Source organism: Pseudoalteromonas sp. T1lg48, assembly GCF_002964785.1.
GTDB lineage: Bacteria > Pseudomonadota > Gammaproteobacteria > Enterobacterales > Alteromonadaceae > Pseudoalteromonas.
Map to the genome: position 1 here is coordinate 298,175 of NZ_PQCC01000002.1, position 57,671 is coordinate 355,845.

General features: G+C 50.4%; 57 protein-coding genes and 1 riboswitch (2 of these 58 running past the window's edge). Of the genes, 20 read left to right on the top strand and 37 right to left on the bottom strand.

Features of this window, described 5'->3' with window-relative positions; all coding sequences use genetic code 11:
- The 5 genes in view from pcnB to C2M29_RS03195 are tightly spaced (at most 26 nt apart) and all read left to right on the top strand, a layout consistent with a single transcriptional unit that may run on beyond the window.
- Positions 1 to 176 carry the 3' portion of a polynucleotide adenylyltransferase PcnB gene (gene pcnB, locus C2M29_RS03175; protein ID WP_233998340.1) on the top strand. It extends 1,216 nt beyond the left edge of the window, so 176 of the gene's 1,392 nt are visible here — the last part of the coding sequence; its start codon lies beyond the left edge, outside the window; its stop codon occupies positions 174 to 176.
- Positions 173 to 661: a 2-amino-4-hydroxy-6-hydroxymethyldihydropteridine diphosphokinase gene (gene folK / locus C2M29_RS03180; RefSeq protein WP_105188354.1), complete on the top strand. Its 489-nt coding sequence runs from the start codon at positions 173 to 175 to the stop codon at positions 659 to 661. The genes pcnB and folK overlap by 4 nt, the downstream gene beginning before the upstream one ends.
- 9 nt (positions 662 to 670) lie before the next feature.
- The gene (panB, locus tag C2M29_RS03185) at positions 671 to 1,465 is read left to right on the top strand and encodes a 3-methyl-2-oxobutanoate hydroxymethyltransferase (protein ID WP_105188355.1); all 795 of its coding nucleotides are present in this window, start codon (positions 671 to 673) and stop codon (positions 1,463 to 1,465) included.
- Positions 1,466 to 1,478: 13 nt separating this feature from the next.
- A complete protein-coding gene (panC, locus tag C2M29_RS03190) occupies positions 1,479 to 2,330 on the top strand; it encodes a pantoate--beta-alanine ligase (RefSeq protein ID WP_105188356.1) in 852 nt (283 codons plus the stop codon).
- Positions 2,331 to 2,356: 26 nt separating this feature from the next.
- Positions 2,357 to 2,599: a hypothetical protein gene (locus C2M29_RS03195; RefSeq protein ID WP_105188357.1), complete on the top strand. Its 243-nt coding sequence runs from the start codon at positions 2,357 to 2,359 to the stop codon at positions 2,597 to 2,599.
- A gap of 43 nt (positions 2,600 to 2,642) precedes the next feature.
- Here the strand turns inward: C2M29_RS03195 and C2M29_RS03200 are convergent, their stop codons facing one another.
- Complete coding sequence (locus tag C2M29_RS03200; RefSeq protein ID WP_105188358.1) at positions 2,643 to 3,038, bottom strand: HIT domain-containing protein; 396 nt, start codon at positions 3,036 to 3,038, stop codon at positions 2,643 to 2,645.
- A 90-nt stretch (positions 3,039 to 3,128) separates the two neighbouring features.
- On the opposite strand from C2M29_RS03200, the gene C2M29_RS03205 reads away from it, so the two are divergent.
- Positions 3,129 to 5,360: a S9 family peptidase gene (locus tag C2M29_RS03205; protein WP_105188359.1), complete on the top strand. Its 2,232-nt coding sequence runs from the start codon at positions 3,129 to 3,131 to the stop codon at positions 5,358 to 5,360.
- Positions 5,361 to 5,480: 120 nt separating this feature from the next.
- Here C2M29_RS03205 and C2M29_RS03210 read toward each other — a convergent pair whose 3' ends face one another.
- The 4 genes from C2M29_RS03210 to C2M29_RS03225 form a co-directional block, all read right to left on the bottom strand.
- Positions 5,481 to 7,022: a M17 family metallopeptidase gene (locus C2M29_RS03210; RefSeq protein WP_105188360.1), complete on the bottom strand. Its 1,542-nt coding sequence runs from the start codon at positions 7,020 to 7,022 to the stop codon at positions 5,481 to 5,483.
- Positions 7,023 to 7,136: 114 nt separating this feature from the next.
- Positions 7,137 to 8,822 carry a carbon starvation CstA family protein gene (locus C2M29_RS03215; RefSeq protein WP_105188361.1) on the bottom strand — a complete coding sequence of 562 codons (1,686 nt, stop codon included), beginning with the start codon at positions 8,820 to 8,822 and terminating at the stop codon, positions 7,137 to 7,139.
- Between the two features lie 114 nt (positions 8,823 to 8,936).
- Positions 8,937 to 9,989: a DNA polymerase IV gene (gene dinB / locus C2M29_RS03220; RefSeq protein WP_105188362.1), complete on the bottom strand. Its 1,053-nt coding sequence runs from the start codon at positions 9,987 to 9,989 to the stop codon at positions 8,937 to 8,939.
- Positions 9,990 to 10,178: 189 nt separating this feature from the next.
- Positions 10,179 to 10,853: a hypothetical protein gene (locus C2M29_RS03225; RefSeq protein WP_105188363.1), complete on the bottom strand. Its 675-nt coding sequence runs from the start codon at positions 10,851 to 10,853 to the stop codon at positions 10,179 to 10,181.
- 344 nt (positions 10,854 to 11,197) lie between these two features.
- Between C2M29_RS03225 and C2M29_RS03230 the strand changes: the two genes are divergently transcribed.
- On the top strand, positions 11,198 to 12,517 hold the full coding sequence (locus tag C2M29_RS03230; protein WP_105188364.1) for a hypothetical protein: 1,320 nt from the start codon (positions 11,198 to 11,200) through the stop codon (positions 12,515 to 12,517).
- Here the strand turns inward: C2M29_RS03230 and C2M29_RS16620 are convergent.
- From C2M29_RS16620 to C2M29_RS03240, 3 genes are all read right to left on the bottom strand, one after another.
- A complete protein-coding gene (locus C2M29_RS16620; protein WP_199774850.1) occupies positions 12,514 to 12,684 on the bottom strand; it encodes a hypothetical protein in 171 nt (56 codons plus the stop codon). The two genes, C2M29_RS03230 and C2M29_RS16620, sit on opposite strands and share 4 nt — an antisense overlap.
- 135 nt (positions 12,685 to 12,819) lie before the next feature.
- Positions 12,820 to 13,152, bottom strand: coding sequence for a hypothetical protein (locus tag C2M29_RS03235; RefSeq protein WP_105188365.1), 333 nt, complete (start codon positions 13,150 to 13,152; stop codon positions 12,820 to 12,822).
- A 15-nt stretch (positions 13,153 to 13,167) separates the two neighbouring features.
- A complete protein-coding gene (locus tag C2M29_RS03240; protein ID WP_105188366.1) occupies positions 13,168 to 13,935 on the bottom strand; it encodes a DUF2982 domain-containing protein in 768 nt (255 codons plus the stop codon).
- Positions 13,936 to 14,422: 487 nt separating this feature from the next.
- Here C2M29_RS03240 and C2M29_RS03245 point away from each other — a divergent pair, with 487 nt between their 5' ends.
- From C2M29_RS03245 to msrA, 3 genes are all read left to right on the top strand, one after another.
- Positions 14,423 to 15,487, top strand: coding sequence for an efflux RND transporter periplasmic adaptor subunit (locus tag C2M29_RS03245; RefSeq protein ID WP_105188367.1), 1,065 nt, complete (start codon positions 14,423 to 14,425; stop codon positions 15,485 to 15,487).
- Complete coding sequence (locus tag C2M29_RS03250; protein WP_105188368.1) at positions 15,484 to 18,582, top strand: efflux RND transporter permease subunit; 3,099 nt, start codon at positions 15,484 to 15,486, stop codon at positions 18,580 to 18,582. The genes C2M29_RS03245 and C2M29_RS03250 overlap by 4 nt, the downstream gene beginning before the upstream one ends.
- A 178-nt stretch (positions 18,583 to 18,760) precedes the next feature.
- Positions 18,761 to 19,291 (top strand): peptide-methionine (S)-S-oxide reductase MsrA, encoded by a 531-nt coding sequence (msrA, locus tag C2M29_RS03255; protein WP_105188369.1) that lies wholly within the window; start codon positions 18,761 to 18,763, stop codon positions 19,289 to 19,291.
- 427 nt (positions 19,292 to 19,718) lie between these two features.
- Here msrA and C2M29_RS03260 read toward each other — a convergent pair whose 3' ends face one another.
- The 3 genes from C2M29_RS03260 to C2M29_RS03270 all read right to left on the bottom strand — a co-directional run bounded on the left by C2M29_RS03260 (position 19,719) and on the right by C2M29_RS03270 (position 23,385).
- Positions 19,719 to 20,177: a hypothetical protein gene (locus C2M29_RS03260; protein ID WP_158684635.1), complete on the bottom strand. Its 459-nt coding sequence runs from the start codon at positions 20,175 to 20,177 to the stop codon at positions 19,719 to 19,721.
- Positions 20,178 to 20,779: 602 nt separating this feature from the next.
- Complete coding sequence (locus tag C2M29_RS03265) at positions 20,780 to 22,624, bottom strand: TonB-dependent receptor domain-containing protein (RefSeq protein ID WP_105188371.1); 1,845 nt, start codon at positions 22,622 to 22,624, stop codon at positions 20,780 to 20,782.
- Between the two features lie 41 nt (positions 22,625 to 22,665).
- A riboswitch (cobalamin riboswitch) is annotated at positions 22,666 to 22,821 on the bottom strand.
- Positions 22,822 to 22,902: 81 nt separating this feature from the next.
- Positions 22,903 to 23,385, bottom strand: coding sequence for a YajQ family cyclic di-GMP-binding protein (locus C2M29_RS03270; protein ID WP_105188372.1), 483 nt, complete (start codon positions 23,383 to 23,385; stop codon positions 22,903 to 22,905).
- Positions 23,386 to 23,516: 131 nt separating this feature from the next.
- On the opposite strand from C2M29_RS03270, the gene C2M29_RS03275 reads away from it, so the two are divergent.
- Positions 23,517 to 23,870: a VanZ family protein gene (locus C2M29_RS03275; RefSeq protein ID WP_105188373.1), complete on the top strand. Its 354-nt coding sequence runs from the start codon at positions 23,517 to 23,519 to the stop codon at positions 23,868 to 23,870.
- Positions 23,849 to 24,766 (top strand): ketopantoate reductase family protein, encoded by a 918-nt coding sequence (locus C2M29_RS03280; RefSeq protein WP_105188374.1) that lies wholly within the window; start codon positions 23,849 to 23,851, stop codon positions 24,764 to 24,766. The genes C2M29_RS03275 and C2M29_RS03280 overlap by 22 nt, the downstream gene beginning before the upstream one ends.
- Here the strand turns inward: C2M29_RS03280 and thiI are convergent.
- Together thiI and C2M29_RS03290 are read right to left on the bottom strand one after the other, a co-directional pair.
- The gene (gene thiI / locus C2M29_RS03285; protein WP_105188375.1) at positions 24,747 to 26,204 is read right to left on the bottom strand and encodes a tRNA uracil 4-sulfurtransferase ThiI; all 1,458 of its coding nucleotides are present in this window, start codon (positions 26,202 to 26,204) and stop codon (positions 24,747 to 24,749) included. The two genes, C2M29_RS03280 and thiI, sit on opposite strands and share 20 nt — an antisense overlap.
- A gap of 148 nt (positions 26,205 to 26,352) precedes the next feature.
- Positions 26,353 to 26,994 carry a TetR/AcrR family transcriptional regulator gene (locus tag C2M29_RS03290; protein ID WP_105188625.1) on the bottom strand — a complete coding sequence of 214 codons (642 nt, stop codon included), beginning with the start codon at positions 26,992 to 26,994 and terminating at the stop codon, positions 26,353 to 26,355.
- Positions 26,995 to 27,144: 150 nt separating this feature from the next.
- Between C2M29_RS03290 and coaD the strand changes: the two genes are divergently transcribed.
- Positions 27,145 to 27,627, top strand: coding sequence for a pantetheine-phosphate adenylyltransferase (gene coaD / locus C2M29_RS03295; protein WP_105188376.1), 483 nt, complete (start codon positions 27,145 to 27,147; stop codon positions 27,625 to 27,627).
- Positions 27,624 to 29,027, top strand: coding sequence for a capsule assembly Wzi family protein (locus tag C2M29_RS03300; RefSeq protein ID WP_105188377.1), 1,404 nt, complete (start codon positions 27,624 to 27,626; stop codon positions 29,025 to 29,027). The genes coaD and C2M29_RS03300 overlap by 4 nt, the downstream gene beginning before the upstream one ends.
- On the opposite strand, the gene C2M29_RS16550 is transcribed toward C2M29_RS03300, so the two are convergent.
- The 10 genes from C2M29_RS16550 to argC form a co-directional block, all read right to left on the bottom strand.
- A complete protein-coding gene (locus C2M29_RS16550) occupies positions 28,992 to 29,366 on the bottom strand; it encodes a hypothetical protein (protein WP_158684636.1) in 375 nt (124 codons plus the stop codon). The two genes, C2M29_RS03300 and C2M29_RS16550, sit on opposite strands and share 36 nt — an antisense overlap.
- Positions 29,367 to 29,500: 134 nt before the next feature.
- Positions 29,501 to 30,004, bottom strand: a complete 504-nt coding sequence (locus tag C2M29_RS03305; RefSeq protein ID WP_158684637.1) for a hypothetical protein — start codon at positions 30,002 to 30,004, stop codon at positions 29,501 to 29,503.
- A gap of 250 nt (positions 30,005 to 30,254) precedes the next feature.
- Entirely contained in the window at positions 30,255 to 30,794 is a 540-nt protein-coding gene (locus C2M29_RS03310) for a hypothetical protein (RefSeq protein ID WP_105188379.1), read from the bottom strand.
- Between the two features lie 40 nt (positions 30,795 to 30,834).
- Positions 30,835 to 31,398, bottom strand: coding sequence for a hypothetical protein (locus C2M29_RS03315; RefSeq protein WP_105188380.1), 564 nt, complete (start codon positions 31,396 to 31,398; stop codon positions 30,835 to 30,837).
- A 20-nt stretch (positions 31,399 to 31,418) separates the two neighbouring features.
- Positions 31,419 to 31,622 (bottom strand): hypothetical protein, encoded by a 204-nt coding sequence (locus C2M29_RS03320; RefSeq protein WP_105188381.1) that lies wholly within the window; start codon positions 31,620 to 31,622, stop codon positions 31,419 to 31,421.
- A gap of 152 nt (positions 31,623 to 31,774) precedes the next feature.
- Complete coding sequence (gene argH, locus C2M29_RS03325; RefSeq protein ID WP_105188382.1) at positions 31,775 to 33,640, bottom strand: argininosuccinate lyase; 1,866 nt, start codon at positions 33,638 to 33,640, stop codon at positions 31,775 to 31,777.
- Positions 33,641 to 33,654: 14 nt separating this feature from the next.
- Entirely contained in the window at positions 33,655 to 34,854 is a 1,200-nt protein-coding gene (locus tag C2M29_RS03330) for an argininosuccinate synthase (RefSeq protein WP_105188383.1), read from the bottom strand.
- A 9-nt stretch (positions 34,855 to 34,863) separates the two neighbouring features.
- A complete protein-coding gene (locus tag C2M29_RS03335) occupies positions 34,864 to 35,781 on the bottom strand; it encodes an ornithine carbamoyltransferase (RefSeq protein ID WP_105188384.1) in 918 nt (305 codons plus the stop codon).
- Between the two features lie 8 nt (positions 35,782 to 35,789).
- Positions 35,790 to 36,557, bottom strand: a complete 768-nt coding sequence (gene argB, locus C2M29_RS03340; protein ID WP_105188385.1) for an acetylglutamate kinase — start codon at positions 36,555 to 36,557, stop codon at positions 35,790 to 35,792.
- A 10-nt stretch (positions 36,558 to 36,567) separates the two neighbouring features.
- Positions 36,568 to 37,575 (bottom strand): N-acetyl-gamma-glutamyl-phosphate reductase, encoded by a 1,008-nt coding sequence (gene argC / locus C2M29_RS03345; RefSeq protein ID WP_105188386.1) that lies wholly within the window; start codon positions 37,573 to 37,575, stop codon positions 36,568 to 36,570.
- Positions 37,576 to 37,804: 229 nt separating this feature from the next.
- On the opposite strand from argC, the gene argE reads away from it, so the two are divergent.
- On the top strand, positions 37,805 to 38,950 hold the full coding sequence (argE, locus tag C2M29_RS03350; RefSeq protein ID WP_105188387.1) for an acetylornithine deacetylase: 1,146 nt from the start codon (positions 37,805 to 37,807) through the stop codon (positions 38,948 to 38,950).
- 77 nt (positions 38,951 to 39,027) lie between these two features.
- Here argE and C2M29_RS03355 read toward each other — a convergent pair whose 3' ends face one another.
- The 13 genes from C2M29_RS03355 to C2M29_RS03415 form a co-directional block, all read right to left on the bottom strand.
- Positions 39,028 to 39,996 carry a PstS family phosphate ABC transporter substrate-binding protein gene (locus C2M29_RS03355; protein WP_105188388.1) on the bottom strand — a complete coding sequence of 323 codons (969 nt, stop codon included), beginning with the start codon at positions 39,994 to 39,996 and terminating at the stop codon, positions 39,028 to 39,030.
- 88 nt (positions 39,997 to 40,084) lie between these two features.
- Positions 40,085 to 41,416, bottom strand: coding sequence for a phosphate regulon sensor histidine kinase PhoR (phoR, locus tag C2M29_RS03360; RefSeq protein ID WP_105188389.1), 1,332 nt, complete (start codon positions 41,414 to 41,416; stop codon positions 40,085 to 40,087).
- A gap of 72 nt (positions 41,417 to 41,488) precedes the next feature.
- The gene (phoB, locus tag C2M29_RS03365) at positions 41,489 to 42,178 is read right to left on the bottom strand and encodes a phosphate regulon transcriptional regulator PhoB (protein WP_105188390.1); all 690 of its coding nucleotides are present in this window, start codon (positions 42,176 to 42,178) and stop codon (positions 41,489 to 41,491) included.
- Between the two features lie 437 nt (positions 42,179 to 42,615).
- Positions 42,616 to 43,680, bottom strand: coding sequence for a class II fructose-bisphosphate aldolase (fba, locus tag C2M29_RS03370; RefSeq protein ID WP_105188391.1), 1,065 nt, complete (start codon positions 43,678 to 43,680; stop codon positions 42,616 to 42,618).
- 145 nt (positions 43,681 to 43,825) lie between these two features.
- Complete coding sequence (locus C2M29_RS03375) at positions 43,826 to 45,004, bottom strand: phosphoglycerate kinase (protein WP_105188392.1); 1,179 nt, start codon at positions 45,002 to 45,004, stop codon at positions 43,826 to 43,828.
- A gap of 41 nt (positions 45,005 to 45,045) precedes the next feature.
- On the bottom strand, positions 45,046 to 46,056 hold the full coding sequence (gene epd, locus C2M29_RS03380; RefSeq protein ID WP_105188393.1) for an erythrose-4-phosphate dehydrogenase: 1,011 nt from the start codon (positions 46,054 to 46,056) through the stop codon (positions 45,046 to 45,048).
- Between the two features lie 164 nt (positions 46,057 to 46,220).
- Entirely contained in the window at positions 46,221 to 47,069 is an 849-nt protein-coding gene (gene ampE / locus C2M29_RS03385; protein WP_105188394.1) for a beta-lactamase regulator AmpE, read from the bottom strand.
- A gap of 17 nt (positions 47,070 to 47,086) precedes the next feature.
- A complete protein-coding gene (ampD, locus tag C2M29_RS03390) occupies positions 47,087 to 47,659 on the bottom strand; it encodes a 1,6-anhydro-N-acetylmuramyl-L-alanine amidase AmpD (protein ID WP_105188395.1) in 573 nt (190 codons plus the stop codon).
- A gap of 38 nt (positions 47,660 to 47,697) precedes the next feature.
- A complete protein-coding gene (locus C2M29_RS03395; RefSeq protein WP_158684638.1) occupies positions 47,698 to 47,955 on the bottom strand; it encodes a hypothetical protein in 258 nt (85 codons plus the stop codon).
- Positions 47,956 to 48,060: 105 nt separating this feature from the next.
- Entirely contained in the window at positions 48,061 to 49,071 is a 1,011-nt protein-coding gene (gene gpsA / locus C2M29_RS03400) for an NAD(P)H-dependent glycerol-3-phosphate dehydrogenase (protein ID WP_105188397.1), read from the bottom strand.
- A gap of 3 nt (positions 49,072 to 49,074) precedes the next feature.
- On the bottom strand, positions 49,075 to 49,554 hold the full coding sequence (secB, locus tag C2M29_RS03405; protein WP_105188398.1) for a protein-export chaperone SecB: 480 nt from the start codon (positions 49,552 to 49,554) through the stop codon (positions 49,075 to 49,077).
- A 67-nt stretch (positions 49,555 to 49,621) separates the two neighbouring features.
- Positions 49,622 to 49,879, bottom strand: a complete 258-nt coding sequence (gene grxC, locus C2M29_RS03410; RefSeq protein WP_105188399.1) for a glutaredoxin 3 — start codon at positions 49,877 to 49,879, stop codon at positions 49,622 to 49,624.
- A gap of 19 nt (positions 49,880 to 49,898) precedes the next feature.
- Complete coding sequence (locus C2M29_RS03415) at positions 49,899 to 50,330, bottom strand: rhodanese-like domain-containing protein (protein ID WP_105188400.1); 432 nt, start codon at positions 50,328 to 50,330, stop codon at positions 49,899 to 49,901.
- Between the two features lie 149 nt (positions 50,331 to 50,479).
- Between C2M29_RS03415 and gpmM the strand changes: the two genes are divergently transcribed.
- From gpmM to C2M29_RS03435, 4 genes are all read left to right on the top strand, one after another.
- Positions 50,480 to 52,015: a 2,3-bisphosphoglycerate-independent phosphoglycerate mutase gene (gene gpmM / locus C2M29_RS03420; protein ID WP_105188401.1), complete on the top strand. Its 1,536-nt coding sequence runs from the start codon at positions 50,480 to 50,482 to the stop codon at positions 52,013 to 52,015.
- A gap of 11 nt (positions 52,016 to 52,026) precedes the next feature.
- Complete coding sequence (locus C2M29_RS03425) at positions 52,027 to 53,181, top strand: murein hydrolase activator EnvC family protein (protein WP_105188402.1); 1,155 nt, start codon at positions 52,027 to 52,029, stop codon at positions 53,179 to 53,181.
- 32 nt (positions 53,182 to 53,213) lie between these two features.
- Entirely contained in the window at positions 53,214 to 54,416 is a 1,203-nt protein-coding gene (locus tag C2M29_RS03430; RefSeq protein WP_105188403.1) for a S41 family peptidase, read from the top strand.
- A gap of 97 nt (positions 54,417 to 54,513) precedes the next feature.
- Positions 54,514 to 55,260: a divergent polysaccharide deacetylase family protein gene (locus C2M29_RS03435; RefSeq protein WP_105188626.1), complete on the top strand. Its 747-nt coding sequence runs from the start codon at positions 54,514 to 54,516 to the stop codon at positions 55,258 to 55,260.
- A 69-nt stretch (positions 55,261 to 55,329) separates the two neighbouring features.
- Here C2M29_RS03435 and tkt read toward each other — a convergent pair whose 3' ends face one another.
- On the bottom strand, positions 55,330 to 57,321 hold the full coding sequence (gene tkt / locus C2M29_RS03440; protein WP_105188404.1) for a transketolase: 1,992 nt from the start codon (positions 57,319 to 57,321) through the stop codon (positions 55,330 to 55,332).
- Positions 57,322 to 57,668: 347 nt separating this feature from the next.
- On the opposite strand from tkt, the gene metK reads away from it, so the two are divergent.
- On the top strand, positions 57,669 to 57,671 hold the beginning of the coding sequence (gene metK / locus C2M29_RS03445) for a methionine adenosyltransferase (protein WP_105188405.1). The gene runs 1,149 nt beyond the window's last position; 3 of the gene's 1,152 nt are visible here — the first part of the coding sequence; it begins with the start codon at positions 57,669 to 57,671; its stop codon lies beyond the right edge, outside the window.

The window sequence follows — 57,671 nt, forward strand, 5'->3', positions numbered from 1 at the left end:
AACTGAAAGAGCTGTGTGACTGGTGGACCGCCTACCTGAATGCCGACATAAATGGTCAAAAATTAATGGTGAAGTCCCTGGGTGGTAGTGGTAGTGGTAACAGCCGCCCCCGCCGTCGTCGCAGCGGTGGTTCTCGACGCAAAGGCAATAAGGCCGCGGGCGAGTCGTCATCATGAGTTACCACACCGTTTACCTGGGATTAGGGGCCAATCTCAATGACCCCGTTGCACAGTTACAACAAGCGGTCGATGCCCTGACGCAACTGCCAGGCACCCGAGCACATCGCTGCTCGGCGTTTTATGCCAGCAAGCCCATGGGACCACAAGATCAGCCGGATTATGTTAACGCGGTGATGGAGCTGCAATGTCAGCTCGCGCCCCATGAGCTCCTCGATGCCACTCAGGCCATCGAATTAAACCTCGGCCGCGTGCGTAAGGCCGAACGCTGGGGTCCACGGACCCTGGACATAGATATCCTGCTTTTTGGCACCGAGTGCATCGACGATGAGCGTTTAACGGTGCCTCATTACGGCATGAAGGTGCGCGAATTCGTGCTTTATCCGCTGTTTGAGCTGGCACCCGAACTCGAGTTACCCAATGGCAGCTCGGTGCGCAGCCTGACAACGCAAGTGCCTCGCAACGGCCTAGAACAACTCCAATAAGGAAAGCTAATGGCGAAGATCTCCGTATCCACCTTGCTCAAAAAGAAGCAATCCGGTGAAAAAATTACTTCTTTAACCGCCTATGATGCCAGTTTTGCCAAACTGTTTGCCGACAATGGCGTTGATGCCGTGCTAGTGGGTGATTCCCTGGGTATGGTGTTACAAGGCGGCGATGACACCCTGGCGGTCAGCATCGATGATATTGCCTATCATACTAAGTGCGTGCGCGCCGGTAGCCGCGAGCTTTTCGTTATTGCCGATATGCCCTTTATGACCTACAACAATGTCGAGCAAAGCTGTAGCAATGCCGCCAAGCTGATGCGAGCCGGTGCCAACATGGTAAAACTTGAAGGTGGCCAGTGGCTGCACGACAGCATTCGCGCCCTTACCCAGCAAGGTGTGCCGGTCTGTGGTCACCTTGGCTTAACGCCGCAATCCGTGCATGTTTTTGGTGGTTTTAAAATTCAGGGCCGCGATAAAGAGCAAGCCGATAAAATGATTGCCGACGCTCAGGCTTTAGAGGCCGCAGGCGCTCAGCTGCTGGTACTTGAATGTATCCCCAGCGTGCTGGCCAAAGCCATTACCGAAGCGGTGAACATTCCCACTATCGGTATAGGTGCGGGTAAAGACACGGATGGTCAGATTTTAGTAATGCATGATCTTGTGGGTATCTCTGCAGGTTATATCCCCAAGTTCTCAAAAAACTTCCTAGCAGAAACCGGCAATATGCCGGCGGCGGTGAAGAAATATTGTGACGATGTAAAAAGTGGTGCCTTCCCTGGGCCTGACCACGAGTTCAATTAAGCGAAATTAGTGCATGCAAACAACCAGCGAAATCCGTTCTCTTCGTAGTCAGGTGAAAGCCTGGCGTCAGGCGGGGCTAAGCGTCGCCTTTGTACCAACCATGGGCAACCTTCATGAAGGTCATTTCTCCTTGGTCGATAAGGCTAAAACCCTGGCCGACAAGGTGGTGGTCAGCATCTTTGTTAACCCCATGCAATTTGGTGCTAATGAAGACCTGGATGCCTATCCACGCACCCTGCAGCAAGACCAACAAGGCCTTAGCGAACGCGGCGCCGACTATTTATTTACGCCCACGGTAGACACCATTTACCCCAATGGCTTGGGCAGCCAAAGCTTTGTCGATGTGCCCGAAGTGTCCATGGGATACTGCGGCGGTTCACGCCCAGGTCACTTCCGCGGTGTAGCCACAGTAGTGACCAAGCTGTTTAACCTGGTGCAACCGGATTTTGCCTGTTTTGGCGAGAAAGACTTTCAGCAGTTGCAGGTGATCAAAACCATGGTCCGTGACCTGTCTATTCCGGTGGAAGTGATAGGCGTGCCGACGCAACGCGACGTCAATGGTCTGGCCCTGAGTTCGCGTAACGGTTATCTGAGCGACGCGCAAAAACAGCAAGCCACCGTGCTCTTTGCCACCCTGAACTGGGTCAAGGAACAACTTCTGGATGGTATTAAAGACTTTGCCGACCTTGAACAACAAGCCAAGGCGCGCATTGCCGCCGCGGGCCTGGTTGTTGACTACTTCAGTATTGCCGAGCGCAACACCTTGCGCCGTGCCGAGCAGCAAGACAGCCAGCTGGTTATTTTAGCTGCCGCTTTTGTTGATAAAGTAAGACTTATCGACAATTTGCCGCTAGACTGCAAATAGAACAGAAGAATAAACAAGGTGATAGGATGAACAAAGCGATACCTTCTGCGGCACTTGCAGGTGCATTAATGCTGTTGCTCGGGGGCTGCAAAAATGGCGTCAACAACCCGGAACTCAATCAATGTGCGCAACAAAACTACCAATGTGAAAGCAGCTGCAACAACAGCAGCATTGATGACAGCATGACCAATCAGGTGTGTGTGGCACAGTGCCAGGAAGTGTATAACCGCTGTAAGAAACAGGCCGAGAAGCTCGGCGACACAAAGTAACTCTATCCCTTGATACGGCATCCATTGGATGCCGTTTTTCGTTTTAAGGCAGTTGCAACGCCTGTTTTAGCTCGGCAATTTGCTGCTCGCTGTATGGCTTACTCGGATGCAGCCCCCACACTGGCCTGGGCCAGGCGATATCGGTGCGATAACGGGCAATATGATGAATGTGCAGTTGCGGCACCATGTTACCCAGCGCCGCAATATTAAGCTTATCCGGATTAAACACCGACTTTAATAACTGACTCAACCGCGCCGACTCCTGCATCAACATTAGTTGCTCCTGCTCGGTTAAATCGATGATCTCGGTAACCCCCTCCTTGCGCGGCACCAGGATAAACCAGGGGTACTGGCTGTCATTCATCAGCAACAGCTTACACAGGGGCCAGTCGGCTAGTTCAATACAGTCTTTTTGTAATTCGGGCGCCAAAGAAAACATATCTGCTCCTCTTGTTTGATGGCATAAAGTTGCGCTGCCCCTGGTGCATGAGTACCATCGGACATAGGATTCCAACAATAAGGTTTACCCGTGTCTAAAACAACCAAATACTTATCTCTGGCGCTAGCCAGTGGCTTGGCGTGCAGCGCCGCCAACGCCAAAGAGCTCAGCCTGGAACGTATCTTTGACGACCCTAACCTTGCCGGCACGGCCCCGGTGCAATTAAAGTTTTCTCCAGATGGTAGCCGCGTTACCTATTTGCAGGGTAAAAAAGACGACTACAACCGGTACGATTTATGGGAATACAACCTCAAAGACAACAGCAATCGTCTGCTGGTCGACTCCCAGGCGCTGTTTTCCGGCCCGGAAACCCTGTCCGATGAAGAAAAGGCGCGCCGCGAGCGCCAGCGCATCTTTGGCCGTGGCATTTTAGAATACACCTGGTCTAAAGACGGCCAGGCGCTGTTATTCCCTCTCAATGGCGATCTTTACTACTACCAGTTAGCAACGGGCAAAAGCCGCAAGCTGACCGATACCGAAGCCTTTGAAACCGATGCCCGCTTCTCGCCCAAGGGCAACTATGTGTCCTTTATCCGTGAGCAAAACCTCTATGCCCTGGCGCTAGACAGTGGTAAAGAAATCCAGCTGACCAAGGATGGCGGCGGCGTTATTAAAAATGGCATGGCCGAGTTTGTCGCCCAGGAAGAAATGAGCCGTATGACCGGCTACTGGTGGGCCGGCGATGAAAGCAAAATTGCCTTTACCCGCATCGATGAAACGCCGGTAGCCGAGGCGATCCGCAACGAAATCTATGCCGAAGAAGTGAAGCTTTTCAATCAGCGCTATCCCTTCACCGGCACCGATAATGTTGAAATCGAGTTGGGCGTTGTCACCCTCAACGAGCAGCACATTGATTGGGTTGACCTGGGTGAAGAAAAAGACATCTACATTGCCCGTGCCGATTGGCTAAAAGACAATAAAACCCTGTCTTATCAATGGCAAGACCGTGCCCAGCACAACCTCGAACTACGCTTCTACAACAGCGAAACGAAAACGCAAAAGGTGGCCCTGAAAGAAACCAGCGATACCTGGATCAACTTGCACTTCGACCTTAAGTTTTTAAAAGACAAGCAGCACTTTGTCTGGGCATCGGAACGTGATGGCTTTAAGCATCTCTATCTGTATAAAATTGATGGCACCTTGGTACGCCAGATCACCTCGGGTGAGTGGATTGTCGAAGCCATTAAGGGTGTGGACGAGAAAAAGGGCCTGATCTACTTTGCCGGTCGCAAAGACACGCCGCTTGAAAGCCACCTGTATAGCACGCCACTGTTTGAGCAAGGCGAGATCACCCGCATCACCAACAGCGGCGAATACCACAATGTGGTGATGGCCGATGATCAGCAAACCTTTATCGACAGTGCCTCTGCGGTGAATCGCCCTCCTTATGTGGCGCTGCGCAAAGCCAATGGCGACTTTATTACCTGGCTGGAGCAAAACGAGCTTAATGACACTCATCCGCTCACGCCATACCTGAGCGATCTGGTGGAGCCTGAATATGGCACTATCGAGGCGGAAGACGGGCAAATCATGCATTACCGCCTGTTTAAACCGCGCAAACTAAACAAGAAGCAAAAGCACCCGGTGATGGTGAACGTTTACGGTGGTCCTCATGCCCAACGAGTGACTAATAGCTGGCGCAGTAAGAACCTGTATTTCCAATACATGGTGCAGCAAGGCTATGTGGTCTTCCAACTTGATAACCGCGGCTCATATAACCGTGGCAAGCGCTTTGAAGACGTGATCTACAAACACCTGGGCGAGGCCGAAGTACGCGACCAGATCAAGGGCGTTGAGTTCCTGCGTACCCTGGAGTATGTCGACCCTGAGCGCATCGGCATTTATGGTCACAGCTACGGCGGCTATATGGCACTGATGACCATGTTTAAAGCCGGCGATTACTTTAAAGCCGGTGTATCCGGGGCTCCGGTGACCGACTGGGCACTGTACGATACTCACTATACCGAGCGCTACCTAAGCCACCCGAAAACCAATGCCAAGGGTTATGAGCAAAGTGCGGTATTCCCCTATGTGGATGGCCTCAAAGGCCCGCTGATGATTTATCACGGTATGGCCGATGACAACGTGCTATTCACCCATGCCACCAAGCTGTTTAAGCAACTACAGGATAAGGCCCTGCCGTTTGAAATGATGACCTATCCGGGCTCGAAGCACAGCTTACGCGGTAAAAAGGTGCAAACCCACCTGCATCAAACCATTACCGATTTCTTCAATCGTCACTTCGATATGGAAGAAAAATAAGTCGTACTAAATATAAAAAAGGCTGGGAATTCCCAGCCTTTTTTATGTCTTGGATTGTAGGTTGGCTTTGTCGGCGCAGAGCACCGACCTACAAGTGAGCCAAGTCGTTTTTAACCGCTATTAACGGCAGTACTTGGCGAACAATGCCGCCACGGTCGGCGCCGTCGGTTTACCATGCTGCCAGTCGCCACCCTCGACGCCGCTACCGGCAATATCCATATGCACATAAGGCAATGGCTGGTCGCTGTCTAAGCCGTGCTTATCAAGGCCAGACACTATGGCTAAGAAGGCCATCGGGAACTGGTGACCACGAGCGGTTACCGCTGAAGGCGCATTGTTACTGGAAAGCAGATCATCGGCCTGAGTGCGCGGCTGGACAAAGTCATAGTCTTCACGACGCGAGCGAGAAACCTCTGCGCAGTCGGCCCATAAATCGCCATGCTCAACCAGCTGTTGCGATACCTTAGCGGCGCGAGCCGGACCATTTTCAACATAGGCGCTGTATGGACCTACGGCGCGTGCGGCATGGCCGGTTAGCGTGGCCACGGTGAAGATAGCCGGGTTCACTTCATTTTTCGCTAAGTCTTTGGCTTCGCTTAACAGATCACCCATGGCCAGACGACCCTCGGCATCCGTATTACCTATGCGTACACGTACGCCTTCACGGCCGGTGATGATCTCATCGGGAACGAAACAATCCGAGCCGATAGAATTACGCACCACGGCCAGGTAAGCAATAACCTTAACGCCTTTAGGCTGCGCCTCGGCCACCGCCTTCATAAAACCGGCTACCGATGCGGCACCGCCCTTATCGCGGCTCATACCAGCCATAAAACCGCCTACCTTCAGATCGGCACCACCTGTGTCATACACCAGACCTTTACCCACGAAGATAAGGGTACGTTCAACGTCGCCCTCGGGCACATAGGCCAGTTTTACTACGCGCGGATGATGACGCTCGACCGCGTAAGAGGCGCGGGCTACCGTGCTTAGCAGCGGGTAATCCTTGTCGATGGTGGCGATGTCGCTGATCACCTCGGCAGTCACCTTGGTGCCCTTAAATAAATCCACACAGTAATCGGCAAAACGCGGCGGTGCCATGCGCTCAGGCTCGGTACCACATAGATCGCGAGCGGCATACTGACCGGCGGCAATGGCATTCATCTGCTTAAGTTGCTCTTCGCTCGCACCAACAACGCCGATGGCTTGAATAGGAGAAATCGCGTCGCCGTGATACTCACGCGCTTCAAGAGGCTGCCATAGCGCCTGATTAGCACCCAAAAAGGCCACTTCGCTGGCAAACTCATACCCAGAAAGCTCGCTGATACCAGACACAAACAAGGCAGGCTTCACGGCACCGGCTTGCTTAGCCAGCTCAATACCGGCCTTAGCGGCGGCATATACGCGGCGAACGTCATCATAGTCACGATTCAAAGGCCCGGTCGGAGCAAGAATAAGACGCTGAGCCGGCGCCGATTCACACACCACAAGCGCACATTGCTTACCAATGCGGCTGTCTACGGCGCTGTGTTGGCGCAATACGTCAAGGTAAGGCTGGGGCACTGAATCCAGGCTGGCGCTGATAATGATTAGGGCATCGAACTGTTCTGCTGCGCTTGCGGCATCAACACTGGCGCAGGCAATGGCGTGGGCATAAGACATAAAAAAGGTCCTAAATTTAAACAAAGGACCTTTATTATCGGTGATTTAGCGCCCCTTTACTACCGGGTGCATAGCTTAGCGCCGCGGCCTGTAAAGGAGCTTGGCAAGCAAGCCTTACGACGAGGCTTTGTTTGCTTGTTCATCACGCCGGTGGGTGACTATGACCGACCAGGCTTCAAGCATGACCAACACGCTAACCACCAGCACAATGGCATCCAGGCTGACCAGCAACCAGTTGCCCTGCTCATAGTATTCGACCAGTTTAATCAAGCCGGCGAAAAAGGCCATGGTAAGTACAAATACCATGGGGATCAGGGTATATATGGCCGGGCGACCCGCCTTAATCAGCATCACCGAAATAACCAACAGGGTCAAACTGGCAAGGATCTGGTTGGTTGAACCAAATAATGGCCAGATGATCATGCCACCGCTGCCCGATGAGCCGCCGGCACCAAAGGCCAGCAGCAAACAACATCCCACCGCGACCAAGGTTGCGATAATGCCATTTTTCAACACACCAAGATTATAGATTTCGCCCCATTCCTGAATAATGTAGCGCTGCAAACGCACCCCGGAGTCCATGGTGGTACCGGCAAACAGCACCACCATCACCGCCAACAGGGTTGAGGCCACTTCGGTGGAGATACCCCAGCCGCTTTCAATGAGATTGGCACCGCCGGTAATAAAGGCGTTCACGCTGCCAGCCCCGAGGTGACTGTAGATCTCATGCCACTCCTCGGGAGAGACGGCCAAGGCCACACCGCTCACCGCCACCAGGGTGATCAGCGCCAAACAGCCCTCGCCCACGGCACCGAGGTAACCCACAAAACGACCGTCGGTTTCCTTATCCAGTTGTTTAGAGCTGGTACCGGAGGAGACGATGCCGTGGAAGCCGGACACCGCACCACAGGCTATGGTCACAAACAACAGCGGAATAATACTTGGGGTATCGACCGCGGTTTGGGTGTTAAAGGCCGGCGCCGTGATATCCGGCATGGACACAAACACCGCCCCATAAAGCAGCACCAGACCCACCAGCAATTGCATGCCGTTGATAAAGTCGCGCGGTTGCAACAGCATCCATACCGGCAGTAAGGACGCAATGGCGGCATAAATAAAGAGAATAATGATCCAGTTAGCCTTATCGGCCAGGCCAAACATTTCCGTGGGCAGAGCCAGTGGCATGGAGCTGCCCATATAGATGGTGGCATAGAGCACACCGACGCCGATGGCACATAACGGAATCAGCGGCACCTTACGGTGCAGCAGCTGACCTATGATCAGCGCCACCACGATGGCCGACCAGGCCGGGAACACCGCATTGGGTTGTGCCACAAAGGAGTTGGCGATCACCACTCCGAACACCGCGTTCACCATCAGCAGCACCAGGAACACCACTATCATAAATAATGAGCGGGTACGCTTGCCGATTACCGACTCCGACAGCGCGCCCATTGACTTACCCTTATGGCGGGCACTGGCCCAAAGCGCTCCCATATCGTGCACACCGGCGAAGAAGATGGTACCTAATACCACCCACAGCACCGCCGGCACCCAACCCCAGTACACGGCAATGGCCGGACCCACTATGGGCGCGGCACCGGCTACCGAGGTAAAATGGTGCCCCCAAAGTACCACCTTGTTGGTGGGCACATAATCGACACCGTCCTCTAGCTCGTGAGCTGGCGTTACAAACCTGTCATCCATGCGAAATATTTTTTCAGCAATAAACTTGGAATACACCAGCCAGCCAAATAACATGCCGATGATGCCAAGCAAGACAATAACAACCGATTGCATAGTCTTCTCTCTTTGTTTTTGTAGTCACAAGGGTTAAGCGTTGTAACGCACGAGCGCGTTTACGCAAAAACTCAGATTCACCTTATCAGCATAGTGTAAAAATACACTAGCGCTTTAGTCTAAGATGCTCAGCTGCTTGACTTCGTGCGGCTCATTGTCTACGCCCACGCCCAACCCCAGAAGCCTCACCTCTGGGGTCACGCCGCGTTCATAGGCCTTGCCCAGCAAGGCATTAAATACCTCGAGGCTAAGGCTGCGCCCACTCTGATCCGCCGTAGTGACATGAAAGTCGGCAAACTTTACCTTAACCGAGAGTTTATTGATGCGCTGGTGTAACTGCTGCTTATCAAGGCGCGCTGTGAGCTCTTCGAGCAGTGCCGGTAACGCTTGTTGGCACTGCTCTAGCGAGGTTTTATTGTATTCGTAGGTGTGTTCCACACTGAGGGATTTGCGCACTCGCTCGGTGCTGACCGCACCGACCACCCGACCGGCACATTTTTGATATAAGGAGGCGCCAAAGTTTCCCAAGTGCTGTTGCATCCAGGCCATGCCCTTATCGAGTACATCCTGACCCTTAAACAGACTGTGGGCATGCAGTTTCTCTATGGTGACCTTGCCGACCCCGGGTATTTTTTTTAGATCCAAAGCCGCTAAAAACGCCGGAACCTGCTCAGGGGTGATCACACACTGGCCATTGGGCTTGTTTTCGTCGCTGGCAATTTTGGCTATAAACTTTATCGGCGCTATGCCGGCGGAGGCCGTAAGCCCGGTTTCGGCATAGATTTCCTGTCTGATTTGCTCGGCGATCAGGGTGGCACTGCCCTTACAGGCACGAGCATCGGTGACATCAAGGTAGGCCTCGTCCAGCGACAAGGGTTCGATCAATTCGGTATAGCGGCGAAAAATCGCCCGTATCTGCTGCGACACCTCTTTGTACACCTGCATGCGCCCGGGCACGATAACCAGCTCAGGGCAGAGCTGCTTGGCATGGTAGTTGGACATGGCCGAACGCACCCCGTATTGGCGGGCGATATAATTGGCGGTGGACAGCACCCCGCGACGACTTTTGCCGCCGATCGCCAAAGGCACCGTGGCAAGCTTAGGGTTATCACGCATTTCCACTGCGGCATAAAAGCAATCCATATCGATATGGATAAATTTCTTCATGGCCAAGAGAGAAGTAAACCGTTTTGCCTATCTTCGCAGATACGCATCAACAAAACCACAAAATACTGTATAAAATACTGTATAGAATTAATGTGAGCGGCAATTACACGTTAAGGCTCAAGGTGGACACTAAAAAACCGGCCTAGGCCGGTTTTTAAAACTCATTGTCTGGGTAATCAAGAAGTCTCTTTATAGCAGGTGCTTACTCGACTTGGCCCACTTGGCAATATCATTACCCAAGGTATTCACGGTATGTGCTAATACGGAACAAGAGCCTTTAAAGCCACCTAAAAAGCCACCCGCCGAATTGCGCGTTTTGCTGGTGCTATCGACCACCTTGCCGTCAATCATCAACTTAGCGGATACTGAGGCCGATTTACGGTGACCAATAAAGGCATTACCACCACTGTAGACATTATCTATGCTCAATTGCAGCACTTTACCGGTTTGTGGCAATTCAGCCTTCACCTGTTTAATTTCGATGCGTTGCGCCTTGGCATATTTAACCAAGGAGTCTGAAAACTGACTACCTAACTGATAACACTCGTTTTTAACGTTATCGGCAATTATGTGGGGCTGCGAGTAGGGTACATTGGCGAGAATGTAGAGCACCTCATTATCGTGTGCAGATTTGGATGCCTTAGCAAGGTTAGCTTCGCTAACCTGGTCCTGTTGAGGGGCCTGAACAGAGGCTTGAGCCGAAGCCTGTGCTGGGGCTTTATCTACTGTGTTCTTGCTCGCTTCAGCACTGCTCACAGCGGCACTGTTACTTTGCAGCTTGGCTGTGCCTGTGGCGGTGTTATTGTCGGTCGAATTACAGCCGCTCAGAGCCAGTGCGGTTAATGCAATAAGTGGATATTTCATATTAACTCCCTTTATTATTGTTTTAAGTCGGACATTGTTACAGGGATGTAATCAATTGTAAAACCCATCTTATTTAAGGGGGTACATGACTCTGCCTTTCCTCAGCCTCAGGTTAAAGAATCTTCTTTAACAACAAAGAGGTGTATAAATCATCCGCATAGCATGTATCACCAACCTGGCGCCTCCATTTCAAGCTTATGAAATAAGGTCAGAAAACCGGTGGCTGCCGACACAACTGTTATACTTAATGCAATAGGCAATAAGGGTGTGGGCACGCCCCTAAAACCGGGTCTTGCCAGCACCGCCACGGCCAATCATCTTCACTTTTTGGAGGAGTGGCAGCTATGTTTAAACGTGTCTTTTACTGGGCTTTGGTCGCACTCGTCGCCTTGCCTCTGACTGGATTTGCAGCCACATCAACCTGGAAGATTGCCTCGCTGGAATGGCCGCCCTATGCCAGCGCCCACATGGAAAACGGTGGCGACGCCATCGCCTCACTGCGCGACCTGCTAAAACCCCATGATATTGCCATTGAAGTCGACTATATTCCTTGGGAGCAAGCTCAGTGGCGCTCCGCTGCTGGCGAATACATAGGCTACTTCCCGGCCTGGCCCTCGGAGGTACGCAGTGGCTTTATCGCCTCGGCACCGCTGGGGTTTTCACACCTTGGCATCTTAACCAAAAAAGACCACGACCTGGATTATCGCAACCTGATTCATCTCTTCGAGCAGTATAAGGTTGGCGTGGTTGCCAGCTATGTTTATCCCGTCAACATACAAAAAGTGCTCAACGAGTATAGGGAAACCATACTCTACGCTAACTCTGAAAAGGATTTGGTGGCCATGCTGCACAGGGGGAGCGTTGATTTGATCCTCGCCAGCCCGGAAGTTGTCACCCATGTCTCGTCTCGCAAACGCGCGAATAGCCTCAGAATGGTCACCCAATTTGCCGACATTCCGCTGGTACTGGCTTTTAGGCAGAGTGAAAAAAACCAAGCCCGCCAAGTACTTTTAAATGACCTGTTACAGCGCCACTTAGATACGAATACCGCATTTACCCGTCCCACAGAGCTGACAGGCACTTACATAGATACGCCCGGGGTTGAGCCCTTTATCCACTTTATCGAGCAGGTCTACGCCGAGCTTGGCATCAGTTTAAAGCTGGAAGCCGTTCCGGCCCGTCGTGGCCTGGTGCTGCTTAATGCCGGAGTGAGTGATATTGATGTTGTGAGAGTGGCGGCCAACATGTCCAGATTTAAGAATATTCGCGTACTTGCGCCTAGCCTGGCGGTCGGCGAACATATTCTCCTGTGTGATAAGGCGGTGCCTTGTAACCTGGCGGCGTTGAGCAAGCCGAGCAACAAGATACTGATTGCCCGCGGCACCCTGGAGTCGCTTGCAGAATTTGATATCAAGGCCAAGCTGGTGTTTAACGAAAAGCTTAAAAGCATACCCGAGTTGCTCAAGCGTTATGAATTTGAATATGCGATATTTTCTACCGTTTTTGGCGATAGCCGGCAGTACGCGGATAACTTTAATGTTTTGCCACTAAGACGGTTTCGTCTCAATCATGTGATTAATCGCAGTCTTGACCCACTGATCCCCGAAATAGAACGCACTATTCGGGACAAGTTAGAAGACTTTACCCCAAACAGCATGCATTAAGGCTTGTTTTGTTTTTTCTTGGTGCGTTTGAACAGGCCCAACCAAAACGCTCCTTCGAGAAAGACGCCGACGATTAATAAGGCCAGCACACCTTTTTCGGCGCCTATGGCATAACAAATTAATGCCAGCGGCAAGGCCCATAGCCAAAGATATTTACGTACGCTCATCGCCCAATCCCTATCTAGTTGATGGCCTTAGGCTATCTAACTTAGCGTTTTTGAACAACAATTGCGCAGCACAAAAGTGTAAGCATGTATTACTAGGAGGGACATCACCGCGCTGCGGCGGCGATCAACAAGGATTTAGAGGTAACCTTCCTGATGAATACGCACAAATAACTTGGTGCCGACTTTGGAGTAATCAATTTTATATTCTTTGCCATCCAACGCCTGGATAAACAGCAGGCGTTTTTCCTCGGCGAAAATATCGGCGCTGGCAACATGCACTACCTCCAGGTAGCGCTCCCTGGCTTCGCGGCGATTGCGCGGTAACGACTCTTTAAAGGGCTCAAGACCATGCTGAGTTACCTTGATTTTTGGGTGGTGTTCACCGTTAACGACCACTAGATCCACCTTTTTAATTTTGTGGATCAGGGTGTTACGACCACTTTTAATAAACGCTCTTTCATCGGCCATGAAGAATTTCCTCTGTCATTTACTACTTGCTGCAGACAGCTCTTGCCGCAACCGGGACACGGTAAGCACCGGGTCTTGTTGCCAACGATGTAACATATAACTGAAGGTCCAAATATCGCGATCCAATGCCGCCGCCGGCAGCAGGATATGGTATCCGGTCAATAGTTTTAAGTTTTTCATTCTATTAGCAAACATGGCCAATAATCCAGTATATTTGCAGCCGGTATCGCTGACATACTCGGTGTCTTCTACCAGCCAATGGGGGGGGCATTCTTTGCCATCATGGCAGTAAGCCTTGATGGCCTGCAGCAGAAAATGGCGCTGCTCTATCAACAAGCGCCCGGCAAGACGCGGCGATAACCGCCGTAAAAACTCGTCTTCATGACGGACACAGATGCCTATTACATTGAGATCCAAACACTCTCCCTGACGATGCACCTGCACCACACCAACCCGGGCCAGGTTACTCACCTGCAACTGCCAACAGCCGTACTTATGGTTATAACTCAGCTTATCGCTATCGAGATAGATGCTATAAAAGGGTTCGCGTAATTTAAGAAAGCCCACCAGCACACCGACTAAAGAGGCGCTAAGAATAAAAATTTCCGCCAGCAGTACCTCACCGGGGCGGAACTTCATGACCGCCACCAGCACCAGTAATACACAGGCGCTGATCAACAAGGTTTGGGCTCCATAACGCGAGCCCTGCGCGCGGATCTTCGCGCCCTGATACCCTTGATCCTGCCGCTCACCTTGATGCTGTGGCGAAGAATTGTGCGCCATAACCCGCCCCCTACTTCTATACTCTACTCTTGAGTGTATATAAAGATACGTGGCAATGGCTAGTTGCCTTTATTGTTCTTGTTTTGTGAACAAAAACTGTAGGGTCTGTTTATCTTTGCGGTTTACTTTATGTTCAATCTAAACGCATTCTGATCACGACGCTTGTTATGATGCATAGTCACTCTATGTACATAGCGAGCAACACAGAGCAGGATGCGTTTAGATGAACCCTTAGGGCAGCGCGTGTAGCGCATTTCTACTGTGTTGTTACATGTTTATGTAGAATAACTACACTACACATGTGCCGCCTTGTATAAATTCACTACAAACTGCTGCAGAAACAAACAACAAAGGTCAACAGACCCTGATTATTCATCACAAAATCGTTATTTTCGGTTAACACACAAAAATACAGGATTGGCGGTCTATGTGTGCGCCGACAAATTCGTAAACTATCTTCGGGCTAAAACAACATAAGGCATTATCAATGAACCACAGTAGGCACTCGGGCAAAGCGCTGTTTCCCGTTTTTATTATTATCTTTTTGGGATTGTGCGTTTATTTGTACCTGCCTAACGGCCAATCGCAACAAAATACCCGGCAAATGCAACCAACCAAGGTGCAGGTGCACACGGTTACACAACAACAACGCGCCGTAAGCGTTGACAGCATCGGCAGCAGCCGTGCCAATCAGGCCATTTTTATTAAAAGCGCGCAGAGCGACTACGCCGATGAGATTTACTTTGACGATGGCGAGCTGGTTAAGGCGCAACAGCTTCTGGTGCAATTGCGTGACACCGAAGAGCAGCTCAGAGTAAAAGAGCTAGAGGCCAACCTCTCCGAGGTAGAACGCCAATTAAATCGTTTGACCGAGCTGGCCCGCTCGCAAGCGGCGGCCAAGTCATTACTGGAAGAACAAAGAGCCAAATTTGAAGCCACTCAGGCACAGCTTGAGGGAGCCAAAACCAAGCTGGCAGAAATGCAGGTGCGCGCTCCTTTTGCAGGTACCCTGGGCAAGCGCATGATTTCTAAGGGGGCCTTTGTCTCCAGCAGCACGGAAATCACCACACTAGATGATATCAGCGTGATCAAGGTCGACTTTAATGTGCCGGAAAAATACCTGGCACAGTTGCGTGTTGGCATGGCAGTTACCGCGCGCAGCGATGCTTACCCGGCACGCACCTTCAAGGGTCAGGTCACTCATGTTGGCTCGCGGGTCGATATCAACACCCGCAGCGTGCCCATCAGCGCCAGCTTTACCAATAACGAAGCCCTATTACGTCCGGGCATGCTACTGAATACCGCCTTGGAACTAAAAACCTATGAGGCCCTGCTGGTACCAGAAAAAGCCATTATTCCCCGCCAGGACAAGCATTTTGTGTTTCAGGTAGTCGATGGCATCGCCAAAGAAGTGGAAGTGAAGGTCGATAAACGCTACAACGGCTGGGTTGGCATCAGCTCAGGCTTACAAGCGGGCGATCAGGTAGTGACAGAGGGCGTTATTAAAATTCGTTCCGGCTCACCGGTGAATGCACAGGAGAGCGAACAGTGAGGATCACCGATACCGCGGTAAAACGCCCCGTCTTCGCCATCGTTATTAACCTGTTGTTGCTCACCTTCGGTTTGGTGGCCTTCTCTATGTTGCCGCTGCGCGAATATCCCGATATTGAAAGCCCCATAGTCAGTGTCAGCACCAGCTACACCGGAGCCTCGGCGGAGATAATCGAAACCAAGATCACCCAGGTGATCGAAAACCGAATTTCCGGCATCGAAGGTATTAAAAGCATTACCTCATCGAGCCGCAATGGTCGCTCCAATATCACCATAGAATTTAATATCGACCGCGATATCGATGCCGCCGCCAATGACGTGCGCGAACGAGTTTCCCGCGCCTTGGATAGCCTGCCGGATCAGGTGCGCCCACCGGAGGTGTCAAAGTCCGACTCCGATGAAAGCCCGATCGCCTGGTTTGTACTTAACAGTAACACCATGGATACCCTGCAATTATCGGACTATGCCCAGCGTTATATCGTCGACCGCCTCGCGGTTGTGGACGGCGTCTCCAATGTCCGCGTTGGTGGTCAACGCCAATACGCCATGAAAATCTGGCTTAATCGTCAGGCCATGGCCGCTCGCGGCATTACCGCCGCCGATATCGAGCGCGTGCTGCGCGCCGAAAACGTTGAGCTTCCGGCCGGGGAAATAGAGTCTAAAGACCGTGATTTCTCGGTTCGCACCGCCCGTAGTTACCTCGATCCGCAGGATTTTCGTAATCTCGTGGTGGCCCGCGGTGATGGCGGTTACCTGGTACGCTTAAATGAAGTAGCCGATGTGCAACTTGAAGCCGCCGACGAAGAAAGTATGTTCCGTGGTAACGGCCGCAATATGATAGGTCTGGGGATAGTTAAACAGGCCAAGGCCAACACCCTGACCGTGGTGGAAAACGCCCGCAAAGAGTTGGAAAACATTAAACGCAACCTACCCCCGGGTACGACCATAGAAGACAGCTACGACTCGTCCATCTTTATTAAAGAATCGATTAACGAGGTGTATCGCACCCTGGCCATTTCCATGGGTCTGGTGGTGTTAGTCATCTTCTTATTCCTTGGCAACATTCGCGCCACCCTAATTCCGGCGGTAACCGTGCCGGTGGCGCTGATCGGCAGCTTTATGTTCCTGCTGGCCATGGGCTACTCCATTAACCTTCTTACCCTGTTGGCATTGGTACTGGCCATCGGCCTGGTGGTGGATGACACCATTGTTATGCTGGAAAACATCCACCGTCGTATCGAGCTCGGTGAGCCGCGCCTGCTTGCCGCCTATCGCGGGGCTCGCGAGGTGGGTTTTGCCATCGTCGCCACCACCCTCGTGCTTATAGCGGTATTTGTGCCCCTGGTCTTTATGGACGGTCGTATCGGCGCCCTGTTCACCGAATTTGCCATGGCGGTCAGTGCTGCGGTGTTTTTCTCCAGCGTGACCGCGCTGACGCTCTCCCCTGCGCTGTGCTCCAAGGTGCTTAAACAAAGTGCCAACTCGGGACGCTTTAGCCAATGGATGGACCGTCAGTTTGCCCGCTTAGAAGGCGCCTACGAGCGCACCCTGGCAGGCAATATTCGCCGCTCCGGCATGCTCACCATTATGTTGATACTGGCCGGCGCCGCCTGTTATGGCCTGTTTCAAAAAATTCCATCGGAATTAACACCCAAAGAAGACCGCGGTACCTTCTTCGTGATGATGAATGGCCCCGAAGGCGCCAGCTACGAAAACAACGCCGAAAACATGGCCAAAATTGAAGAGCGTCTGCTGCCTTATGTGGAGTCCGGCGAGCTTAACCGTGTGCTGGTGCGTGTGCCTGGCTGGGGCGGCCAGGGCGGTGTGGCCATTATCGGCATGGCCGACTGGGATGAGCGCAAGCGTGATACCTGGTCGGTGATGGGCGAGATCAGTGGCAAGATGCGTGAAGTGACCGACGTCCGCGCCTTTGCCATTATGCGTCGCGGCATAGGCGGTGGCGGCTCATCGCGCCCCATCGAATTTGTGCTGCAAGGCAATGATTATGACGAACTGGCCGACTGGCGCGATCGCATCATTGCCCGCGCTCAGCAAAATCCGGGACTGGTGCGTATCGACCATGACTATAAAGAGACCTTCCCGCAATTTTTGGTGAGCATAAATAAAAACAAGGCCGCCGATTTAGGGGTGTCGGTCTCGGATATCGGCCGTACCCTGGAAACCATGCTGGGTCAGCGCCGCGTCACCACCTTTATAGACCGCGGTGAAGAATACGATGTGATCTTAAAGGGTGAGAAACAAGACTTTGCCAGCCCTCAGGACGTGTCAAATATCTATGTTAATTCCCGCTCCGGCGAGCTGGTGCCGTTGGACAGCCTGATCACCGTTTCCGAAGAGGCCACCGCTTCACGCCTAAATCGTTATAACCGCATGCGTGCCATTACTCTAAGCGCCAACCTAGCCGATGGCTACACCCTGGAAGAGGCGCTGAGCTTCCTCAACCAGGTGGCGATGGAAGAAAATGACATCGACGGCGCCATCGACTACAAGGGCGAGTCGCAACTCTTCTATGAAGGAGCCTCGGCCATGGTGTATGTATTTATCCTGGCGCTGACCGTGACCTTCCTGGTGCTGGCGGCGCAGTTTGAAAGCTTTGTGCACCCCTTTGTGATCATGCTGACCGTGCCTTTGGGCATTGCCGGCTCGCTGTTTGGCCTTTACGCCACCGGGCTGACCCTGAATATCTACAGTCAGATAGGGATTGTTATGCTCATCGGTCTGAGCGCGAAAAACGGTATCCTGATTGTGGAGTTTGCCAACCAGTTGCGTGACAAGGGCATGGAGTTTAGCGCCGCGCTGTTGCAAGCGTCCAAACAGCGCTTACGTCCTATTATCATGACTTCGCTGACCACGGTTATGAGCTCGGTGCCCCTGGTACTGGCCAGCGGTCCAGGGGCGGAAAGTCGCCTGGTAATAGGTGTGGTGATCTTCACCGGCGTCACCGTGGCCACCTTGCTGACCCTGTTTGTGGTGCCCAGCGCCTATTATGCCCTGGCGCGTAAAACCCAATCGCCGGAGTTCTTGCAGCATCGCCTCAACAACCAGGCGCAGCAGCATCCGTTACAGGAGGAGTAACGGCAATAAAAAAGGCAGAGCAATCTGCCTTTTTTGCTTGTACCAATTCTGTTAAGTATGTGATCAGATATAGCGCTGGATAAATGATTGGCTATTTAAGTGAATTGGTATTAAAGCAACCGCTTAGCACTTAATCGCGCTACACTTGAACTAGATAATGCAAACAGGAAGCTGAGTAATGAGTGAGCTACGCACAGCCACCTTCGGTGGTGGCTGCTTTTGGTGTATCGACGCCGCATTCAGGCGAGTCAAAGGCGTGCAACAGGTTTCTTCCGGCTACAGCGGCGGTCATGTTGAGCACCCCACCTATCATCAAATTTGTGCCGAAGACACAGGTCACGCCGAGGTGGTGCAGCTGATCTACGATGAACACATGATTGACTATCCCACGCTATTAAAGATGTTTTTCGCCCTGCACGACCCCACCACCTTAAACCGTCAGGGCAATGATATCGGCCCCCAGTATCGCAGCGTGATCTTTTACCATGGCGATCAGCAAAAACATCAGGCCGAGCTGGTGATGGAACGTCTGCAAGAGCACCTGGACGATGCCATAGTCACCGAACTCGTTCCGGCCCAGGAGTTTTATGCCGCCGAGAGCTATCATCAGGATTACTTTAGCGCCAATCCTCAGCAGCCCTATTGCAACCTGCTTATTGCTCCGAAAATAGCCAAGTTTGAGAAGGAATTTGATGCATATTTGGTGTGACACATTATTGCTTTTGGCTTACAGCCAAAGCAGTCAATGCCCAGTAACCTCCTGACAAAAGCATATAAGTTTAGATCTTGTCGCGGTGGCGACGACACCCAAAGGGTGGTTTACGCCAACCACCCCTTGGAACCCCAAGGCGCCCCAACATTGCATTATTTCCTCAACGCGCCACGAGAAATGAACGTAACCAACATGCACAGCACATCCATGTACTGGGCATGTTTTCACCCGTAATCCCACGGGCGATTACTCTTCTCGTCTCGCGTTTCGGATGCAATGTAAGGGGGTTAGGCTGTTACACCAGCGCTCTACAGCAAGATTATCGCAATCTATAATGCAGTTAAGAGCCAATAGCGGAAGTTTGGTAACGCTTCAAGCATAGGCGCTTGCGTCCTATGCCTTGACTTATTAGAACTTTTTTAATTTAGCTTTCATTTGTGTTATTTATCTTAGCAGAAAGTGTTAAACAAATAGCCAAAATACATGCTGCAAGAGTACCAATTTTTAAATCTGGAGAAACATAATCATTTTGCGAATTGAAATCAGATAATTGTGCTATGAAGTCATTAATGCGCTTTTCTAAATCTTTGGGTTCTAAAGAATGAGCAAGTTTATTACGTAGGCCATTCAGTTTTTCTATGCTTGACCATAGATTGTCATTTGAATCTTCTTTTGAGATTGCTCTTGCAATACAAAGAAGGTGATGAAATGAGAAACGTGCATCTTTTAATTTGTTAGGGCGCGAAAAATTTAAGCCTACAAACTCTGTTAATAGCTCCTCAACCAATAAATGCCCCTTCAACACAACAGTCACTTTATCAGTACTATCTAATGGAAGATGTGCAATAAATCTGTTTAGGTCTTTATTTGTGCGATTTGACACTTTCTCTCCATTGAGTTCTAACAGCGTATTAGTGCGAATTCACGGTTAAGGAAGTTATCCACAGCCTCCCCTTCCCACTAATAAAATTTTTATTCAATAATAGCAGCAAGTTATCAGGTGTTTTTCTCACAAGCAATCAAGAAAGAAGCCAACAAACGTGCCTTCACTTATTCGAACCTTGCTTGGCTCTCTATGTATTTTAGTTTCTCACTCAGTATCAGCGGCCAATCGAACACCTCCAAACTAACAGTTATCGATCTTCCCGTTTAGATTCGCGCTGTAGAAATCGGCTTTTGTTGTGGAGCGTGCTTGAGACAACGGAGCATGGATGCGAAGTTAGGTTTATCGAGGTAGGACACCTCGTTAAACCGTGTCGAAGCTAAGCGGAACGCTTAACAAAAAACCGAGTTCGCAAGCAATAGCGAATCACGGGTTCGCGGGGTTTCCAAAGGGGGAGTCGAATCACTCCCTCTTTGGTTGTTGTCGCCAACGCGACAAGATCTATCAGTTAAAGCAAATGTCGGCGGCTCGATAAAAGATATCGGTTAGAACCGTTGTCGGCGGCCCGACAAAAAAAGCCTCCTTTCGGAGGCCTTCATCAATTACAGCGATAAGCTCACCCCTGCATATACTTTGCGCTCGGCGCCGATATATTCAGAAGTAATGGCACCCGTGGTCCAGTCCGTGGCGGCAACATTGGTGACGTATTCCTTATCGGTCAGGGTTTCAATGGCAAAATCAAAACTGATATTGTCCACCAGCTGATAACGCGCATTCACATTAAGCAAGGTGTAGCTTGGCAGGTGAGTGCGGTAATAGCTTACGCGATCCGAGCGGTATTGCAGCTGTGCGCCCACATACCACTTATCAAATTCCTTACCCAGACCCCAGTTAAAGGTGCGCTTGGCGCGCAGTACCAGGTCTTCGCCGCTGTTGTCGTCCTGGGCATCCACATAGCTGAAGTTCAGCGTGTGATTAATGCCAAACCAGTCGGCGACCTCGGCGCTGACCTCAATGCCTTCAAAGCTGGCCTTGTTGACGTTTTCCGGACCATTGACGCCCCAGTCGATGAGGTTGTCGAAGGTGTTTTTATAAACCGCCACATCGTACTGGCCGCCAGCCAGATTTAAGCGCAGGCCGAGCTCGGCATTGGTCGACTCTTCCGGCTGCAGGTTAGGGTTGGCACCCCAAATTGAGCTGGCGTCGTTAAAGGTCGGCGCCTTAAAGCCGGTGCCGTAGCTGGCGCGTAAGGTTGCGATATCGGCGAAAGGGACGCCAAACGCCAGATTATAGGTCGACTCGCCGCCAAACTCGCTGTGATCGTCGTTACGTACCACGGCATTGGTGCTAAAGGCATCATGGCTATAGTAGGCACCCAGATACACGCCCTTGTTGCTTTGTGTTTCGTTGACAAAACCCGACTGTGGCTGGCCTTCAAGGGCGTAGGCATTGATGGAGTCGCCCACATCCTCATAGTAATAATCCAGACCCGAGCTGATGGTCAGGGCGTCACCTAACGCGATATTAAGCTGATAACCTAGCTCGTCGCGCTCGGTAATGTACTGATTGGCCTTGTAACCCGGGTATGGGTTTTTCAGGGTGTTGAAGTTGTCGTCCTTTACCAAGGCGGTTTTCAGAGTATGGGCATAACGGCCGTGTGCTTTTTGCCAGCCCAGTTGCAGGTGGTAGTTTTCAAACTTACTGAAATCGCTGCTGGTGCCGTCGTACTCGACTTCCGCGTCGCTGTATTGACCGACAAACTCCAGCTTACCTAAGGTATCAAAGTCATAGCTTAAGCGAGCGCCAATATTTTGGTTTTCATAACCGTCGCGGTCCGGGTCTTGTCCCGTGGTCACGTCATAACCATCGGTTTGTTCATAACCCAGGTTAATAGCGCCCTTAAAGGCGCCCTGAGTCAGGGCATAAGCTCCCTGAACATTCACATAGTTGTCGCTGCCGCTCGATACCGACAGGGATTGGCTGTCGCCATTGCGGGTGATGATGTTGATCACCCCGGCCAAGGCATCTGAGCCATACCAGGCAGCGCGGGCACCACGGATGATCTCCACCCGCTCAATACTGTTCAGTGGCAAGGTTTCTAAGGCCTTATAGCCAAGGCTGGCGGAGCCAACACGAACGCCGTCCACAACCACCAGCGAGTGACGGCTGGCGGCACCGCGAATAAATAAGCTACTGGTTTGCCCTTGGCCGCCGCTGCGGACAATGTCGATACCGGCATAATTAGAAAGCAGCGCCGGTAAGTCGCGCACGCCGGCATGCTCAATGTCTTCACGGGTGATCACATTGACGCTGGCCAGCACCTTATCAAGAGGCTGTTCAAATTTGTTGGCCGTGACCGTGATATGTTCGATTGGCTGTGACTGCGCCGCCACAGATGCAGAGAAAAGTGCCGCCAAAGACAACGCCACCTTGGTTTTGCTATACATGTAGATCCCTTAACCCGCGCCCACCGCACAGGATTATAGTTGGTTAGATAAGCGTTATGGCCGGTCTCCGGACTGATTGGCAAATACCAAAATCACCGTTGCGGGGGCAGCGTAGGATTCACACCTACTTCCCGATTATCCCTGAGCACATAACCAATGGGCGAGTTCTGCAAGGCACCATAACAAGGCGGCGTTATTGTGCGCAGTAAGGAGGGGAAAGTCAATGGACGTCTATACATCCATTGACGAAATGATTACAACCTTAGAATCGGGTTGTTTTAGTCGCGGAAGTTCTTAAACTGGAACGGCTGACCAAGATCGGCTTCGCGCACCACTTGCATGGCGGCTTGCAGGTCATCACGCTTTTTACCCGTCACTCGTACTTCTTCGCCTTGAATCGCGGCCTGTACCTTGATCTTGCTGTCTTTAATGGCTTTAACCAGCTTCTTGGCCACGTCTTTTTCAATACCCTGCTTCATGACCACCTTACGGGTCACGTATTTACCATGCAGGTCGGCTTTTTGGATCTCAAAGCTGTTTACGTCAAGACCACGCTTGGATGCTTTGCTGGCAAAAATATCGAATAATTGCATTACCTGCTGTTCGGCTTCAGCGGTCAGCTCGATTTGCTCGTTGTTAAGCTCAATTTTGGCGTCGACACCACGAAAGTCAAAGCGTGTTTCCAATTCGCGTTTGGCGTTTTCAACGGCATTTTTTGCTTCGCTCATCTCGATTTCAGAGACGATATCAAATGAAGGCATGGGGGCTCTCCTAAACTTAAATTTTTGTGATTATACCCTGAGATTTGCAATTTTGTGCATTGGTACACAGTGAATTCAGGTTTTAGTTTGTTATACTGCCTGCGTTTTCACCAGATTTTAAGGTAGTGATAGTGACGCGCCGTGTCTATAAGGGGTTGTTTTTAATTAGCCTAGTTGTTTTTACTATGCTGTTTGCCAAAGAAGTTAAAGGCGCAGCGGTAAACCTGTTTCCACACATAGATAAGGTCGCCCACTTTGGTATTTTCTTTATCCTTGCTTTTATTATGGATAAAGCCTTTAAAATTCCCTTTATCGTCCAGGTTATTCTGCTTAGCCTTTACGGCGCCGCCATCGAATGGATGCAAGGCATGCTGCCCCACCGTCAGGCTTCTGTCGCCGACTTTGTCGCCGATGCTTGTGGCGCCGCCAGCTACTTTGTTCTGCACTATATTTGGCAAACACGATGGCAAAAAAAGAACAGCTAACGCCGGTTTATATCTTAGGTCCGGGCGCCCTTGGCCTGGCCTTTGCCAAACTTTTTAGTGACCACCGCCCGGTCACCCTACTGACCAGGCCCCACCACCCACAACAGTATCAATACAGTTATCAGGCGCACAGCGAAGCCTTGCAGGTTCAGTCTTGCCCCCTTCCCTCAGGAGAACGGGTGCCACAACAAATAGGCGAACTCTGGCTTTTTACCAAGGCCCACCAGGTTGTTGAGGCGCTTACGCCGCTGCTGCCGGCACTTAACAAAGACGCCCAGATTATTATCAGCCATAACGGCATGAGCGATTTAAACGGGCTGAACCAGCTGTTGGGACCGCAGCAGGCGCTGTATTTTATGCTGACACAACAAGCGGCCTATAAACCGGCGGCGGATAAGGTGGTGCATGTAAGTCAGGGCCTAAGCACGCTCGGGGCCGCCAACAAGGTGGCACAGCAATGCCTGGCAAGGCAATTACCGCTGTGGCAACAACAAATACCGAATCTGGTGGGCAGCGACAATATCCACCGCGCCCGCTGGCAAAAGCTGCTGGTCAACCTAGCCATTAATCCGGTGGCTACCTGGCGACAGCAGCGCAATGGCGCCCTGCGTGCACCCGAGTATGCCAGCGACATTATGGCGCTGGTTCAAGAGGCCATAGGCGTGGCCAGGGCTCAGGGCCTAGATTTCTCTTTGGTGCAGGCGCTTAATATGGCGTACCGGGTAATGGCGCAGACCGCGGATAATCGCTGCTCTATGCTGCAAGACAAGCTACTGGGAAGGGAAACGGAAATTGATGCCATGTGCGGCTATGTGTATAAAACGGCGCAGCAATTAGGTTTGGCTGCGCCGGTTAATCAGCTATATTATCAGCGTATTAAGGGCGATACACCTTAACGGTTTTAAAGCCATTTTCATGCAGGATCAGCGCCTGCAACTGGCTCATCACGCCCTTGGCACAGTAAAGGTAATATTCCTTATCCTGAGGCAGGTCGCCAAACTTGGTGGCAAGGCGGAAAAACGGCAGGTGCACGACCTCGATGCCGTCCAGCTCAAGTGGATTGGCGTCTTCTTCCTCCGGCGAACGAATATCCACCACGACCGCACCCGACGGCAACTGCGAGACCGACTCTGCTTCTTTCACTTCTTCCCTGGCCTGGGTTTCTATGTCACGCACATCCATGATGGTGGCATTGGCCACGACCGTATCAAGTACCTCGAAGTCAAAGTTTTGCTCTTGTTTCTCAATCACATCGAGCTTGGCTTTAACCGTAGGCTTGCGCGAGATCACACCACAGTACTCGGGCATGGCCTCGGCCATTTCCGCGGTACCGATGGCACGGGCGATATCGATGATCTCCTGCTTATCGTGCTGAATAAGCGGACGCAGGATCAGGGTGTCGGTTACCCGGTCAATGACACTCAGGTTAGCCAGGGTTTGGCTTGAAACCTGACCTATGCTTTCTCCGGTTACCAGGGCTTGAACACCGAGTTTTTCGGCCACCTGACTGCCGGCACGCATCATCATGCGTTTGAGCACCACGCCCATCTGCGAGTCTTCGATATTTTCCAGAATTTCCGCTACCACGGGCTCGAAATCAACGGTGATAAACTTCACCTTGTGAGTGGAGCTAAAGCGCGACCAGATATAATGGCTGGCTTGCTTAACACCGATTTCATGAGCGGCGCCGCCGAGATTAAAGAACAAGAAATGAGTGCGGGCACCCTTGCGGATCATTTGATAGCTGGCCACACCTGAATCGAAACCGCCTGACATCAGCGACAGCACGTCTTCTTGGGTTGGCAACGGGAAGCCGCCCATGCCTTTGTGGGCGTGAGTTACTATGTAGGCGCGCTGGTCCTTGATTTCAATCTTTACCGTTACTTCCGGGCGACTCAGTTTTACCCGCGCCCCTTCAACGTGCTGGTTTAAGCCACCACCTACATAACGCTCCACATCGGTGGAGGTAAAGTCATGCTGACCCTGACGCTTACATCGCACACAAAAGGTTTTACCGGCGATTTGATCGGCAAGTAACAGCTGAGCCTGCTGGTAAATATCATCCAAAGTGGTAAATTCCACTTCGGTGACCTCGTTAAACAGCACGATACCGGGAATGCGACCCAGGGCGTCCGCCATCTCGGCACGCACCGCCTCATCAGCGCTCAGCGATTCAACCGTGAGGTTATCCCAGTTGTTGCGTACCTTTACCTGCTCATCAATGCGACGCATCATGATCTTGATGTTGTTTTCCAAAACCTTGGTAAAACGCTTGCGAACAGACTTACTCTTGATCGCAATCTCCGGGTGCAACTTAACAATAAACTTGATCATGACTTACTCGTAGCGGCTCAATAAAGGCCGACGGCTAACAGACACATGCCATTTTCCGCGACCATGGATTCAAAGCGCGCGATTATAACAAAACAGCGCGCTTACGGAAATAATAGCGAAGATGTTGCAACTACGCTGCTTTAAGCCACTAGAGGTTTTCCTGACGTAGCTGATAGGTTTGCTTTAATGCCGCTAATTGTTCGCGGCCGGCGTCGGTAGCGAAGGCGGAGAACAGGGTGATCACCTTAAGTAGCCCCTGATAGATATCAGCGCGATTAAGCTCGCCACTTTGGCGTCGGGCCTTGATGTATGGTGTCCAAAAGCTCACCGTCAGCTTAAGCATATGGGTGAGCTCCGCCGCATCTTCATCGGCAATGGCAATAATACCCTTGTTGTTTAACACCAGGACTATGTCTTTTACCTGCTCAAACAGTCTTTGTTGGAATTGAATGTAGTCGGCCTTTAATTCCGCATCGCGGGCGAGAATGTCGGTCATGTTGTCGTAGAAGAAGTGGAAATTCCACATCAGCTCGAACAAGGCATCAAAATAATGGGTTAACTGACTCAACACTTCAACATCGTCTTGCAGCGGCTTGAACTGAGTGTCCAGGTGCTGACGATAGAGCACAAAAATATGCCGCAAAATATCTTCTTTATTTTTAAAGTGATAGTAAAGGTTACCCGGGCTTATGCCCAAATGGGCGGCGATATGATTGGTGGTGATGGCGCGTTCGCCGTGGCGATTAAACAATTCAATGCTCGCCTGAATAATGCGTTCCTTAGTACTCATATTTACTTCTACCCAGCTTTTTATCGCTAGCAGTATAAACAATCTTGGCTTGGCTGAACAATGACTCCTTGATTGTCGCCAATTTGGGGCTGGCAACGAAGGCAAAGATTGTTAAAATGCGCTCAGCACCTTAGAAAAATGAGAACGATAATGAAGGTAACCGCACTATATCCTGGCACCTTTGATCCCTTAACCAATGGCCATCTGGATCTAATTGAGCGCGCGGCAAAAATGTTTGATCGTGTGATAGTGGCAATCGCCCACAACCCGAACAAAAAACCCTGCTTTAGCCTCGATGAACGGGTTGCCTTGGCACAAAAAATCGTTGCCCATTTGGACAATGTCAGTGTGATTGGCTTTAGCGGTTTGCTGGCCGATTTGGCCAAGACGCAAAAAGCGAATGTGCTGGTGCGTGGCATTCGCGCCGTGTCTGATTTCGAATACGAATTTCAGCTCGCCAATATGAATCGCAGGTTGAACCCCGACTTGGAAAGCGTGTTTCTTACCCCTGCGGAGGAAAATACCTTTATTTCCTCAACCCTAGTCAAGGAAGTCGCATTGCATGGCGGCAATGTATCAGAATTTGTTGCGCCCGAAGTGGCCGCAGCATTAAAGGAAAAACTATCAAAATGACCCTGTCTCGTTGTGCGCTAGCTCTTAGCGCCTCCTTGTGTGCCGCTCAGGCCCACGCAAGCCCTTGGATTGATCCCGACTCAGCACTGCTACGCAGCTCGATTGATATGTTGGTAAATCAAGGCGTTATTAACCGCCCCGTGAACACCTACCCGCTGATGTGGAAAGGCATTGCCGGTGATTTACAGGCAGTATCGGTGCAGGAGTTAACGCCGCAGGCGCGGTTTGCTTACTACCATGTACAACATGCATTGAAATATGCGCAGCAAGGCACGGTCTCCCGCGTACGCGTATTTACCAATTCCGAACCGCACACAATTCAAGGCTTTGGCCCACGCAACCAGGCCAAAAGTGGCATAGAAACAAGCGGCAGCCTGACCGGCAAAACCGCCAGTGCCAAGGTAAGCGTAAGCTACCGCGACGACAGCAATGACGGCGAATATATTAATTACGATGGCAGTTACGTCGCCGCGCTGTTAGGCAATTGGTCGCTCAGTGGCGAAAAAATTCACCACTGGTGGGGACCCGGTCAGGAAAATGCTCTGGCGCTGTCAAACAATGCCCAGGCCATGACCGGCGTGCGCCTAACTCGCCACGATACCAACTACTATGGCCCAAGCTGGCTTGCCTTTATCGGTGCTTGGAACTTCACAGCCATTGCCGCCAAGCAGCAAAGCCAGGTGAGTAAAATTGGCGAAGAAAAAGTCGAAGACGGCGATTTCTGGGGCTGGCGCTTCAGTGCGACCCCCATTCAAGGCCTTGAACTTGGCTTAAGCCAAACCAAGAGCGAATGGTTGCACTACCCCGACTCACTAAGCGGTATGGTGATAAACGCAGACGAACTGGCCGACGAGCAAAAGCTCAGCAGCCTGGATATTAAATACTCGACCCTTATCGGCACGGTGCCCGTGTCCATCTATGGCGAATATGCCGGCCACATTGAATCCGCCCTAATCGCCGAAGACGGCGCCTTTACCTTGGGTGCGCAAACCCACTATGGTACTGAGCAGGCGCTGCTCAGCGGTTATATCGAGTACACGGATACCAGCAGCGAGTGCGTATCGCACTTACCCGAGTACAACTGTAACTATGGCAACCTGGGTATCACACAAGGCTACCAGCATAGAGAGCAGAACCTAGGCCCGGCCATAGGCGCAGATGCCGAAGCTCTGACGCTTGGGGCCACCTATCATCGCATAGGCGGCTATGGTGCACACCTTAAGCTTGGTCGCATCGAAAAAGAGCAGATGGATACCGATATTTCTCGTCTTGAGATCGGCTATCAGCAGGGGATATTTGGCGCCTTAGTCAATATCACCGGGCATTTGTGGCGTGAGTCCAATGCTCTTGACTCGGATACCCACTCAGCCGTGAGCATGGCGCTGGAATACCGTTTTTAATAAACGGCCAGCGCGGCACAGGCCAAGGAAGTCCCGGTTAACCACCAGCACGATGATCATCAAGGCATCATTCAAATTGATGCCTATCGAATATAGACTCCATAGCCACCAAGGCTCCCTATTGCCCTGAATGACTATATCTAAATGCATCACTATGTGCAGCATGGCATTAAGCACCAACCCCACGGCACAGTAATAAAGCACAGGTATTTTTACCCGCCTCCCTTGAACGATAAACAAGGCAACTATGGTCAATAAGTCTGCGCTAGCCCAGAAGGGATATTTATAATAATCCACCTCAACAATAGAGGTGGCGAAGTAAGACAGGTTGATCGTCAAGCAAAGCCATAAGGGCGACCGCGCTCGATACTTAACCTCTGAGTAGCTCAAAGATTAAACAGCAGCGCCATCATAAAGCCCCAATTCACGAAGGTACTTAACAATTGCCCTAGCTCTGGGCCGGCAAAAAACATTTAATAGAGACCCTTATCTAATTTATTATCTCGCCCTACAAAGGCTTTTAACCAGCACCCAAACCGGCAAAGCCCTAAGAAGTCTCTATTAACAACCAGCACGATGATCATCAGAGCATCATTCAAATTAATGCCTACCGAATATAGACTCCAAAACCACCAAGGCTCATAGTTGCCTCTGATATATAAATCGATATAGAGCGAGAGATGCAGTAGTCCATTTATGGCTAAGCCGAACGTACAGTAATACAAGGCAATAATTCGATTACGATTTTTTTGAACTAAGTAGAGCGCACCAATGGTAACAAAATCAGCTAAAGCCCAGGGCAAATATTGAAAGGAACTTCTTTCTATAAATGACGTGCTAAAGTAGGAAAGGTTAATGATGACACATATCCACAAAGGGGAATTAGCGCGCTTTACAGACTCTGAGTAGCTTACCAGGTTAAAAAGCAGTGCCATCATAAAACCCCAGTTGATAAAGGCAGCGATCAGCTTACCCATTTCACCGGATTCATAAAATTGCACTAGAATATTGGGGTCCAGTAGCATTGGCTCAACTTTCCGTTGCCGTAGGTAAGACTTGCGAGGCTATTGGCACTTTTTCACCTAGTGAGAAGGGGTTATTAAACGGAATTCAAAAACACTCAGAATATAACACTATATTAACAGTACAGCTAGAAACCCAGGTATTCTCGAAGAAGTAAGCATCTCACTTTAGTCAATGGAAGCGTACAATTTCCACGGCTTTTTACTAACTATTCGGAGCGAATCCTAACCACTTCCCTCTAAAGCTCCTTGCAGCCCGGCACAATCCTAAAAAGTCCCTATTTATAATTAATGCAGTGATAATAATGGCATCAATCACATTGACGCTCAGGGGATAGAGGCTCCACAACCACCAATATTCTTCAGTCCCTGTAATATAGAGATCGTAATACACCCAAAGGTGAAGAAGGCAGTTAACGGTGAGACCAGCGATGCAATAGTAGAGTGCGGCTATTTTCTTTTTTCTTAATTGCACCAAATAAAGAAGTGATATGGTGGCCGCATCGGCAAGGGACCAGTATAGATACATGTAGCGGTTCCACTCTAGGTAATAGGTGCTTAAATAAGATAACACCAAGACCATACATAACCGCAAAGGAGACGAGTCGCGTTTTTCCGGGGCGGAATAACTCACTAAATTGAATAGCAGCGCCATCATCAGGCCCCAATTGATGAACACATTGAAAAGCCGAGCTATATCTTCAAAGCTGAAAAGTAAGAAGATTTCTTTTAATGAAAAAGCCACAGTAAGTATTTCTTACTTTTGAGTCTAGTCAGGAGGATTACTAACTCTGTTGTACCTGACAGGATTGGGTGAATTTATTGAGGAATGAAGACTTCTGAGTCGTAACTTGTCTTTTTACATAGCTTTTAATGGTAATTAAACCAAGAATATCTCTATCGACGATCAAAGCGACTATCATTAAAAAGTCAGATACATTTATTCCTATTGAATAGAATGACCAGAACCACCAACGTTCTTTGTTCCCTACTACAACAAGGTCATAGTGAAGAAGTAAAAACAAAGCAGAATTAAATGATAGGCCCAGTACTACATACAAGACACCTGGAGGCGCTTTGCTTTTACTCAAGAATATAACAGGAATGATAAGCATCAGAGTCACAACATCATAGTAAAACCATGTTATTACAACGTCTGCTGTTCGAAAAAAGTCATGAAAAGAATCACTGATGAAGTATGAAATAAACATGACGATGCTGACCCATACAAGCCTGAGATCCTTTTTTGCTTTAAGCCCTAAAAGCATCAGGTTGAAAAGCATCGCCATAAGGAAGCCCCAAACTACAAAGGCTCCCATAAAGATTGCTAGGCTTTTCTCATCTACCATCCTTCATCTCGCTGTCACTCTTAATTCTCTTTCTTATCTACAGGAATATCACCACCACCGCGCTGCAATTCTGCTTCACTTGCGGCTACCGCATCACTTGATAAAGTTACTGTATCAGATTGTAGCGTCTGAGTGCTAGTAGTTTGCACTGTAGGTTGTTGAGTTTGCTGCTGTAACTTGGTGTAAGCTTGTGCTTGAATTTGTGTGTTGGCATTAACTTGCATAGTTAATCTCCTTTATAAACTAAGTTAAATTTTTATTAACACCAGTGTCAAAATAACACACTTGGTGCCGCTGTCACACTACAAAGAAAAATCTTAGCGACTGATATAGTTAATGCAGAACGCGTGCCAAAGTTAGCAACGCGTTCTCAATTTTAAGCAATTAGCTTACAAGGTATCTCGCCTACGGAAGCATGTTGGAGGTAGAAATCCATGGCAACCTCGTCACAGTTCTCCTTGCGTAGGCAGAGTTCACAGTCTTTCATCACCTTTTCCGGTAAGCTGTCTTTACTGCTTTGCTCAAAGCCAAGTTTAGCAAAGAAATTGGGTACACGTGTTAATACGATCACTCTTTTCAGCGCCAATTTTTTGGCTTTGATGAGCAAATGGTCCACCAGCATACGTCCCTGCCCTTTAACACCGCATTCTGGGTTTACCCCGAGTGAGCGAATCTCCGCCAAACCGGTATCATAGATATACAGGGATGCACAGCCGGTGACCTTGCCATTTACCTCGGTGACCGCAAACTCATTTATCGAATGCACCATATCACTTTTAGCACGCGGCAAATTCTCGCCGACCTTGGCCCAATACTGAATTAACTCGCTGATGGCTTCAACATCATGTAAGTTGGCATCGCGTACCGTAATGCAGTGCTGTTGTTTGGCATGCTTAATGGCATGCGCAACCTGCTGTTGCGAGGTGCCGCCCAAAGCCTGACGAGCCTGTAGGCAGGCATCAAGCTCCAGTACCGGATACACATCCTCGTCAATGACACTGCTTACCGCCTGGAATTGTTCCAGCGTCAGTTGTTCCAGGCTTTTACCTTCACTGATGGCCACCTGAACCAATTGGCCGACGATATGGTGTCCTTCACGGAAAGGGATCCCTTTAGCAACCAGGTAGTCGGCCAGCTCGGTGGCATTGGCATGACCGCCTTGCGCCGCCGCTCTGGTTTTATCGCCGTTAACCTTAATACCCTTGATGCAGGATTGTGCCATATGCAGACAAGCCAACCAGGTTGGTAGCGCATCGAACAAGCCTTCCTTATCCTCTTGCATATCCTTGTTATAGGCCAAGGGCAAAGACTTAAGCGTCATCATCATGGCACTCATGGCGCCAAAAACCCGTCCGGTTTTACCACGGATCAGCTCCAGGGCATCTGGGTTTTTCTTTTGCGGCATCAAGGACGAACCGGACGTGACGTTATCCGCCAGCTCAACAAAACCCGCTTCGCCGGAGTTATAGAAGATCAGATCTTCGGCAAAACGCGACAGGTGCAGCATGGAAATCGACGCCGTGCTTAATAGCTCAACCACAAAATCTCTGTCCGACACCGCGTCCAAGCTGTTGCGGGTTGCCTGAGCAAAGCCCAGGTCCTGAGCCAGCAGCTCACGGTCAATGGCATAGGCGGTCCCGGCCAGGGCACCGCTGCCCAAAGGACATTGATCCATGCGCTTAACGGCATCTTGTAGGCGACCTGCATCACGCTCTAGCATTTCCACATAGGCCATACACCAGTGACTAAAGAGCACTGGCTGAGCCCGTTGCAAATGCGTATAGCCAGGCAAAACCGTACCAAACTCCCGCTCTGCCAGGGCAAGTAGCGACTGCTTGGTAGCAATAAGGGCCTCGGCAATGGTGCTCGCGGTTTGCTTACACCACAGACGGAAGTCCGTGGCCACCTGATCGTTTCGACTGCGCCCGGTGTGCAACTTCTTACCCAGGTCGCCTACCTTATTTATCAGCGCCGCCTCAACATGCGAGTGAATATCTTCTTCGCCACTGAGGGCAACACTGCCTGGGTTTGCCTGAACCTCTTCAAGTAACTCATACAATGCCGCCACCAAACGCTGATGTTCGTCATCGGTTAACACGTCAACGCGATTTAACGCTCCCGCCCATGCCACAGAGCCAATAATGTCTTGCTCAGCCATCACATAGTCAAACGGCAAAGAGTCGTTAAACTGTTTAAATGCTTCATCTGGACCCGATGAAAACCGTCCGCCCCAAAGTGCCATTGCCTTCTCCTACCTTACTTCTTCAACGCCGATATTCTGCTTGATAACGAGAACAAGCGAATAAAGCCTTCGGCGTGTGATTGGTCGTACACATCATCGGCGCCAAAGGTGGCGAAATCTTCGCTGTACAGGCTGTTTGGAGATTTCTTCTGCACAGCTACAACCTGACCCTTATACATTTTCAACACCACTTCACCACTGGCAAACTCGGCAAATGCTTCGGCCGCCGCCAGGATGCTGTCTTTCAATGGCGTAAACCAACGACCGTCATAGACCAGATGCGCAAACTCGCCGCCCAGGGTTTCTTTCCACTTGCGGCTGGCCTTATCCAGAACCAATTCGTCAATGGCCTGCAATGCCGCCATCATCACCGTGCCTCCCGGAGTTTCATAACAACCGCGCGACTTCATGCCTACCAAACGGTTTTCGACGATATCGACACGGCCAACACCGTGAGGCGCCGCCAGTTCATTCAGTTTCACCAGACACTGATACGGGCTGAGTTGCTCGCCATTTACTGCAACTATCTCACCTTTTTCTACGCTGATGCTGACCATTTCCGGCTGATCTGGTGCCTGCTCTGGTGAATTTGTCCAGGTCCACACCTGATCGCTTGGCTGACACCAAGGGTCTTCCAACTCGCCGCCTTCATGGGAAATATGCCAGGCATTAGCGTCACGGCTGTAGATCTTAGTCGCCGACGCGGCACAGGGAATATTGCGCTCGGCCAGGTAATCAAGCAGGGATTCACGGCTGGAAAGATCCCACTCACGCCAAGGGGCGATCACTTTAAGATCCGGCGCCAGAGCGGCAAAACAGGACTCGAAACGCACCTGATCATTACCCTTACCGGTACAACCGTGCGACAAGGCATCGGCGCCAACCTTACGGGCTACTTCAACCTGGGCCTTGGCAATAATAGGACGAGCCATCGAGGTACCAAGCAGATAGGTGCCTTCATAAATAGAGCCGGTTTTCAGCGTCGGATAGATATAATCGGCAACCATTTCTTCTTTAAGGTCAACGATGTGACATTCTGATGCGCCCGAGGCAATGGCTTTTTCTTCCACGCCCGCCAGCTCTTCAGCGCCCTGGCCCACATCGGCCACAAAGGCCACCACTTCACAGCCGTAGTTTTCTTTTAACCAAGGCACAATCGCCGAGGTATCCAAACCACCCGAGTAGGCCAATACAACTTTTTTAATAGTGCTCATCTCAAGTCCTTAAAAATTTGGGTTTAATAATGTAACTAACAGGGCGTTTTGTGCATGCATACGGTTTTCCGCCTGTTGAATAATCTTAGAATAGTCGCTGTCCATCACATCCGAGGTAATTTCAAACTCGCGATGAGCGGGCTGACAATGTAAAACTGTTTGTGCGCCAGTCATATCTAGCAGCTGTTTGTTAAGCTGATATGGCATATATTTTTCTTTTACCTGTTCAAGCGGCGTGTTATCGCCCATAGAAACCCAGGTATCGGCATACAGGGCGTTAGCTCCTACCGCCGCTTCAACTCGGTCGCTGACTAGGATAGAAGCGCCCTTGCTGGCGGCGATTTGCTCCGCCTGCTTCACAATTTGCGCATCCGGGCTACTGCCTTTGGGGCATACGGCCACAAAGTCGGTGCCCAAGGTGGCCGCCAACAGCATCAGTGAATGGGTAACATTGTTTCCTTCACCTAGGTAAGCCAGCTTAAGTTGACTCACATCGCCATACACTTCCTGCAGCGTTAAAAAGTCGGCTAATGCCTGACAGGGGTGGTAAAGGTCACATAGAGAATTCACCACTGGCTTGGAAGAAAACTCACTGAGCTCTTCCAGCGTTTTGTGCTGATTAACCCGAGCAACGATGGCATCGGCCCAGGTGCTGATATTCAGGGCAAAGTCTTTCACCGACTCACGTGAGCCCATGGCACCGTTTTGCTGGTCAAGGTAAACCGCATGGCCGCCAAGCTTGTTAATGCCGATATCAAAACTCAGCCGCGTGCGCAGACTCTGCTTTTCAAATAAGGTCACAACCGACTTGCCGGCCAATGCCTGAGCATAATCCTGCGGCTGCGCCTTCATTTTTTGTGCTAAGGATAAAAGCGTTAAAATCTTTTTTTCATCCAGCTCTAGGCCGGTAATAAAGTCTTGTTTCATGGTGTTATCTACATAGTGATCTGAGTGCCAACATGCTCCCCTTGGAGCAATGCAATAAGGTTTTCTGGCTTTTGCCAGCTGGAGATGTACACACCCCGTCGTAAATGCTGGGCAGCAAGAAGGCTGGTCTTTACTTTGACCTCCATCCCGCCCGAGATAACTCCTTGTGCAATCAAGTCATCGATTTGTGCTTTGTTCAGCTGATGCAGGGCACAGCCTTGTTGGTCCAGCACCGCCTCTACATCCGTCATAAAAATAAGCTCGGCGCCAAGTAACTTGGCGATGGCCGCCGCCGCTTCATCGGCATTGACGTTGTACCATTTCCCTTGCTCATCAAAACCGATGGAACTCACCAGGGCTAAACGCCCAGCATCAATAAGCATTGGTAAGATAGAGTCTGCACTGGGCACACATTCGCCGACCTGACCCAGAGCCTTAAGCTTTTGCTCGGCATTAATGCCCGCCTCAAACAGGCTTAAGCCTACCGGCTGCAGTTTGTTTTTTAGGGCCACGCCCAATAGTTGCTTATTGGCACACCCGGCCAGAGCACCGACGATATAAGGCATTTGCTCCGCCGGACTAATGCGTAAGCCCTGATGTTTTGCGGTGGCAAAACCGGCGTCATGTAACCAGCGATCCACAAGGGCACCGCCGCCATGGACAACCACGAAATTAGCCTGCTGCGAGCCCAGAGCCACAAAAAGCGCATCGAGCGCCGCGGGATTATTCAATACCGCTCCACCGAGTTTGATTACCCAAGTTTTCTTAGTAGTCATCATGTGTTCCTCATACCAAACCGGTGTTAATGGCCAGACCCGCATTCAGGTTCATGCACTGCAATGCTTGACCCGAAGCGCCTTTAAGTAGGTTGTCGATGGCGACGCTGACAATCAGCTGCTGCCCTTTAACATGCCAACCGATGTCGACATAGGGTTGATTTTCAATGCCTTTAATGGAGGCCACCTGATTGGCGCCCAATAGGCGAATTAGGGGCTCGTCGGCCAGTACCTGATAGGCACCGCTGACATCATCCAGCGTTACATCGGCATTGAGGGTGGCGTAAATGGTGGCCAAAATGCCGCGCTTAAAATTACCCAGGTGCGGTGTAAACAGTACGGGATGCTGCAAATACTGCTCGATTTCAGGAGTATGACGATGGTTAAACAAGCCGTAAGGAGCCAAAGAGACTTCGCAAAAATGGGTGCCGATATTGGCCTTGCGCCCTGCACCGGTTACCCCGGATACCGCATTGATGATCACCTGCTGCTCAGCGGCCAACAAACCGGCCTGTTGCAACGGCTTCAGAGCATTTAAACTGGCGGTCGGGTAGCAACCGGCCACGGCCACTAGCTGCGCGGTTTTCAGCGCTTCGCTGTGCCATTCCGCCAAACCATAAACGGCCTGCGCTAATAGTTCGGGATGTTGGTGGGTAAAACCATAGAATTCTTCATATAAATCGGCATCGGCAAGGCGAAAGCCGCCGGATAGATCAAAAACCTTCAGGCCCTTGGCAAGAAACTGGGGAGCCAGATCTACACTGACTTTGTGATCCGTACACAGGCACACCACATCGGCCTGCGCCGCAATGGTGGCAATGGCCGATTCGTCCATGCCCTGCAACGGCAGGTCCACTATGCCTTTGTGCTCTGGATACAAGACACTAAGGGGTTTATTAAGATCCGCACTGCCGGCAGAAACATAACAGCCGACAAGTTCAAAGTGAGGATGTGTTGCGACTAATTTGGCTAGCTCTGCACCGCTGTAGCCACTCGCGCCAATAATTACAATATTCATTAATTACACTCAAAAATCAGAAAGTAAGTAACGGGCGAGATGCCCGACGAAAAAAAGCGAGTACACACAAGGGAGTTTGTGTGTACTCGAACTATCGTCGTGACGCTATGCTAAAGAGGTATTGAACCATTTACCTAACCAATATTTATGCTGAAAATGTGAATTGATATTCACTATAAAGACATTTATATTATTATGCAATAGATATGAATAAATATTTGGAATTTATATGTCGAACCCAGATTTTCTTACGCGCTACCAGCAACTTATTGCCGCTCCCTCGATCAGCTCGCTCGATCCGGCCCTAAGTCAAAGTAACCGCGGTGTTATTGAGTTGCTGGCAACCTGGTGCGAATCCTTGGGTTTTCACAGTGAGGTCATCGAGCTGCAAAGCGCCCCCGGCAAATACAATTTACTGGCCAAACGCGGCAGCGGTGCAGGTGGCCTGATGCTCGCCGGGCACACGGATACCGTGCCCTTTGACGAAGGTCGCTGGCAGCGCGACCCTTTTACACTCATGGCCGAAGACAACAAGCTATATGGTTTGGGCAGTATTGATATGAAAGGATTTTTTGCTTTTGTGCTCAATGCCATTGCCGAGCTTGATAGCAGTAAACAACAGCGTCCATTATTACTGCTGGCCACCGCCGATGAAGAAACCACCATGGCCGGAGCTCAGGAAGTGGCTCGCTATCCAGATCTAAAACCCGAGCGCTGTATTATTGGCGAGCCTACCGACATGGTGCCCGTGTTTACCCACAAAGGGCATATGACTTCGGCCATTCGCATCATAGGAAAAAGCGGTCATAGCTCAGATCCGGAGCGCGGTATTAATGCCATTGAAGTAATGCATCTGGTGATTCAAAAGCTGCTGAAATTAAAAGAGGAACTAAAGAATAAATATTCAGTTCCTGATTTTGCAATTCCCTACCCGACACTGAACCTGGGTCATATCCATGGCGGCGACAATGCCAATCGTATTTGCGGCTGTTGTGAGCTGCAACTCGATATGCGCCCGCTGCCCGGCCTGAGCATCGCCGAGCTGCAAGCCATGTTGCTTGATGCCACCAAGGACATCAACGCACGTTATCCGGGCTCTGTGGAAGTGTGGGATATGCACGAGCCGATCCCGGCCTTTGCCGGCAGCAAAGACAGCGCCCTGGTCAAATTGGCGGAAAAGCTCTCACAGCAAGCGGCCGTGGCCGTTAATTACTGCACCGAGGCACCCTTTATTCAACAGTTAGGATGCGAAACCATAGTGATGGGGCCGGGCTCCATCGAGCAGGCACACCAGCCCAATGAGTATCTGGCCATGGAACGCATTGCCCCTTCACAAAAGATCATTAAAGAGCTTATCTATCAAAGCTGCTGGTAAGCCAAACCCTAAAACACAGGCATAAAAAAAGCCCCTCAGTGAGGGGCTTTGCTATCTAATCAACAAGATTCAAAGGATTACATCAAACCTAGCTTTTTAAGCTCGCTTTCAACCATCTTGTTAGAAAGTGGTACATAGCCGTCTTTCTCAACAATCTTTTGACCGGTTTGTGACAGCACCATCTTGATAAACTCTGCTTCGATAGGCGCAAGCGGTTTATTTGGGTGCTTGTTCACGTAAACGTATAGGAAACGTGATAGTGGGTACTTACCAGTTGCAACGTTTTCTAACGTTGCATCTACGAACTTATCGCCTTTCTTCGCTAGAGGTACGGTACGAACACCCGATGTTTTATAACCGATGCCCGAGTAACCAATGGCGTTTACTGATGACGAGATTGACTGTACTACAGAAGCCGAACCAGGTTGCTCGTTTACGTTGTTACGGAAGTCACCTTTACAAAGTGCTTTCTTCTTGAAGTAACCGTAAGTACCTGATACCGAGTTACGACCGTAAAGCTGGATGTCTTTAGCAGCCCAATCGCCTTCAAGACCCACTTCACCCCAACGATTCACTTCCTCTGACGCACCGCATTTACGAGTAGATGAGAAAATAGCATCTACCTGGTCAATACGAAGACCTTCGATTGGGTTGTCTTTGTGTACGAATACAGCCAGGGCATCAATCGCTACACGGATTTCAGTAGGCTTATAGCCGTGACGCTTTTCGAATGCTTCGATTTCTTTCGACTTCATCTTGCGGCTCATAGGGCCAAAGTTTGCCGTACCTTCGGTCAATGCCGGTGGCGCAGTAGATGAACCAGCCGCTTGGATCTGGATATTTACGTTAGGGTAAATACGCTTATATTCTTCGGCCCAGAAGGTCATCATGTTGGCTAAGGTATCAGAACCTACTGATGAAAAGTTACCAGAGATGCCGCTTGTTTTTTCATACTCTGCGATAGCTTCATCTGTGGCCATCGCCTGACCTGCAGTTAGGGCACTAACAGCAACGCCCATTGCAGCAACTAAGTTTTTAAATTTCATTGGGTTCTCCAATTTGTGTGTCCCATGTTTCAACTGCGACCATTGTGCAGCGATAAAATGACAGTTAGATTACTCGAAAATGACACTTTTATGACTTTACGGAAGGTGTTGAATTTGGCTTATTGGTCACTATCCAGCTCGGTGCAAATGCAAACCAAAAACACGAGCCTACGCCCACTGTGCTCTCTATATGCAACTGCGAATCATGACGTGACAGCACGTGCTTGGTAATGGCCAAACCCAGCCCCGAACCACCTGTTTTTCGGCTACGGGCCTTATCAACACGATAAAAACGCTCGGTTAAACGATTAAGGTGTTCGGGCGCTATGCCTTCACCGTTATCGCTGACGCTAAAGTGGGCACAACCATCCTTGCGCTGCCAGCGCACGGTGATCTTCCCGCCCTCGGGGGTATAATGCACGGCGTTAAAAACCAGATTAGAAAAGGCACTGCGTAATTCATCGGCGGCGCCGAGAATATCGAGATCCGACTCAACGTCAAAGACCAGGGTATGGCCCTTCTCTTGATTGAGCGACTGTGCCTCGGTGTGAATTAACTCCAACATGTGTGGTACATGCACTGGCTTATCGTTGTCGTGTTTACGCGCCCCTTCGATGCGCGATAACGACAACAACTGATTGACGAGCGAGTCCATGCGCTGACACTGTTCGATCATGGTGCCATGGGCCTTATTCCACATCGACGGCGGCGGCATATTGTCACCATCCATCATTTCCAGGTAGCCGGTTACCACGGTCAGCGGTGTGCGCAGTTCATGAGACACATTGGCGACAAAGTCTTTACGCATCTGCTCAAGCTGTTTTAAACGGGTAATATCACGCACCACCATCATGATCTGCGACTGAGCATAAGGCATCACCCGAAATTCCAATACCTGTTCGCCATTGTGGGCTATATCGAGCTCGAGGGCTTCTTCATACTCCCCCCCGGCCATATAACGGCTAAATTTAGGATGGCGGATCAGGTTGTCGATGCGCTGGCCATGATCTGTAGGCCATTGCAGTCCTAATAATCTTAATGCCAATTGGTTACACCAGACGATACTAAAATCACGCTGTAGCACGATGACCGCATCGGGCACCGCCTCGGCGCCTTCTCGAAAACGACGAATTAAATCGGCCAGTTCGTTGCGCTTCTTGCGGTTGCGCTGTTGCAGGTGGTATATCCCCTCGAAGACTTGCTCCCAGGCCCCCTCTCCTTCGGGCGGGTTAAAACTGCGCTGGTTTATTAACCAATCGCTAAGACGATAAAGTTGACGATAATGCCATAACAACAAGGTAAAGGCGCCGAGGAAAAGAAGCAAAAAAGGCGCGCCTACAAGCACGCCTATCAGCACCAATGGTAAGAAATACATAAACAAACGCTTGGTTAAGGTTCGTTTATTAACTACTCGATACATACAATATCTCTGCTCTATGCCCGGCTAGCCGAGCATAAACCTACTCATCCGTGAAAAGTAATTGATGACAGGCTAAACCTTACTAGAAAAACGGTACCCAGCGCCACGCACTGTCTGTACCAGACGATCATGGCCCATGGGTGAGATCGCTTTACGTAAACGACGAATATGCACATCCACCGTTCTGTCTTCCACATATACGTTCGTCCCCCAAACATGATCAAGCAGTTGCTCGCGACTGTATACACGCTCTGGGTGAGTCATAAAGAAGTGCAATAAACGGAACTCGGTTGGTCCCATATCCAATTCGCTGCCCTGCGAGGTGACACGGTGTGAAATAGGATCCAGGCGTAAGCCATGTACCTCAATGGCCTCTTCCAATGACGTTGGAGCGACACGGCGGATAACGGCTTTAATACGCGCCATCAGTTCTTTCGGAGAAAACGGCTTAGTCACATAATCATCGGCACCCACTTCGAGACCACGCACCTTGTCTTCTTCCTCGCCACGGGCGGTCAGCATGATGATGGGGATCTGACGAGTGTGCTCACTTTGCTTAAACTTTTTGGCAATTTGAATACCACTGCCACCAGGAAGCATCCAATCAAGTAGCACCATATCAGGGTAAGGCTCAACCATGGCCGCTATCGCAGAGTCGTAATCTTCAGCTTCGATAGCCTGAAAACCATTCTGTTCTAATACAAACACCAGCATTTCGCGGATTGGTGCCTCATCATCAACAACAAGAACTTTACGTGACATTCCATTTATCTCTAATCAGTTTCATTGGACTGATGTCATTATTATGACTTTTTGTGACAGTTTTATGAAAGACTACACCCTTAATGATGATCTCGCAAAAATCCTTTTGATCCGCAGGGATCAGCGTTTTACTAAGTATTGTTGCCAGGATCAGATTTGTACTAAGCAAGGTATGAGGGATCAATATTTTACTAATTGATCCCGCCTGGGATCAGTTTTATACCTAGTGCTCACTGCTAGCCCTTGGATAAGATGCTGATAATTGTTTACTTCTTAATCAGCGCATCAAGCCTGAGCGCGGCAATGGGTATTATATTGATCCGAAAACAAGCTCGGGTTGATAAAAACCTGATCCCAAGGATCCTTCCTTGATAAAACCTTGATCCAAAAAAGCCCCGTTTAACACGAGGCTTTTTTATCGGACTAAGTCACTAAAATTACTTAACTTTAGGATTTAGCTCACCGCTTAGATAGCGCATGTGCATGTCATCTAGCGAGATAGGCTTGATCTTGCTCGCCTGACCGGCCGTACCGAATGCCTCATAACGCGCCACACAGATCTCAGTCATGGCTTTCGTTGCTTCGGCAAGGAACTTACGCGGATCAAAGTTCGATGGGTTTTGCGCCAGATGACGACGAACCGCACCGGTTGAAGCTAAACGTAGATCGGTGTCAATGTTCACCTTACGAACACCGTGCTTGATACCTTCAACGATCTGCTCTACCGGCACACCGTAAGTTTCAGGGATCTCACCGCCAAACTCGTTGATCACCGCTAACCACTCCTGTGGAACCGATGACGAACCGTGCATTACCAGGTGCGTATCAGGAATACGGCTGTGGATTTCTTTGATGCGGTCAATCGCAAGAATATCGCCCGTTGGTGGACGAGTAAACTTGTAGGCACCGTGCGAAGTACCACAGGCGATTGCCAGCGCATCAACACCGGTTTTAGCAACGAAGTCTGCCGCTTCTTCCGGGTCGGTTAGCAGTTGGTCGTGGCTTAGTTTACCTACCGCGCCAATACCGTCTTCTTCACCCGCTTCACCGGTTTCCAGTGAACCTAGAACACCTAGCTCACCCTCAACAGATACACCACAAGCGTGGGCCATTTCTACGGTGCGACGAGTTACGTCTACATTGTATTCATAAGATGAAGGCGTTTTACCATCGTCAAGCAATGAGCCATCCATCATTACCGATGAGAAGCCAAGCTGGATAGAACGCTGACATACCGCCGGTGAAGTACCGTGGTCTTGGTGCATTACTACCGGGATGTGTGGCCACTCTTCGATTGCCGCCAAAATCATATGGCGAATAAAAGGGGCACCCGCGTATTTACGTGCGCCGGCTGAACCTTGCACAATAACCGGGCTGTTTGTTTTGTCGGCCGCTTCCATGATGGCACGCATTTGCTCTTGGTTATTTACATTGAAGGCAGGTACGCCGTAACCAAATTCCGCCGCATGGTCGAGAAGTTGACGCATACTGATCAAAGCCATTTCGCTTATCTCCAATTTTTGATAGCACCAGACTATCGGGTTTTTTGAACGGGATGATGCTTGGTTTTACCAAGGGTTTTACCAAGCGGAGCCCTAGGCTCCAAACACAAGGCCGGCTATAGTGAGAGGCCGGCCTTAGAGTATCTTATTGTTTTGCTCGCTCTTCTAGCATAGCAACCGCAGGTAGTTTTTTCCCTTCTAGGAACTCCAAGAAGGCACCACCACCGGTAGAGATGTATGAGATCTTATCAGCCACATGATATTTATCAATGGCTGCTAGGGTGTCACCACCACCGGCAATTGAGAATGCATCCGACTCGGCAATCGCTTTGGCAATGCTCTGCGTACCATTACCGAATTGATCAAACTCGAATACGCCAACCGGGCCATTCCAGACGATGGTACCGGCTTTGGCAATGATATCGCCAAGCTCTTTAGCCGTGTCCGGGCCGATATCGAAGATCATGTCTTCATCGGTCACTTCCTGCACGTCTTTAAGCTGTGCTACTGCCGATTCCGAGAACTCGTTACCAACCACCACATCAACAGGAACCGGAATATCACCGCCGTTAGCACGGGCTTTCTCGGTAAGCTTTTGCGCTTCACCAATCAAGTCCTGCTCATACAATGATTTACCCACTGGGTGACCGGCCGCTGCGATAAAGGTATTGGCAATACCGCCACCGGTAACCAATTGGTCAACCACGTTCGATAGCGAGTCAAGCACGGTCAGCTTGGTTGATACCTTAGAGCCACCAACGATGGCAACCAAAGGACGTCGTGGGTTATCAAGGGCCTTACCTAGCGCGTCTAGTTCCGCAGCAAGCAAAGGGCCGGCACAGGCTACAGGAGCATGCATACCCACACCGTGGGTTGAAGCCTGAGCGCGGTGTGCGGTGCCGAATGCGTCCATTACGTACACGTCACATAAAGCGGCTAATTGCTTCGCCAGCGCTTCGTCGTTGGCTTTTTCACCCTTGTTGAAACGCACGTTTTCGAATACCACAACTTCGTTGTCAGCAACTTCTACGCCGTTTAGATAATCTTTCGCTAAACGTACATTTTGCGCCAGCTTGTCGTTCAGGTAATCAACAACCGGAGCCAGAGAGAATGCATCATCATATTGGCCTTCGGTAGGACGGCCCAGGTGCGACATGATCATCACCTTAGCGCCTTTGTCTAACGCCAATTGAATGGTCGGCAAGGCAGCACGCAAGCGCGCGTCAGAACTTACCTTACCATCTTTAATAGGCACGTTTAGATCTTCACGGATCAATACGCGTTTGCCTGCTAAATCCAAATCCGCCATCTTAATGACCGACATTCTCATCTCCTTAGTTATACGTTTTATACAAAGTTAGATGCTTATTTTTGCATCCACGCAGCCGAGGTATCGAGCATTCGATGAGCGAACCCCCACTCGTTGTCACACCATACTAATAGTTTTATCAAACGTTTATGACTAACCCGTGTCTGTGTACCGTCGATGATGCAAGAATGTGCATCATGGTTAAAATCGACCGACACCAGAGGTTCTTCGGTATAGTCTAAAATGCCTGCTAAGCGCCCGTGTACCGCCTTGGCAATGGCTTGATTGACATCACTGAGCGAGACATCGCTGTTGACGGTCACACTCAAATCCATTGCGGTTACATTTATGGTCGGCACGCGCACCGCAATAGCCTCAAAGCGGCCATGAAATTTAGGTAAAATGCGTTCGATGCCACGCGCTAATTTAGTATCCACCGGAATTATAGACTGACTTGCGGCACGGGTGCGGCGTAAATCATCATGGTAGGCATCGATTACCTGCTGATCATGCATTGAGGCATGAATAGTAGTAATGGCTCCGGACTCGATACCGAACGCATCATCAAGCACCTGAATCACTGGCACAATACAGTTGGTGGTGCAAGAACCGTTGGAAACTATGGTCTGCTCGGCGTTTAATTCGTGATCGTTAATGCCATACACTATGGTGGCGTCGACATCGGCATCGGCGGGTTGAGAAAATAACACCTTTTTGGCACCAGCATGCAAATGCTTTTGTGCGTCAAGACGGGAGTGATAGACCCCGGTGCACTCAAGCACGATATCCACCTCGTGCTGCTGCCAAGGCAAGGCACTGGCGTCTTCTTCGCAATATAAAGCTATGCTGTCACCATCGACGATCAAGGCCTGCTCGCCGAGCTCCACGGGAAAGGCAAAACGCCCATGGGCCGTGTCGTATTTGAGTAAATGAGCAATGCCTTCTGGCTTAGCTAACTCATTGATCGCAACAATTTCAAATTCGCTGCGGCGTCCGCTCTCGTATAAAGCTCGTAAAATATTGCGACCGATGCGGCCAAAGCCATTAATTGCCAGCTTAATTGCCATAACTACAGACTACCGCCTTGAAAAGTTGCCCAAATGCAGGTCTTAAAAGAATGGCCGCTATTGTAATAGACCTAGGCCTTGAGTGTAAGGGGGGAGTATAAATAAAAACCGCTGTGGCTTAGATTGCAGACCCCGAGGTGAGCAACCTAAGCCGACATTTGCTCCTAGGCCAAACCACCAAACAAGGTAAGTATCGCGATTAATGCCAGGAAGAAGAGTACGTTACGTTTCACCAAACGCATCATACACTGGGCTTCTATGGTGCAGCCATAGTGCTCAATCTCTATCTGTTCTGCGGCCAGGGCGGTTTCGGTGATCACCTGACGATTCGACACCGAGAAATCGAGCACATGGCGCAGCCAGCACTGGGTGCCCTTGGAAAAGTTACCTATCACCAAGTAACCTAAGCTGGCCACCCTAGCTACCGGCCATTCAAGCCAATAGAGAATTTTGCCCAAGGCCTGATGCCAGGGCGCCAGTTCATGCTCGGTTTGTTCACTGAAATCATAGAAGCTGCGCACCAGGGCATAGAACAAGGCGCCCGCAGCCCCCAAAAATACAAACCAAAAAATAACCGTACAGTAAAAGCGAAAGTTCACCCAAGCCAAGGTTTGCGCAAAGGTTTCACCATCTTCTTCGTTTTCGGTGCGTTTTTGCCCCATTTGCAAGGCATATAAGGTGGCCGCTTCGGCATCGTCCCGGGTCAGGGCATTTAAATATCCCTTGTAATAGCCACGCAGGGTGGCACAACCGAAACAGGTGAGTACCACAATGGTATTAACCAGCAGTTGCCAAAGGACAAAATCACTTAATTTAGCGAGGGCAAAAACCAGGGCACTGGGGATCAATAACCACAAGATCATACCGGCTTCTTTACCTAAGCCGCTAAAGCGTTTTAGCAGGCTAATACTTTGCCCTTGATACCAATGGGCATAGGTGGCAATTTGCCAGTTTTTTGAGCGCGCGCCGAGGCGTTCGGCGATAAGCGCAAAAATGATAGCGATCAGAGTCATAGCGGCAATAAGTTAACTTATATTTCCTTTAGTCTATCGCAATTACTGGTAAATGTAAGGTCAAAAAAGTATGTCCAATCAAACGCTTCGCCCGGATCGGTTTTACGACCCGGGGCGATGTCGCTGTGTCCGACAATGCGCTCGCGCGTGATCTGCGGGTAGCGTTGCATAAGTGCCTGGGTCAGCTTCGCCAGACTCTCATATTGGGCCTGGGTGTAGTCACTTTGGTCGGTGCCTTCGAGCTCAATACCTATGCTGAAGTCGTTACAACGCTCGCGCCCGGCAAACTGTGAAACCCCGGCATGCCAGGCTCGCTCACTAAAAGGTACGTATTGGCGCACCTGCCCCTGACGGTCAATTAGACAGTGGGCTGATACCCGCACTCCTTGCAATGAACTAAAGCTTGGATGGGCGTCACAATCGAGGTTACCGGCAAACAGAGCATCAATATAAGGGGTGCCATAGTGCCCTTCGGGCAGGGAAATACAATGGATCACCAGTAGCGAGACCTCCCCCTGCGGACGCGCATCGAAATGTGTGCATGGATGCTGCTGCGCTTGGGCGTAAACCCCTTGTTCATTGATTACCATAAGCCCGCTCCCGTTACCTTTGCCGACATGGTAAAAGTCTAGGGCTGATGGCGCAAGGGCAGCTCAGGAGAAAAGTCACAGTCGCCGTGACGGTCAACCGTGACCAACTCATTATTACGGTGCAACACCGCTAATTGCGGGGGCGGACAGTCGGTACGCACAAAGTCCAGCTGGTAACCCAGTTTGGTCAGGCTGTATACCTTATTAACCTGCTCAGCTGTGAGTCTGGCGTAGTGTTGATTGAAGGTTCTTTTGCCACGGCGGCGCTCCGCGCCCGTTTGCTTTGTTGTCGCCATAATGTCCATCCTTTAGACGTTATCATAGCCTCAAAGCATAAAACAAAAAAAAAGCACGGGCAAAAAACCGTGCTTTTTTGTACGTGAAAGAATTGGCTCGAAAGCTTACTCGGCGCGCTGTTCGCGCCCCAGCAGAGCCATGGCGGCTTCTTTCACGTCTTTGTTTTCATACAGCACCTGATAGATTTGCTCGGTGATCGGCATCTCAATGCCACTGCGTTTAGCCAGCATATAGACTTCTTTGGTATTTCTATAGCCTTCAACCACCTGACCAATCTGTCGCTGCGCCGCTTCCACATCCAGGCCCTGCCCCAGAGCTAAACCAAAGCGTCTATTGCGCGACTGGTTATCGGTGCAGGTAAGGATCAAATCTCCCAACCCAGCCATCCCCATAAAGGTTTCCGACTTGGCACCAAGGGCACACCCCAGGCGACATAATTCGGCTAAACCTCGGGTGATCAGGGCGGTACGGGCATTGGCACCAAAACCAAAACCATCCGAGATACCGGCACCGATGGCGATAACATTCTTCACCGCGCCACCGAGTTGAATACCGATAAAGTCATTGTTGCGATACACCCTAAATGAGCGGCCACAATGAAGCAGGCTCGATAAGCGTTCACAGAAGCTATCGCTGGTCGCCGATACCGAAATCGCCGTGGGTAATCCCGCAGCCATTTCTTTAGCAAAAGTAGGCCCCGATAACACCGCCAGTTCCACCTTATCGCCCAGTTTTTGCGTGGCAACGTCCTGCAACAAGCGCCCAGTATCTGGCTCTAAGCCCTTGGTCGCCCACGCCACCTTGGCGTCGCTGCGCAACATAGGGGCAATGGTTTCCAACAGCCCGGCAAAGGCATGGCTCGGCACCACCACCAACAGGATGTCGCTGCTTTGCACCGCTTTTTCTAACGAGCTTTCAAGGATCAGGGTTTCAGGAAAAGGAATATCGCCGAGGTACTGTTCATTTTTGCGCTCGCGAGCCAGCTTCTCGACTTGATTGGCATCGCGCCCCCATAGGGTCACTGGGTGGCCATTACGGGCGAAACAAATAGCAAGGGCGGTGCCATAAGACCCCGCCCCTAGAACAGTGACAGCTGAAGGTGCTGTTTTGCTCATAACTTATGCGTCGGCTTGTTGTGCTTGCTCAGCAGCGCGTTGCTGCATGTATTGGGCAAATAACGCGTCAAAGTTAACCGGAGCCAGGTTCAACTGCGGGAAGGTACCACGGTTTACCAGGTTAGATACGGCTTCACGAGCATACGGGAAAAGTACGTTCGGGCAGAAAGCACCAAGCATGTGTGCAGTTTGTAGCTCTTCTAGTTCACCGATAGTGAAGATACCAGCCTGTTGGATTTCACATAGGAAAGCCGTTTCTTCGCCGATAGTAGCGGTTACGGTTAGCGCTAGCACTACTTCGTAGATGCCTTCTTCTAACTTGTTTGAACGCGTATCTATGTCTAGCTTAACTTCTGGCTTCCACTCTTTTTGGAAAATAGCCGGTGAGTTTGGTGTCTCGAAAGATACGTCTTTAGTGTAAATACGTTGAATTGAGAATTGCGCTTGTTGTTCTTGTGCTGCGCCTTGATTTTGCTCTTCCATTGTCGTTCCTATCAATCTGTTAATGGTACTGAGCCGCATTCGCTGCGGCTCGATACCTAAAAAGTTGTTATACGTTTAATAACGCGTTTAATTCGCCACGAGCTTCGAGTGCCATCATATCATCGCAGCCGCCAATGTGCTGTTCGCCGATAAAAATCTGCGGCACAGTGTAACCACCATTGGCGCGGGCGATCATTTCATCGCGCAGCTCAGGCTGAAGGCCAATATCATACTCGGTATAAGTGACACCTTTTTTATCCAGCAGAGCCTTAGCACGCTGACAAAAGGGACAATATTCTTTGCTGTATAAAACTACATCGCTCATAACTTGCTCTTAATACTAATTAGCGGCCCGATACCTGAGGTAATCCGGCACTTTGCCATGATTGCATGCCACCAGAAAGGATAAAGACACTTTCAAATCCGGCTTTTCCTAGGTTATTGGCAATGCCTGAAGCCGTCATACCCGTAGCGCATACCAATATAATGGGTTGGCTTTTATGCTTTTCAAGCTCTGCAAAGTCACTTTGTTTCGCTTTTTCCGCACTTAGGTGGATGGCATTAGCAATGCGTCCGGCCGTAAAGTCTTTTTGGGCGCGAATATCAACCACAACCGCGTCTTCGCGATTCACCAACAAGGTGAGCTGCTGCGGATTGATCTGCTTAATGGCCGAAAACTTACTTTTAAACCATCCCGAAATAAGCATAAACACGATAACCAACCAGATAATGCTTAAAATCGGATGATTGCCGATAAATTCTATGTATTGTTCCATACGTTTTACTTTGTTAGTTCAAACCTTGAGGGCGGCACAAGTATACACATTTGCCTTGCACTTACCAATTGGTGAAATATTTTCTACTGCGATATGACGTAAAAAACGGTAGGATATTAACATAACGTGCACATTACCCAGGAGATACAATGACACAGCCCAAAAAGCCGCTCGTTTTGATGATTCTAGACGGATGGGGTTATCGTGAAGAAAGCGAAAGTAACGCCATTTTAGCCGCTAACACCCCGGTTTTAGACAAACTTTGGCAACAGTGCCCACATACGTTAATTTCCGGCTCGGGTATGGACGTCGGTCTTCCCGATGGGCAAATGGGTAACTCCGAAGTAGGCCATGTCAACCTTGGCGCCGGTCGCGTTGTGTACCAAGACTTTACCCGTATCACCAAGGCCATTGACGATGGCACCTTTGCCACCAACCCGGCTCTGGTCAACGCCATCGATGCCGCCGTAGCCGAAGGCAAGGCGGTGCACCTAATGGGACTGATGAGTCCGGGTGGCGTACATAGCCATGAAGACCACATTATTGCCGCCATCGAACTGGCCGCCGCACGTGGTGCCGAACACATCTATGTGCACGCCTTCTTAGATGGCCGCGATACGCCACCGCGCAGCGCCGAAGCCACATTAAAGAACATCGACGCGGCTTTTGCCCGTGTCGGTAAAGGCCGCATTGCCAGCCTAATCGGCCGTTACTATGCCATGGACCGAGATAACCGTTGGGAGCGTATCGAAAGCGCCTACAACCTGATGGTACTGGGTGAAGCCGAGTATCGTGCCGCCGACGCAGTGAGCGGGTTGCACGCCGCTTATGAGCGAGGTGAGAACGATGAATTCGTCAAAGCCACGGTGATCGGCGATACCGCCGCCACCATTAACGATGGCGATGCAGTGTTGTTTATGAACTTCCGCGCCGATCGTGCTCGTCAAATGACCCGCACCTTTGTTGATGCCGACTTTAACGGCTTTAACAAAAAGAAAAGCCCGCAGTTAGCCGCCTTTGTGATGCTCACCGAATACGCCGCAGATATCGATGCGCCGGTGGCCTTCCCCCCCGAGCCACTTAATAATGTGCTTGGTGAATGGCTGGCTAAGCATAATAAAACTCAGCTACGTATTTCCGAAACCGAAAAATACGCACACGTTACCTTCTTCTTCAGCGGTGGCCGCGAGCAAGAGTTTGAAGGTGAAAGTCGTGAGCTTATTCCATCGCCGGATGTGGCCACCTATGATTTGCAACCTGAAATGAACTCAGAGCTACTGACCGATAAGCTGGTCGAAGCCATCCACAGCGGCAAGTACGATGTGATCATCTGTAACTACCCTAATGGCGATATGGTGGGTCACTCGGGTGTATTCGAAGCCGCAGTCAAAGCCTGTGAAGCCGTCGACCACTGTATTGGCCGTGTTGTAGAAGCCCTGGAACAAACCGGTGGTGAAGCGCTGATCACCGCCGACCATGGTAATGCCGAGCAAATGCAAAATGCACAAACCGGCCAAGCGCATACCGCCCACACCAGCGAACCTGTGCCCTTTATCTATATCGGTCGCGATGCCGAGCCGGTAGCGGGTAAAACCTTAAGCGACGTGGCCCCAACCATGTTGCACCTATTAGGCATGGAGCAGCCAGCAGAAATGACAGGCTCGCCGATCATGCTGCTGCGTTAATTGAGACGCATATGTTTAGGTTTATCCACCTAGGCTCACGCACAAGAGTGTCGCTGTTAAGCGCGGCGCTCTTGTCCTTGTGCGCCCTGCCCGCCAGCGCTAATGAAAACCGTACCAAACAAGACTTAACCGAAGTCCAACAAGAACTTAAGAAAAATCAGCAAAACCTTAAAACGCAAAAGCAATCCCTGAGCTCATTGCAACAACAGCTTAAAAAATCCGAGCAGGCCATAGCCAACAATGCCAAAGAGCTGAGGAAACTTGATACTCAGATCAGCACCAATCGCCGCCAACACAACGAATTACAAACGCAGGCAGAGCAATTAGAACAACGCCGCAAAACCTTGGACACCGCCTTAGCAGCACAGCTCAGAAGCGCCTACATGGTCGGCGGTCATGATTATTCCAAGTTGCTACTCAATCAGCAAAACACCGCTAAGTTAGAGCGCACCATTAGTTACTATGACTACCTCAACAAGGCGCGCTTAAAACAACTTGATGAACTGCGCCAAACCCTCAAAGAAATAGAAGAAAATCAATTGGCACTGGCGCAAAACCGCGAGCAGCTTGAACAACTGCGAAGCCAAGAAGAACAACAAAGACAGCAATTGTTAGCCGCCAAGAGCGAACGCCAGGCTCAGGTGCTGGCGCTGCAAAGCGAATTGAATCAGCTGCAAAGCTCCATCGCTTACCTTAAAGATAACGAACAAACTCTGATCACCACCATAGAAGAGCTTGAGCAGACCAAGACTCGTCAGGTGGCCATGCTCGGCCTTGGCAGCAGTAAGGGCAAACTAAACTGGCCAACACGGGGCTCGTTAAAACATCGCTTTGGCACCCGAAAACGCCCTGGCTTTAATTGGAAAGGGGTGGTGATCAATGCCAAAGAAGGCAGCAACATCAACAGCATCGAAGACGGTCAGGTGGTGTTTGCCGACTGGCTTAAGGGCTTTGGCTGGGTCATGGTGGTTGACCATGGCAAGGGCTACATGAGCCTCTACGGCCACGCTCAAGCCCTGCTCAAGGAAGTCGGCGATCAGGTCTATCAAGGCGAGACCATTGCCCTGGTTGGTCAGAGCGGCGGCCAGATTGATCCTGGTCTATACTTCGAGATACGTCACAAAGGACGTGCCGTTAACCCAACTACCTGGTGCAGGTCCTCCTAATTGAATAGCGGCTGCGCCACAAGGGGCAGCCTATGTTTGCATATAACGCACTCATTTTTAGGCACTTTTTAACCTGGTGCATAGCCATTGCGCTAAGCATTTTCAGTGCCTCAACGTCGGCGCAGGAAAGCCAACTCGAAGAAGTTTTATTTCATATTAACCACTTTTATGTTGAGGAAGTGGACCGAGCCAAACTGGATCATCATGTGCTTAGCAGTCTGCTCAGCGAGCTCGATCCCTACAGCGAATACCTTGACGAACAGGAATTAAAACGCCTGTTTGATGTCACCAATGGCGAGTACAAGGGTCTAGGAATAGAGGTCGAAAAACGCGATGACCATGTGGTGATAGTTTCGGCGTTGCCCAACTCACCGGCCCAAGCCGCAGGCTTGTTAGGTGGTGATATTTTATTGGCAATCAACGATGTGGCCGTAATTGATAAGTCGTTGGAAGACGTATCAAAACTGATCAATAGTCGGGAAAATGGCGAAGTCACCCTGGCCATTGCCCGTGCCGGGCATTCGCAACGGCTCGATTTTCACCTCACCCGCCAACCGATACATATCGAAAGCGTAAACAGCGAGCTTAAAGCCAATCGCACAGGGTACTTGCGCATCAATAGCTTTAATAACCACAGCTATCATGACGTCGCCCGTCATATTACCAAGATGCAACAGCAAAGTGGCGCCGCATTGAAGGGCTTGTTAATTGATTTACGAGATAACCCGGGCGGCACCTTCGATAGCGCCGTCAATATCGCCGACTTGTTTCTCTCTACCGGCACTATAGTCTCGACCCGAGGCCGATTTATCGAAGCCAATCAACGCTTTGTTGCCCAGCCAGGTGATATTTTAGAAGGCGCTCCTATTGTGGTGCTGATCAACCAAGGTTCGGCCTCCGCGGCAGAAATCGTGGCCGGTGCACTGAAAGACAATCACAGAGCCAAGGTGGTAGGAACCCGCTCTTATGGCAAGGGTTCGGTGCAGTCGCTGATCCCTTTAGGCGATGGTCGCAGCGCATTAAAACTAACAACCGCAAAATACTATACCCCCTCAGGCATTTCCATTGAGGGAACGGGGATCACCCCGGATGTCGCTATTTTGCAACCAGACCTTTCCCAATCAAATAAAGAGGTTATAATCAATTTAGCGGCTGGGAAAAGTGCCAATAACAATCTTACCGCTTTATTGGACACACAATTAATAAAAGCCCAGCAAGTGCTAGAAGAATACTAAAAAATAATAATAGTGAGCCAATGCGAAAAACATTGGCTCTAATAAGAGCATCAACAGAAGAATTACTATTACTGTGCACACACTTAAATGGATTGTTGTGGTTGTGCTAGTGGCTTATCAGGTGATCAGTCAACCGGTACAAGCAAAACAGGTGGCCATCGTTATCGACGATATTGGTTATCAACGTAATGATATGTCCGCCTTAAACTTACCCGGCCAGCTCACCTTTGCCATCTTGCCTTTCACTCCCTATGCCACACGCTTTGCCAATCAGGCCAATGCGCAAAATAAAGAAATTATGCTCCACGCCCCCATGCAATCGCTCAATGATCGAGCCCTTGGACCCGGCGCCCTAACCATGAATATGCCCAAGGAAGACTTTCAGAGCCGTTTGCGGGAGGCGCTAAGCAGCTTGCCGAATATTAAGGGCGTGAACAATCACATGGGCTCGCTCTTGACCCAGCAGAATATGCCGATGAACTGGACCATGGAAGTGCTCAAGGAGCAGGACCTTTATTTCCTCGACAGTAAAACCACCCCGCACTCCAAGGCGCAAAGCATTGCGACTCTCTATGGCGTCGAAAACATAGCGCGACATGTGTTTTTAGATAATATCACCAGTGAAAAACAGCTGCGTTTTCGTTTTGATCAGCTCAAACGCATTGCCAAGCGCCATGACTATGCGGTGGCGATTGCTCACCCCTATCCGGAAACCTTTGCCTTCTTGCAAGGCGCGCTGGATGAGCTTCAGACGGAAGGCATTGAATTGGTGCCTCTGTCACAGTTAGTGCAACTGCGAACCCTGCGCCTGGCTCAGGCTAAAAGGACGAAAACCAGCGAATAATGAGTGCCATTTTTTGAGGACATAAAAAAACCCGCGCCATGCGCGGGTTTTTCATACACAAACCAGTGATTAGAATTGGCTGTTTGCCGCCGCTACCACATTGTCCACGGTAAAGCCGAACAACTTGAACAGCTCGTCCGCTGGCGCCGACTCACCAAAGGTCGTCATGCCAATCACCTTGCCATTTAGACCAACATACTTGTACCAGAAGTCGGCGATGCCGGCTTCAACGGCAACACGGCGAGTCACCGCAGCAGGTAGTACAGATTCTTTATAGGCTGCATCTTGCTCATCAAACAGATCAGTCGAAGGCATAGATACTACACGTACCTGCTTACCTTGTGCACGCAGTTCGGTGGCCGCGTCCATAGCCAGTTGTACTTCTGAACCGGTAGCGATCAAAATCACCTCAGGGTTGCCGTCACAGCTTAGTACATAGCCGCCTTTCTTAACGTTTGCCAGCTGCTCGGAGGTACGCGCTTGCTGGGCTAGACCCTGACGGGTAAATACCAGTGACGTTGGACCGTCTTTGCGCTCGATCGCTTGTTGCCAGGCGATAGCCGACTCCACCTGATCACAAGGACGCCAGTTAACCAGGTTAGGGGTATAACGCAGGCTCGCCATTTGCTCTACCGGCTGGTGCGTTGGACCGTCTTCACCCAGACCGATTGAATCATGGGTGTACACGAAGATGCTCGGCGTTTTCATCAGCGCCGCCATACGTACCGCGTTGCGAGCGTATTCCATAAACATTAAGAAGGTCGCACCGTAAGGAATAAAGCCTTTGTGCAGCGCGATACCATTCATGATCGCCGACATACCAAACTCACGCACACCGTAGAAGATGTAGTTGCCGTTGGCATCATCGCTGGTCAAGCCTTTAGAGCCGCTCCACAGCGTTAGGTTTGAGCCGGCCAAGTCCGCCGAGCCACCCATAAACTCTGGCAACATAGGACCGAAGGCATTCAGGGCATTTTGTGATGCTTTACGCGTTGCCGGGTTATCCGGGTTTGCTTGCAGCTGCTCGATGTAGGCTTGTGACTTTTCAGCCCAATCCGCTGGCAGCTCACTGTTTTGACGACGCTCAAATTCCGCTGCTAGTTCAGGGAACTCAGCCTGATAGGCAGCAAACTTATCTTTCCAGCTTTGTTCTTTTTGCTGACCCGCTTCTTTAGCGTCCCACTGGCTGTAAACGTCCTGAGGGATTACGAAAGGTTCATGGCTCCAGCCCAGGAACTCGCGTGCCGCTTTAATTTCTTCATCACCTAGCGGTGCACCGTGACAATCATGGCTGCCCGACTTATTCGGTGAGCCGTAACCGATCACTGTTTTACAGCAGATAAGCGTTGGTTTGTCACCATTGGCACGGCCTTCTTCGATTGCCGCGCGAATCGCTTCGCTGTCGTGACCATCAACACCACGTACCACGTGCCAGCCGTATGACTCGAAACGTGCTGGCGTATCATCACTGAACCAACCTTCTACCTCACCGTCGATTGAGATGCCGTTGTCATCCCAGAACGCGATCAGCTTGCCCAGACCCAGCGTACCGGCTAATGAACAAGCTTCGTGCGAGATACCTTCCATCAAACAGCCATCGCCCAAAAAGGTGTAGGTGTAGTGATCAACAATCTCGTGGCCTTCGCGGTTAAATTGCGCTGCCAGGGCTTTCTCAGCGATAGCCATACCCACAGCGTTGGTGATCCCCTGGCCTAATGGGCCCGTAGTGGTTTCTACGCCGGGTGCATACCCATACTCTGGGTGACCCGGTGTTTTTGAGTGAAGTTGGCGGAAGTTTTTAATTTCCTCCATAGGTAGGTCATAGCCGCTTAGGTGTAGAAGCGAATAAATCAGCATTGAACCGTGGCCATTGGACAGGATAAATCGGTCGCGATCAACCCACTGGGGATTAGTAGGGTTGTGCTTTAAGTAATCACGCCAAAGGACTTCGGCGATATCGGCCATGCCCATAGGGGCACCCGGGTGACCTGATTTAGCTTGTTGAACGGCGTCCATGGACAAGACGCGGATGGCGTTAGCGAGTTCTTTGCGAGATGGCATGAATTCTCCTACCTTTAAGTGTATTTGCGCTGGAAGATTCGCCTTCGCTCATGCTAGCGAAGGGAAAATAGGTGCCCATTTTTACTTATTCATACGCCCCCTGCAAATAAAACTTGTGGCCAAAGTGAACGACTTTAGAATTACTCATGAACTGGAGTAATTACTTTAGCTGTTTTAGAGTTGCCGCTGGGCTTGGCAAGTAGAAATAAGTAATTTGGACGTCTAGGCGTAAAATTGCTATGCAAGGTGCGATCATTTAGCTAGAATACGCGCCTTATTTTTATGCTGCGCTGCGCCCAGAGGTTGGTGACGAGTTTGGGAAGCGCGAGACTTGTGAGAAAAAACCAATG

Excerpts from the sequence above, each read along its gene's own strand:
- C2M29_RS03290 (WP_105188625.1), bottom strand. The coding sequence starts at position 26,994 with ATGAGTACTAAGGAACGCATTATTCAGGCGAGCATTGAATTGTTTAAT.
- C2M29_RS03300 (WP_105188377.1), top strand. The coding sequence starts at position 27,624 with ATGACCCTGTCTCGTTGTGCGCTAGCTCTTAGCGCCTCCTTGTGTGCC.
- C2M29_RS03305 (WP_158684637.1), bottom strand. The coding sequence starts at position 30,004 with ATGGGTAAGCTGATCGCTGCCTTTATCAACTGGGGTTTTATGATGGCA.
- C2M29_RS03430 (WP_105188403.1), top strand. The coding sequence starts at position 53,214 with ATGTTTGCATATAACGCACTCATTTTTAGGCACTTTTTAACCTGGTGC.
- C2M29_RS03195 (WP_105188357.1), top strand. The coding sequence starts at position 2,357 with ATGAACAAAGCGATACCTTCTGCGGCACTTGCAGGTGCATTAATGCTG.
- argB (WP_105188385.1), bottom strand. The coding sequence starts at position 36,557 with ATGACTACTAAGAAAACTTGGGTAATCAAACTCGGTGGAGCGGTATTG.
- C2M29_RS03315 (WP_105188380.1), bottom strand. The coding sequence starts at position 31,398 with ATGGTAGATGAGAAAAGCCTAGCAATCTTTATGGGAGCCTTTGTAGTT.
- C2M29_RS03235 (WP_105188365.1), bottom strand. The coding sequence starts at position 13,152 with ATGGCCGATGAAAGAGCGTTTATTAAAAGTGGTCGTAACACCCTGATC.
- coaD (WP_105188376.1), top strand. The coding sequence starts at position 27,145 with ATGAAGGTAACCGCACTATATCCTGGCACCTTTGATCCCTTAACCAAT.
- ampE (WP_105188394.1), bottom strand. The coding sequence starts at position 47,069 with ATGACTCTGATCGCTATCATTTTTGCGCTTATCGCCGAACGCCTCGGC.
- argH (WP_105188382.1), bottom strand. The coding sequence starts at position 33,640 with ATGGCACTTTGGGGCGGACGGTTTTCATCGGGTCCAGATGAAGCATTT.
- dinB (WP_105188362.1), bottom strand. The coding sequence starts at position 9,989 with ATGAAGAAATTTATCCATATCGATATGGATTGCTTTTATGCCGCAGTG.
- C2M29_RS03355 (WP_105188388.1), bottom strand. The coding sequence starts at position 39,996 with ATGAAATTTAAAAACTTAGTTGCTGCAATGGGCGTTGCTGTTAGTGCC.
- folK (WP_105188354.1), top strand. The coding sequence starts at position 173 with ATGAGTTACCACACCGTTTACCTGGGATTAGGGGCCAATCTCAATGAC.
- C2M29_RS03215 (WP_105188361.1), bottom strand. The coding sequence starts at position 8,822 with ATGCAATCGGTTGTTATTGTCTTGCTTGGCATCATCGGCATGTTATTT.
- C2M29_RS03320 (WP_105188381.1), bottom strand. The coding sequence starts at position 31,622 with ATGCAAGTTAATGCCAACACACAAATTCAAGCACAAGCTTACACCAAG.
- C2M29_RS03330 (WP_105188383.1), bottom strand. The coding sequence starts at position 34,854 with ATGAGCACTATTAAAAAAGTTGTATTGGCCTACTCGGGTGGTTTGGAT.
- C2M29_RS03245 (WP_105188367.1), top strand. The coding sequence starts at position 14,423 with ATGAACCACAGTAGGCACTCGGGCAAAGCGCTGTTTCCCGTTTTTATT.
- thiI (WP_105188375.1), bottom strand. The coding sequence starts at position 26,204 with ATGATCAAGTTTATTGTTAAGTTGCACCCGGAGATTGCGATCAAGAGT.
- C2M29_RS03265 (WP_105188371.1), bottom strand. The coding sequence starts at position 22,624 with ATGTATAGCAAAACCAAGGTGGCGTTGTCTTTGGCGGCACTTTTCTCT.
- secB (WP_105188398.1), bottom strand. The coding sequence starts at position 49,554 with ATGGAAGAGCAAAATCAAGGCGCAGCACAAGAACAACAAGCGCAATTC.
- C2M29_RS03375 (WP_105188392.1), bottom strand. The coding sequence starts at position 45,004 with ATGTCGGTCATTAAGATGGCGGATTTGGATTTAGCAGGCAAACGCGTA.
- C2M29_RS03280 (WP_105188374.1), top strand. The coding sequence starts at position 23,849 with ATGGCAAAAAAAGAACAGCTAACGCCGGTTTATATCTTAGGTCCGGGC.
- phoB (WP_105188390.1), bottom strand. The coding sequence starts at position 42,178 with ATGTCACGTAAAGTTCTTGTTGTTGATGATGAGGCACCAATCCGCGAA.
- C2M29_RS03230 (WP_105188364.1), top strand. The coding sequence starts at position 11,198 with ATGTTTAAACGTGTCTTTTACTGGGCTTTGGTCGCACTCGTCGCCTTG.
- phoR (WP_105188389.1), bottom strand. The coding sequence starts at position 41,416 with ATGTATCGAGTAGTTAATAAACGAACCTTAACCAAGCGTTTGTTTATG.
- fba (WP_105188391.1), bottom strand. The coding sequence starts at position 43,680 with ATGGCTTTGATCAGTATGCGTCAACTTCTCGACCATGCGGCGGAATTT.
- C2M29_RS03395 (WP_158684638.1), bottom strand. The coding sequence starts at position 47,955 with ATGGCGACAACAAAGCAAACGGGCGCGGAGCGCCGCCGTGGCAAAAGA.
- argC (WP_105188386.1), bottom strand. The coding sequence starts at position 37,575 with ATGAATATTGTAATTATTGGCGCGAGTGGCTACAGCGGTGCAGAGCTA.
- C2M29_RS03210 (WP_105188360.1), bottom strand. The coding sequence starts at position 7,022 with ATGTCTTATGCCCACGCCATTGCCTGCGCCAGTGTTGATGCCGCAAGC.
- epd (WP_105188393.1), bottom strand. The coding sequence starts at position 46,056 with ATGGCAATTAAGCTGGCAATTAATGGCTTTGGCCGCATCGGTCGCAAT.
- grxC (WP_105188399.1), bottom strand. The coding sequence starts at position 49,879 with ATGAGCGATGTAGTTTTATACAGCAAAGAATATTGTCCCTTTTGTCAG.
- C2M29_RS03200 (WP_105188358.1), bottom strand. The coding sequence starts at position 3,038 with ATGTTTTCTTTGGCGCCCGAATTACAAAAAGACTGTATTGAACTAGCC.
- C2M29_RS03415 (WP_105188400.1), bottom strand. The coding sequence starts at position 50,330 with ATGGAACAATACATAGAATTTATCGGCAATCATCCGATTTTAAGCATT.
- gpmM (WP_105188401.1), top strand. The coding sequence starts at position 50,480 with ATGACACAGCCCAAAAAGCCGCTCGTTTTGATGATTCTAGACGGATGG.
- C2M29_RS03270 (WP_105188372.1), bottom strand. The coding sequence starts at position 23,385 with ATGCCTTCATTTGATATCGTCTCTGAAATCGAGATGAGCGAAGCAAAA.
- tkt (WP_105188404.1), bottom strand. The coding sequence starts at position 57,321 with ATGCCATCTCGCAAAGAACTCGCTAACGCCATCCGCGTCTTGTCCATG.
- gpsA (WP_105188397.1), bottom strand. The coding sequence starts at position 49,071 with ATGAGCAAAACAGCACCTTCAGCTGTCACTGTTCTAGGGGCGGGGTCT.
- argE (WP_105188387.1), top strand. The coding sequence starts at position 37,805 with ATGTCGAACCCAGATTTTCTTACGCGCTACCAGCAACTTATTGCCGCT.
- C2M29_RS03335 (WP_105188384.1), bottom strand. The coding sequence starts at position 35,781 with ATGAAACAAGACTTTATTACCGGCCTAGAGCTGGATGAAAAAAAGATT.
- C2M29_RS03225 (WP_105188363.1), bottom strand. The coding sequence starts at position 10,853 with ATGAAATATCCACTTATTGCATTAACCGCACTGGCTCTGAGCGGCTGT.
- msrA (WP_105188369.1), top strand. The coding sequence starts at position 18,761 with ATGAGTGAGCTACGCACAGCCACCTTCGGTGGTGGCTGCTTTTGGTGT.
- panB (WP_105188355.1), top strand. The coding sequence starts at position 671 with ATGGCGAAGATCTCCGTATCCACCTTGCTCAAAAAGAAGCAATCCGGT.
- C2M29_RS03425 (WP_105188402.1), top strand. The coding sequence starts at position 52,027 with ATGTTTAGGTTTATCCACCTAGGCTCACGCACAAGAGTGTCGCTGTTA.
- panC (WP_105188356.1), top strand. The coding sequence starts at position 1,479 with ATGCAAACAACCAGCGAAATCCGTTCTCTTCGTAGTCAGGTGAAAGCC.
- C2M29_RS16620 (WP_199774850.1), bottom strand. The coding sequence starts at position 12,684 with ATGAGCGTACGTAAATATCTTTGGCTATGGGCCTTGCCGCTGGCATTA.
- C2M29_RS03240 (WP_105188366.1), bottom strand. The coding sequence starts at position 13,935 with ATGGCGCACAATTCTTCGCCACAGCATCAAGGTGAGCGGCAGGATCAA.
- ampD (WP_105188395.1), bottom strand. The coding sequence starts at position 47,659 with ATGGTAATCAATGAACAAGGGGTTTACGCCCAAGCGCAGCAGCATCCA.